This window comes from Myxococcales bacterium (assembly GCA_016712525.1).
GTDB lineage: Bacteria > Myxococcota_A > Polyangia > Polyangiales > Polyangiaceae > JAAFHV01.
Window position 1 is genome coordinate 1547083 of record JADJQX010000008.1, and the last position, 56150, is coordinate 1603232.

Here is a 56150-nt window from a genome sequence, read left to right on the forward strand (position 1 = left end):
AGCTCGGGGGCGTCGACATCCTCGTGAACAACGCGGGGATCCAGCACGTCGCCCCGATCGAGAGCTTCCCGGTCGACAAGTGGAACGACATCCTCGCGGTGAACCTCACGGCGGCCTTCCACACGACCCGCCTCGCCCTCCCGAACATGAAGAAGCGCGGGTGGGGCCGCATCGTGAACGTCGCCTCGGTGCACGGGCTCGTGGCCTCGGCCGAGAAGAGCGCGTACGTCGCGGCGAAGCACGGCATCGTGGGCCTCACCAAGGTGACGGCCCTCGAGAACGCGCGCACCAACGTGACGTGCAACGCGCTCTGCCCGGGCTGGGTGATGACGCCGCTCGTCGAGGCGCAAATCAAGGCCCGCGCCGAGCGGGACGGGCTCGACTACGCCGAGGCGAAGCGCCTCCTCATCTCGGAGAAGCAGCCCTCGGGCGAGCCCGTGACGGCCGCCCAGCTCGCCGAGATCGTGCTCTTCTTCGCGAGCGACGCGGGCGCCCAAGTGCGCGGCGTGGCGTGGACGATGGACGGCGGCTGGACCGCGCAGTAACGCGCGGCAAGATCCATCGTAGTTACGGGAATTTGCGAAGCATGCGCGGCGCGTGCTCCTTTCCCCTTTACGGCGGGGCGCGCCGGCGCGATATCCCTCGCATGACCGAGCGCCTCGTCGAGATGATCTCCGCCGATACCCTCCGCGCACGCACGAAGGAGCTCGGCGCGAAGATAAGTGAAGACTACAAGGACCGGAACCTGGTCCTCGTCTCCATCTTGAAGGGGAGCTTCATCTTCGCGGCCGATCTCATGCGGGAGATCACGGTGCCGTGCCGCATCGACTTCTTGGGCGTGCGGTCGTACGGCGAGGGCACCGAGACGAGCGGCGTCGTGCAGATCACGAACGACCTCTCGCGCCCCATCGACGGCGCCGACGTGCTCATCGTCGAGGACATCGTCGACACCGGGCTCACCATCGCTTACCTCATGGATCTCTTCCGCACGCGGAGCCCGCGGAGCGTGAAGGTGGCGGCGCTCCTCCACAAGCCCGCGCGGGCCCGCGTGGTCGTGCCGGTCGACTATTTGGGGTTCACGATCGAGGACAAGTTCGTGGTCGGCTACGGTCTCGATTTCAACGAAAAGTACCGCAATTTGCCGTACGTCGGCATCGTCGAGCGGACCTGAGGCCCGCGGGGCGGCGTCACGCGCGGGGGAACACCTTGAAGAACGCGCGGGGGGCGCGCTTCTTCCTGCGGCACTCGGTGCGCGCGTCGAGGTAACACACGGTGAGGGCGCGGCGGGGCTTGCCCGTGGTGCTGCGCGAGGTGCGGTGCCACACGTGGTTGTGCACGAGCACGACCTCGCCGGCCTCGGCGGGCACCATGACGCTCCGAGCCTCGGGCTTCTCGCGCTCGACCGCGAAGTCGGGCACGACGCCGCCGAGCTTCGTCACGAGGCCCGCAGCGTGGCTCCCCGGCACGATCTCGAGGCACCCGCCGCCGAGGGGCGCGTCGTCGAGGGCGGTCCACACTTGGAGGCCCGGCTCGCGATCGAGGCCCCAAAAGTCGCCGCCGTCTTGGTGCCAGGGGAGGTCGGAGCCGCCGGTGCGCGCGGCCTTGTTGAAGACGAGCGCGCGGTAGAGGGTCACGTCCCCCCCGTAGACCGTGCGGGCGAGCGGCTCGAACATGGGGTGCGCGATCCACTCGAGAAAAACAGGGTCTTTCTCGAGCTTCTCGACCTTCCTGTACTCGAGGGTCGGCCCCTCGAACCCCTTGCCGTAGGAGAGATCTTCGTACCGGCCGGTGTCCGTGTCCTTCTGGAAGAAGAGCCCCGGGTAGGCGACCTCTCCCATCATGATGGCGTCGATGCGCGCGCGCATCGCCTCGAGGCGCTCGGGGTCGCAGAGCCTGCCGAGGCGGGCGTAGCCGTGCTCGCGGTAGTGCGCGAGGGCGGCGTCGAGATCGTAGGGCAGGTCCATGGGGTGTCTCTCTCGGCTCAGCGCGCGTAGCGGGCGTCGGTGCCCATCCATGCAAGATGCAACTTTTCGATCTCCGCGAGCAGCTCGGCCGGGAGCGGGGTCGCGAGGGCGTCCTTTGCCTCGTCGAGCTGAGGGAGGGTCGCCGGGCCGATGCACACGCCCGCGAGACCTGGGCGCGCGGCGAGGAAGCCGTACGCGAGGTGCACGAGAGACACGCCGTGCTCCCCCGCGAGCCGGGAGAGCGCGTCGCGGCGTGCGAAGAAGGCCTCGGACCAGTAGCGCCGCTCGTAGAGGCCGTTCTTGAAGAAGCGCGAGCCGCGTTTGTCGGCCTCGGGGCTCGCGTGTTTGGGTGTGAGGAGCCCGCCGGCGAGCGGGTTGTAGGCCTCGACGGGGAGGCCGTACCGCGCGGCGAAGGCGAAGTACTCGACGTCGAGCTGGCGCACGAGCACGTTGTAGAGCATCTGCGCGCGGGAGGGCCCGGGGAGCCCCATCGAACGCGCGGCGTGCACGACCTCGAGGGCCTGCCAGGACGCGAAGTTCGAGAGCCCGTACGCGCGGATTTTCCCGGCCTCGAGGAGGCGGGCCACGGCCTCGAGCGTGGCCTCGATCGGGGTCTTCGGGTCGGGCAGGTGGAGGAAGTACAGGTCAATGCATTCTACACCCAACCGCACCAGGCTCTCGTCGCACGCGGCGAGCACACGCTCGCGCGAGAGCCCCTCCGCGCCGCCTTGGCCGCGCGCCGCGCCCACCTTGGTCGAGAGGAAGACCTGCTCGCGCTTGCCGCGGATCGCCTCGCCGACGATGGACTCGCTGCGGCCCGACTCGTAGAGGTTGGCCGTGTCGACGCGCACGACGCCGCGCTCCGTCGCGCGCGCGACGAGGCGGAGGGCCTCGGCCTTCGGGGTTCGGCCGCCGAAGGTCATGGTACCCAAGGTGACCCTCGAGGGTGGCGGCGCGCCCTCGGCGGTCGTCGTGTCGCGTTCTTCGCCGCTCATGGCCCGGCATCGTATACCCTCGAACCCCATGGCGAAATCGCGCTCCGAGCCGCCCGCGACGGCGCTCGGCGCCCAGCTCCTCGGGTTCGCGGCGCTGGTCGCCCTCGTCGTCGTGTCGACGCTGTCGGTCGCGCACGTCGTGTCGCTGAAGCGCGCCCTCGACGGGGAGACCCACTTCGAGGCGGTGGGCGTCGCCACCGACCTCGCGACCCTCCGCGACGGGGCCGAGGCCCTCGACCCGGGGGAGCTCCAGCGGGCCCTCGAGCGCTTCGTTCGGCACTCGAGCGACGTCGCCTACGTGCGTGTCACCGACGCCCGCGCCCCGGACCGTGTCCTCGCCGCGGTGCCGCTCGAGGGCAAGCTCGCCCCGATGATCGACGTAGGGACCGAGCGCGACGCGGGCCTCGAGTACGCGGTCGAGGCCAAGCTCCTCCGCGACGGCGCGTGTGGCGCCAAGGCGGGTGAGTGGATCGTGCACGCGTCGGCGCTCGTCAAAGCGCGAGACGGAGCGCCGCTCGCGATCGTCGGCGTGGGCGTGCGTCCGCAGCGCATGGAGGCCCTCGTCGCCCGGTCGTTTCCCCTCGCGCTCGGCGCGAGCCTGCTCGCGTTCGTGGTCGCGGTGCTCGTCGGCCAGAGGCTCGCGCGCCGCATCACACGCCCCATCGAGGCCCTCACGGCCCGCATGGGCGACGTGGCGAAGGGCGAGCTCGGTCCGCCGGCCGACACGACCGAAGGCCCACGCGAGGTCCGCGCGCTCGCGTCGTCGTACAACGTGATGCTCGAGGGGCTCCGCCAGAAGCTCGCGCTCGAGCGCTACGTCCCCTCCCTCGCGCGAGACGGCCTCCGGAACGACTCGGGCGAGGCCGTGATCGAGGCGCGCGAGTGCTTCGCGGCGGTGCTCTTCGCCGACCTCCGCGGCTTCTCGACGCTCTCGGAGAAGCGGAGCCCCCGCGACGTGCTCGACCTCTTGAACGTGTACGCGGACGCGATGGCGAAGGTCGTCGCGGACCACCAGGGGGACGTGATCGAGCTCATGGGAGACGGCATCTTGGCCGTATTTCCCGAGACCTCGGGCGGCTTCGTGCGGGTCGTGCGGTGCGCCCTCGCGATGCAAGCCGAGCTTTCGACGCTGGCCCTCCCGGAGCTCCGCATGGGGATCGGCATCCACGCCGGCGAGGTCGTGCTCGGCACGGTCGGCACGGGCGAGCGCCTCAAGTACACCGTGGTGGGCGACGCCGTGAACGTGTCGTCGCGCATCCAGGAGCATGCACGGGATCCGTCCCGGTCGTGCGTGATGGCGAGCCGCGCGATCTTCGACCTCACGAAGGACGACGTGCCCTGGGTCCCGCGCGGCTCCGTCCCGATCCGCGGCCGCGACGGGACGATCGAGCTCTTCGAGGTCGAGCGCGCGCGCGACGATCGCCATGAAGAACATCTGCCTCCACACGACGGATCGTGAAGTATCCCTTACGTGTTCACGTAGCGTTCTGCCCATGGTTTCGAGGGGTTTCACGCCGCAAAGTAGGTCTATGAACATCGTCGCTCGCCCCATCGCCGCAGCCCTCCTCGCCACCTTCACCGCCCTCTCCGCCGCCGCCTGCGCCCCGGGAGGGGACGACGGCGCCCACGCCACGTCGGCCCTCGAGGCGCGCGGCGACACCCTCCAGACGGAGCTCGATCGCATCGTCGAGACCACGCAGAAGGAGCTCGGCGTGCCCGGCGTGCGCGCCGACGTGATCGTGGGAGATCGCCTCCGCTACACGGCCCGGGCCGGCCTCGGCGATTTCGTCGCCAAGACGCCCATCGGCGAGCACGACCACGTGCGCATCGGGAGCGTCACGAAGACGTTCACGGTGACCACGCTGCTCCGCATGGCCGACGCGGGCGTCGTGTCCCTCGACGACCACGTCTCGCGCTGGGTGCCGGGCGTGCCCAACGGCGAGGCGATCACGCTCCGCATGCTCGCGAACATGACGAGCGGCCTCGGGAGCTACACCTTCTCGCCGACGTTCCAGAAGCCGTTCTTCGCCGACCCGCAGCGCGCCTGGCAGCCGTGGGATCTCGTCGCGATCGGCGCCGGCGAGACCCGCGCGGGGTGCCCGTCGACGAAGGGCGCGGGGTGCTTCGCGCCGGGCACGGGCTTTTTCTACTCGAACACGAACACGGTCGTGCTCGCCCTCGCGCTCGAGGCCGCCGGAAAGCGCCCGTACGCCGACCTCGTCCGCGACTACGTCTTCGTCCCGTACGGCCTCCACGAGACGTCGATCCCCAAGGGGACGGAGCTCCCGAAGCCCTTCGTCCGCGGCGTCTCGACGCAAGGCCGCGACGACGGGGCGCCGCCGTACGAGGCGACGTTCTCGAGCCCGAGCTGGGCGTTCGGCGTGGGAGACGTGGTCTCGACGCCCGCGGATCTCGCGAGGTGGGCCCGCGCGCTCGGGACCGGAGAGCGGCTCTCGGCGAAGGCGAAGGCCGAGCGCTTCACGAAGCTCACCATGCCGCCGAACACGCCCGAGCGCGCCTACGCGATGGGCATCGGCTACGAGAACGGCTTCTGGGGCCACACGGGCGAGCTCCCCGGCTACAACACGTCGATCCAGTACCGCCCCGACATCGACGCGGTCGTCGTCGTGACCACGAACCGCGACGCCATCGAGGTGCCCGGCAAGGACAAGCCCGTCGACCCCGCGACCGTCGCCGCGCAGAAGATCGTCTCGGCGTTGAACCGCGAGTACCCGCTCCCGAAGTGACACGTCAGGATGCGCACGCGCGCCCGTGCGACGCCTGACGGTCCACCGGGCTCACGCGAAGGCACGAGGAAGAGGCCGCTCCCCACGCTCGGGGGCGGCCTCGTTTGCGCACATGGTCCGAGCTTTGCCTACGTGGAGCTCGTGGCCCGATCGGCCGGGCCTCGTGACAGAATCGGACCCTTCATGAAGCTCTCTCTTCTGCCGCGCTCACGCGGCTCGCTCCCGACCGTCCGCGCGCGGTCCTCCCGCGTCGGCGCGGCGCTCGTGCTCGCGGCGCTCGCGGGCACGGCCAGCCTCTCTCTCACGCACACGGGCGCGGCAAAGGCCCGCGAGCCGAGCGCGTCGCACACGATCCCGTCGAGGGACGCGTGGGACAGGTTCGTCGAGCACGAGCGGCGCGAGGCGATGCGCGCGCGGTTCTCTCCGAGTCGGACCGTGGCTCCCCTGCCCCTTCGCCCCGAGGCGCCACGCCCGCGCTCCGGGCTCGACGTGCAGAAGCGCACGATCGACCTCGACGTGGATCCGGGCACGGGCGCGGTCACGGCCACGATCGACCTCGACGTCACCGCGATCACGAGGGGCTTTTCGTTGTGCGGTCTCTCCCTCGCGCCGGGGCTCACGGTGACGGCGGCCGAGCTCGAGGGGCGCGCGGCGGAGGTGAAGGCCCTCTCGCAGGATGGCTTCGACTACTTCCAGGTCACGCTGCCCGAGGCGGTCGCCCCCGGAAAAACGTCGCGGATCCGCCTTCGGTACTCGGGCACCGCGGCGTGCTCGGATCCCGATGGCGCGTGCTCGCGTCAGCCAGGCTTCGCGCGGTACACGACGGGCTCCGTCTTCCCGTATTTTTTCGATCTCGAGAACCCATCGCCCGGGTTCGACGGCACCACGACCGACCTCACGCTGCGGGTGCCCGCGGGGCTCGACGCGGAGGTGTCGGCGGACAAGACGGGCGAGCGCGCCGAGAACGGAAAGACCGTCACGACGTGGAACGTGCCGAACCGGGTCGACCACCGGTACGGCTTCTATGCCTTCATCGGCCAGCTCGGGCGGAAGAGCATCGCCGGGCGGACCGCGCCGACGACCCTCGTCTCGCCGCCGACGCCGACGGGCGCTGACTCCAAAATCGCGGCGTGGTCGGCCGGGGCGCTCGGGTTCGTCGAAGACGTGATGGGCTCGAAGCTCCCCTTCGCGAAGCAGGCCCTCGTGCGCCTGCCCGACACGCTCCGCGACGTGGGCACGGTGAGCTACGGGATGACGCTCTTGAACGAGTCGTACGGGCGCTCGGGCGACGACGTCTACCACGAGACGTGGGTGCACGAGAACGCGCACCTCGCGTGGGCCATCGTCGTGCCCGAGGCCGAGGCGTCCCGCACGAAGATGTTCACCGAGGGCCTCGCGACGATGACCGAGATCGATTTCTCGAAGTCGCTCTTTCCGGCCGAAGACAGGGATTTTTACCTGGCGCGGCGCTACCAGGCCATTCGGCTCGACTGGCTCGTGAAGGGCACGCTCGACAAGCTCCCGCCCGTCGTCGCAACCGAGGCGGTGGCCGAGAAGATCATGCGCTCGGGCACACGCGACTACTCGGGCTGGGCCTACGAGAAGTCGAGCGCCACGCTCGATCACATCCGAGCGACGGTGGGCGACGACGCGTTCACGAAGGCGCTGCACGAGTACGTACGCACCTACGCGTGGACGGGCGCGACGCTCGACGAGTTTCGCGCGCTGCTCGAGAAGTCCAGCGGGCTCTCGCTCGGGCCGCTCTTCGACCGCTTCGTCCTGAAGACCGGGCGCCCCGAGCTCCGGATCGGCCTCACGAAGGACGCGAGCGGCAAGGTCACGGCGACCATCACGAAGGACGAGGACGGCACGTTCCCCTACGTGCTCCGCGTCACGACCGAGGACGGGCAATCGCGCGACGTGCGCGTCGTGCTCGAGGGCCAAGAGACGAAGGTGCCCCTCGAGGGCGCGGTGCTCTCGGTCGCGCATCAGCCGCGGCTCGGGGTGCTCACGAAGCCCGTGTCGGCGACGACGGGCGACGTGAACTTCGACGGGGACGCCGATGGACGTGATCTCCTCGCGTGCGCGGCGCGTGTCGGCGAGAAGTTCAAAGCCGACGCGACCACGCTCGGGCTCTGGGAGCTCGACTCACGCTTCCCCGTCGAGTGCGATCTCGACGACGACGGCGACGTGGACGACGACGACTTCGCCGCGCTCAAGTCGGCGTTCGGAGGCAACCCGTGAAATCCATCGTACTTTCGACCATTTGCGCCGCATCTTTGGCACTTTTCGGGTGCTCCGAGAGCACGCCGGAGGGCCCAGCCCCGCTGCGCGCCGTAAACGATGCGAGGCCCACGGGACCGTCGGTCACCCTCGAGACACGCGTGGAAGGCGACCGCATCCTCGTCGATGTCGTCGCGCACGACGTGCCCGAGCTCTCCGGCGCGGCCTTCCGCATCGCGCACCCCGCGTGGGCGAAGCTCGAGTCCCGCGAGGTCGGCAAGGGCTGGGCGCCCGAGGCGCTCCACCTCGTGAAGAACGCGAACGAGACCGAGATCGCGCTCGCCGACACGGTCGTCGGGAAGAAGGTCGGGCACCCGGGCGGCGCCTCGCAGAAGCTCGCGACGCTCACCCTCCTCGCCTCCGGCGCGCCGCCTCAAGCGGACCTCGGGGCCATCACCGTCGTCGGCGCACGCTCCGAGCTCCGCGACAAAGAGGGTGGCGTCGTGAAGTTCGGTGTCGCCGGCGCGAAGCTCACGCGATGACACGATGACGCGTGCCCGGATGCGCGCGCGGGGCCCTCACGACCTCGCGTGCGCACGCCCGGAGCGGGGCGCGAAGGGCTCGTTGTTACGGCGCCGGAACAACGACGTGATCGTCATGATATCAAGTACTTCCATGACACTCTGGGGCGAGACACTGCCACTCCGAGGCGGCTCGATGGCGCTCTCCGCGCGACGGTGACGTGCAATCATTGCGCGGGAGAGAACGATTCCTTCCGCAAGAGCTCCCTTCCGCGAAGGAAGCGGGTCCTCTACGGAAGAGGCATGTCTCTCCGTACCCTCGCGCTCGCCGCTCTCGCACCGCTGCTCCCCCTCGCCTTCGTGGCGTGTGACGGGGCCGCAGCTCCCCCCGCCGTGCCGCCCGTGCCCTCCGCTTCGGCGGCGCCCGCGGTGCCTTCCGCCGCGCCCGCGGCCTCGTCGGCTGCCCCCGCGGCCGCGAACGACGCCGTGCCCGCCACGTGGAAAGAGGCGAAGACCCACGAACAGCAGATGGCCTACATGAAGGCCAAGGTCCTGCCGGCCGCGCAGAAGGCGTGGGAGGGCAGCAAGAACCCCGAGGTCACCTGCAAGACCTGCCACGGCCCGAAGTACGTCGAGCCGAAGGCGTTCTTGCCCAAGCTCACCATGAAGGACGGCAAGATCACGGCCTTCGCGGAGAAGCCCGAGATCGCCAAGGCGATGGCCACGAAGGTCGTGCCGACGGTGGCCGAGGCGATGGGCGAGAAGCCCTACGATCCGGCGACGCACCAGGGCTTCGGCTGCGCCGGCTGCCACACGATCGAAATGAAGTGAGCGAAGCGCCCCTCTCCCAGGGGCAGCCATCGATCGAGGCCTCGTGGCGTTCGCGCCGCGGGGCCCTTCTTTTTTCGAATGATCGCGCGGACCTGCTCCGTTGCGCGCTGACGGCGCGCGGGGACCTTGGTAGGTTCGGCGCATGAAGACGCTCATCTTGGGTGCCACGTCGGCCATCGCGGCCGAGGTCGCGCGGCTCCACTCGCTCCGTGGGGACCGCCTCCACCTCGTGGGCCGGAACGCCGAGAAGCTCTTCGCCGTCGCGGCCCGCTGCGACGCGCGCGCCACCGTCACGCGCGAGACGTTCGACTTCACCGAGACTCACGAGGCCGAGGCGCTCGTCACGCGCACGATCGAGGCCATGGGCGGCCTCGACACGGTCCTCATCGCGCACGGAGACCTCGGAGATCAGCTCGAGAGCGAGCGCTCGTTCTCCCACGCCGACCTCATCTTCAAGACGAACTTCACGAGCGTGGTCGCGCTGCTCATCCCGATCGCGAACTACCTCGAGCCCCGGAAAAAGGGCCGAATCGGCGTGATCACGTCGGTCGCCGGCGACCGGGGGAGGCCGAGGAACTACACCTACGGCGCGGCGAAGGGCGCGCTGAACGTCTACCTGCAGGGGCTCCGCACGAGGCTCTACGCGTCGGGCGTCGCGGTCACGACGCTGAAGCTCGGCCCGGTCGATACGCCGATGACCACGTCGCACGAGAAGAACGCGCTCTTCGGCAAGGTGCCGGCCGTCGCGAGCGACATCGTGCGCGCCATGGATGCGAAGGTGGCCGAGGCGTACGTGCCGCGGATTTGGGGGATGATCATGCCCGTGGTGAAGAGCACCCCGGAGCCGATCTTCCAGAAGATCCCGTTCCTCTCGGGCCGCTGAAACGCGGTATCGCGGCCCGGCCGTTTCGCGCTCGTCAGAAGCCGATTTTGCGCATGACGAAGCGCGGGAGCCAGCGGATGACGAGCATCACGAGGGCCCACATGCCCGGCGTGTAGATCATGGGCTTCTTCGCGTCGAGCGCAGCCACCACGTCGCGTGCGACCTGATCGGGCTCGCCGGCGAAAGGCGGAGGCTTGAGGCCCGCGGTCATGCCCGTCTTGACGAAGCCGGGCTTCACGCAGAGCACGTGGAGGCCCTTCTCGAAGTACTTGTGATCGAGCGCCTCGAGGTAGTGCGAGAGGCCCGCCTTGCCCGAGCCGTAAATGGCCACGGGCTTTCGGCCGCGATCGCCCGCGACGGACGAGAAGACGGCGAGGCTCCCGCCCCCGCGCTCGAGAAGACGCTTGCGGACGTGCTCGCAGAAGACGAGCGTGTTCGCGTAGTTCACCGTGACGAGGCGGCGCGTGAGCTCGATGTCGGCCTCGAGCGCCTCTTGGGTGGCGAAGAGCGCGGCGGTGACGATGACCGCGTCGAACTTGCCGAGGGCTTCGTCGGCCTTGTCGAGCGCCTTCGCGAACGTCTCGGGCTTCTCGAGATCACAAATGGCGTACCCCGCGGCCTTGCCGCCGGTGCTCCGGGCCTTGAGATCGGTCGCGCTCTTCTCGAGGTCTTCTTCGCCGATGCCGAGCAAAAATACCGAGTCGCCGCGGGCCGCGAGGCGCTGCGCGATCGCGCGCCCCATGCCCGTCGTGCCGCCGAGAACCACTGCTTTCATGCCTTGTCTCCGAAGAGCCGCACCGACTGGGCGCTCCTCAATTTTCGCGTGGGGTCCCACTTGTCGCGCAGCGCGAAGAAGGCGGGGAGCCTGCGCTCCTCCATCTTCGCGAAGTGCTCGGGGCGCGTGAATTGGTCTTTGGTGAGGTAGATGCGGCCGCCGGTCGCGATGACGAACTCGTTCAACCGATCGATGATGCCCTGGAGGCTCGGCGAGACGGCCATGTCGATCGCGATCGACGTGCCCTCGAGCGGGAACGACAGGTTGGCGCGGCTCTCGGGGCCACAATCTTTGATGACGCAGAGGGGGGAGGCCCCGCCGAGCTTCGTGAGGAGGAACATGAACTCCCTCACGGCCGGCGCGCCCGCCGCGCGCGGGATCACGCACTGGTATTGCGTGAAGCCTCGCGAGCCATAAGCCCGATTCCACTCGAGGATCGCGTCGAGGGGATAAAAGAACTTCTCGGGCGAGACCAACGTCTCGAGGCGCTGCGGGAGGTGCCGCCAATAGTAAAGGGAGTTGAACAAACCGCCGGTGATCGGGTTGAGCGCCCAGTTGGGCAGCTCGACCGGGAAGGTGACCTGCGGGCCCTCGGCGGGCGGGTTCTTCTCGGCCTCTTCGGGCGTGGCCCAGCGGCCGGCCATGAGGATGCCGCGGCCAAGCGAGCTGCCCGTGGTGATGCAGTCGATCCAGCCCACGGTCATGGGCCAGCGCGGAGCGGCGTTGCCGAGGCCGCCGAGGAAGGTGTCGATGTCGGGCATGCGCTCGCTGTCCATCCAGATCCACGGGGACGGGATGCGGTGCATGGTGAACTCGACCTCGAGGATGTGCCCGAGCAGGCCCATGCCGCCGATGGTGCCGTAGAAGAGATCGGCGTTCTCGGCGGGGGAGCACTCGACCACCTCGTCGCTCGCGAGGCGGATCTTCATCGCGTGCACGTGCGCGCCGAAGCACCCGTCGACGTGGTGGTTCTTTCCGTGCACGTCGGACGCGACCATGCCGCCGAGCGTGACGTATTTGGTGCCCGGGGTGACCGGCGAGAAGAAGCCGCGAGGCAGGAAATACCGGTTGATCTCGGCGAGCGAGAGGCCGGCCTCGGCGCGCATGCGGCCGGTCTGCTCGTCGAACGAGAGGATGCGGTTCGCGAGGCGCGTGTTGACGACCTTGTCGCCCTTGGCGGCGGGGAGGGACGAGTCACCGTAGGAGCGCCCGAGGCCGCGCGACAACGTGGCGCCGACCGTGACCTTCTCGAGGTTCTCGGAGAGGATCTCTTTGCCGGGCTTCGGCAGGCGGCCCCAGCCGGTGAGCGTGGGCTCGGGATGGCTCTTTTGCGACATCGGACTTTCGGCGCCGCGAGGGCGCCCCTCCTCAGGAAAGGGCCTTGGCGATCAGCGCGTCGGCCTCGGCCGGGTGCCTCTTGCACTCGAGCAGAGCGTGCAGCACGAGCGGCGCCACGATGGTGGCGTCGGACTCGATGACGAACATGGGAGTGTCCTGGGTGAGCTTGTCCCAGGTGATCTTCTCGTTCGGGGTCGCGCCGGAGTACGAGCCGTACGAGGTGGTCGAGTCCGAGATTTGGCAGAAGTAGGCCCAGGGCTTCGCCTCTTCTTGCATGTCGTACTTGAGCGAGGGCACGACGCAGATCGGGAAATCTCCCGCGATACCGCCGCCGATCTGGAAAAAGCCCACGCCCTTGCCGGCCGACAGCTCTTTGTACTGATCGTAGAAGGCGCCCATGTACTCGATCCCCGACTTGGCCACGCTCGCCGAGACCTCGCCCGTCTTGGCGTAGGAAGCGAAGATGTTGCCGAAGGTCGAGTCTTCGTAGCCGGGGACGACGATCGGGAGGCCCTTCTGCGCCGCGGCGAGGAGCCAGCACTGGTCGGCCGGGCCCTTGTGGAGCTCGGGCCCGATCGTGGTGATGAGCTCGTAGAAGTACTCGTGCCAGTACCTCCGGGTGCCCGTCTCGTGGGCGTGCTTCCACATCGGGACGATGAACTTCTCGACGGCGCGGAAGGCCTCGTCCTCGGGGATCGAGGTGTCGGTCACGCGGCGCATGCGATCCTCGAGGATCTTCGTGTCGTCGGCCTTGGTGAAGTAGCGGTAGTCGGGGAAGTCTTTGTAGTGGTCGTGCGCGACCAGGCGGAAGAGCGACTCTTCGAGGTTGGCGCCGGTGACCGAGAGCCCGTGGATGAGCCCCTCGCGGATGGCCGGCGCGAGCGAGATGCCGAGCTGAGCCGACGACATGGCGCCCGCCATGGCCCAGAACATCTTGCCGCCCGCCTGGATGTGCCGGTGGTAGGCGACGATGGCGTCCCGCGTGGCCCGGGCGTTGAAGTTCTTGAAGTTCGTGAGGACGAGCTCGAGGGTGGGCAGGCTGGCCATGATGCGCCCCTCCATAACACGCCTACGCGCGCGTCACGATTCGGCTCACGACGCACGAAGCTGAACGCGCGTTCAATGTTCGTGCGCCGCCGCCGCCGGGACCTTCCAAGGGGCGCCCGAGGCGATCGTCCTCGCGGTCTGCTACGGTGACGAGTCGGCCGCGGCCGTCTTCTTCTCGTGCGCCCCTTTCGGAGGTTTCTCCCTCGATGTCGACCCTGTCCCGCGCCTCGCTGGGGGCGCTCTCGGCTTCGTTCCTCGTCGCGGTGATCGCCGCCTGCTCCTCGACCTCGTCCGACCCGGGCGCTCCCGACGGAGGCTCCGGGGACGCCGGCGTGGTCGTCACGCCCGACGGAGCCGTGGCCCCCTCGGACGGCGCCGCCCCGACCAAGGACGCAGGCCCCGGGACCGACGCGAGCGAGGTCGACGCCGAGCCCCCTCCCCCACCCGACGTGCTCGACGAGATGACCCTTCAGGTGGGCTCGCGCACACGCACCTACGGCGTGAAGCTCCCGAAGACCTACGATCCGGCCGTCTCGTACCCGGTGGTCATGGTCTTCCACGGGGACGGCGGAGACGGGCCGTCGATGTACGCGTTCTTCAAGATGAACGCGGCGACCGGCGAAGAGGCGATCGTGGTGTACCCGAGCGGCGAGGGGCAGACGTGGGACCTCTACACGCCCACGGCCTCGAACAAAGACGTCGCCTTCATGACCGCGCTCGTCGCGGATCTGTCGGCCAAGTACACCATCGACACGACGAAGATCTTCGCGTTCGGGTGGAGCAACGGGGCGTACTTCGCGAACCAGATGGCGTGCCGCAGGAGCGCGTTTTTCCGCGGGATCGCCTCGCACGCCGGCGGCGCGCCGTACGAGCCCTCGGACCCGAACCGCAAATGGCCGAACGGCTTTCAGCAGTGCCCAGGGCAAGCGGCCGTGCCGTTCATCGGGTTCCACGGGACGAACGATCCGGTCGTGGGGTATTCGGGCGGCGAGTTCTCGGCGACGTACTGGGGCTACGTGAACGGCTGCGCGGGCGCACGCACGGCGAGCACGCCGGCCCCGTGCGAAGAACATGCAAACTGCACATCGGGGAAGCCGGTGCTGTTCTGCCCGATCGGCGGCATCGGGCACGGCATCTGGAGCCAGGCCGCGCAGGCGAGCTGGGACTTCTTCAAGGCGCTCTGACGGCGCACGCGCGGGGCGCGGAGCTGCCCGTTCCACCCCGGCGTGGTAGCCTACGACCATGGCCAACGCGGCCGGCCGACGCGCCACGTACGAGGACGTCCTCGCCGCCCCTCCCCACGTCGTGGCGGAGGTGCTCTTCGGTGTACTTTACACGAGCCCGCGCCCGGCGCCCCGCCAAGCCCGGGCAGCGTCACGCCTCGGTGGAACGCTCGACGGCCCCTTCGATCGTGGGCGCGACGGCCCGGGCGGCTGGGTGCTCCTCGACGAGCCCGAGCTCCACCTCGGAGGCGACATTCTGGTGCCGGACATCGGAGGCTGGAGGCGCGAGCGCATGCCCACGTTCCCCTACGACGCCACGTATTTCACGCTGCCGCCGGATTGGGTGTGCGAGGTGCTCTCGCCGTCGACCGCGGCGATCGATCGTGGCGACAAGCTCGACATCTACGCCCGCGAGGGAGTGAAGAACGCCTGGCTCGTGGACCCCGTCGCGCGCACCCTCGAGGTCTTTCGCCTCGAGGGCGAAAAGTGGCTGCGCGTGTCGCACCACAAGACGGGCACCGAGGTGCGGGCCGAGCCGTTCGACGCGATCGCGTTCGAGCTCGACGTCCTCTGGCCCGAGTGACGAGGGGCCGCGTTCTCGGCCGCGGGCGAGAGGCGAGGTACCCCCTCAGGGCACAGGCGCGGACTTGGGCAGGAACACGGCGTACGAGCTCGGGCCGAGGGTCATGAGCACGGCGCCCTGCGTGTGGCGCTCGGGCTTGTATTTGCCGTACCACGCGAGCCCCTGCCACGCGGGGGTGTCGCGGATGCCCTCCGGCGCGACGAGATCGATTTCCATGTATTTTGCACCGAGCTTCTTCTCCATCTCGGGGCCGAAGCTCCACGCCTCGTGGCCCTTCTTCGGGGTCACGTCGTTGTGGAGGGCGCCGCCGTAGGCGAGGAGGAGCGACTCTTTGCCCTCGGTCTTCTCGAGGAAGGTGCGCATGTCGTTCGCGGTGAGGCGCGCGATCATCTGGAGCATGGCGTCGACGTCGCCCGCGCCAGCGTCGAGGATCTTCGCGTACTCGTCGCACGGGGGGACGAGCACGTGCGGCCTCACCCCGAGGCCCTTGGCGACGTTGCCGAGGGTGACGAACTCGTTCTGGTTCGTCTCGGCCTGGGGCGCCGCGACGGCCTTCTGTTGGGTCGCGACCTTCTGCTCGGTGGCCTTGCCGCAGCTCCCGTTGGCGACCCACAGCTCGATGAGCAAGTCGGTGGCCTTGCCCTTGAAGAGCGGGAGCATGCCCTCCGTGAAGCGCTTCGTCGTCGAGGGGAGCTTGGGGCCGTCCTTCTGGGCGTGGGACTCGCCGAAGGCCATGATGCGCGGCTTCGTGTCGAGGAGCTTCTGGACCGCGGCCTCGGCCGACGGGAAGACCTCGCACGGGGCACCCTCGCAGGGACCGGCCACGGTGGGCGGCGGCGCCGAGGCGGCCACGGACACGGGCGCCGACGGAGTGGACGGAACCGTCTCGGCGGGAGGGCTCGGCGGAGACTTGCAAGATGCAAGCATCGACAGGACGAGGACCGACGAGGAGAACGTGCCCGCGCGGAGCGCCTTTCGCACCATGGGCGGCATGGTACGGGAAGCTGCTCGGAAATGTCAGCGGTACGGCGCGGCGGTGCGCTGCTCGACGAGCGCCTTGAGCTGTCGAAAGCTCCTCGCGTAGACCTTCTGCGGCCCGCGCTCGGGCTCCTCGGCGCCGAGGAGCCCGGGGGAGCGCGCGAGGAGGCGGAGGAGCCCCGCGTCCTCGACGAGCTCACTCGACGCGCCGAGCCGCGTCCCCCCCGAGGACGGAGCGAGCTCCACGCGATCCATGAGGACGAGCTTGTCGCGCACGCGCGTCTCGAGCGCGAGGAGCGCCCCCGGGCGGAGCCGCGTCACGTAGGTGGTGGCCGAGATCTTCTTCTTCCCGTACGTGAAACGACGTCGAAGCTCGAGCCCTCGTCGAACGTAGGGGCGCCTTCGTGCTCGACGCCGACGAGGCCCTCGACCCACGCCAGGTACGCGGCCGCGTCGGAGAGGACCTGGAAGACGAGCTCCGGCTTGCGGGGAATGTCGAGCTCCGCGGAGAGGTAGATCACGCCTCTCCGGTATACCTCCTCTCCGCGCGGAGCGGATCAGCGAGCGGCCGCGAGGGCCTCGTCCACGAACGGGGCGTTCTCCGGGTGCGCGAGGGGCGCGAAGTAGTTCGCGCGCTGGGACGTCTCCGAGCACCACGCCTCGCCCCAGCTCAGAATGCCGGATATCTCGGTCTCGCCGGGGGCGACGAGCGGACCGCCCCCGAACCCGAAGCACACGTTGCCGTCGCGCGCCGTCCCTTGGATGAAGCCGCGCGTGTCGAAGCCCGCCTTCGTGCAGACGAGGGTGCGGCTCTTCAGGTCCGTGACGGCCTCGGCGCGGGTCTTCGGTCCGTATCCGATGGTCTCGTAGTCGCAGCGCTCTTTGTGGGTCACGACCTTCAAGGGAGCGACCTCGGTCACGGGGCGCTCGAGCACCAGGTAGGCGAGGTCCGTCGGGTGGCCGTGCATCGGATCGTACCCCGGGTGCACCACCACCTTCGCCGCACGCACACGGCGAAGATCGGCCACGCGGCCGATCCCGAACGCGACGCCGTACTTGGCGGCGTCCGCTCCGTAGGCGAGCTCGACCTCCTTCGGGGACAGGATGCAGTGCGCGGCGGTCAGCACGATCCTCGGAGACACGAGTGTGCCCGTGCAATGCGCGCCGGTCGCGCGGCCCGGCACGTCGTCGATGACGTAGCCCACCGCGGACGCCGCCTGCGCGACGCCGTCCTCGCTCGTGTCGGAGGCGCCGCTGGACGCCTCGGCCGAGCACCCGACCGTCAGCGCGGCGGAGGCGAGAGCGACGAGGAGCGCGAGGGTGCGACCGAGGCCCATGGTAGAAGCCTACGGGACGCCCCTCGACGGACCAGGTATTTCGTCGAAATCATGGCCGTTTTCGTCGCCCTTCGTGCGCGGCGCGCCCACAGGTGGGAGAGCAGTGCCCGAGGTGAGGCGGTCACGCCGATCCATTTCGTCCAGTTCCTGGACCGCACGGCGGGACGGCCGACGCGAACGCGCCCGTCGACGCCGCGACGCCTCCCCCGCCGCCGCTCGTCGTACGCAACGAGCCGACGAAGCTCGCGGGCGGGCACGTCATCGCGGGCCCGTGTGTCACGCCGGCGATGGACGCTTCGGTGAAGAGCGGGAAAGGCGAGAGTCGCCTCGACCCGGACTTCTTCACGCCCTCGTCGCACGAGCTCGACGTCGACGGCGACGGGACCCCCGATTTCGTGCTCAACGGCGGCGCGTCGCGCACCATCATGAACCTCCGCGTCTACCTGAAGCGCGGCACGTGCGGCTACGATCTCGGCACCCTCGAGGCCGAGGGGGCGCCGGAGCAGCTCGCGACGAAGACGCTCGGCCTCTTCGATATCCGCGTCATCCAAGATCTCTGCGCCGCGAAGACGCGCACCAATCGCTGCGAGGTGGTCTACAAGTTCGACGGCCGACGCTACCGGCCGGTGTCGTACGCGCCGAGCAACCGTGGCGGCCTCTTCTGAGTTTGGCAGGCTCGTCGATGACGACGGACGGAAGTGAATCGAACGGGAAGCGAACCACCAGCGCCTCGCGGGGGTAAGCTTACGCCGCATGGCGGCGACGGGACACGAAGGGATGATTCGCGCCGCAGCCATTTGCCTCGCGCTCACGCTCGCGGCGGCCTGCCGCGAGAAGCGCGATGGCGCCGCCCCCGACGCGGGGGCTACCGCGAACGTCGACGCGTCGATCGCGGCGCCGTCGGCCCAGCCTCCGCCGATCCGAAGCGCCCCACGGGCACCTACGCGCGCCAACGCGACGTGCCCCGCGCCGAAGCCGGGCACCACGAAGGTGTACGCGTCCGCGAACGGCAACGACTGCATCATGCGCGGCGGAAAGCCCACCGCGGTCGACAGCGCCGGACGAATCGCGGCGCACCGCCACCCCGCGTCGGTTTGCGTCGACGACGATTGCACCACCGACGCGACGTGCGGCGCCGACCGCGTGTGCGCGTGCGCCGGCCCGGACGCGAGCACGCCCGAGGGGCACCCTCGCTGCATCTTCGGGAACTGCACGAGCGACGCCGACTGCGATGGCTTCGCGTGCGTCGAGGCGACCGCGCTCGGCATTCCGACGCGACCCTCGGCGGCCCTCGGCGTGCTGGGCCGCTATTGTCGCTCGCGGAGCGACACCTGCCAGAACGACGCGCCGTGCCCCAACGCGCAGCAAGGCGAGCGCTGCCTCTTCGTCGACGGCGCGTTCCGCTGCCACGTCGCGCGCTGACCCGAGCGTCAGGATCGCGCGAGGCCGCGATCGTACCAAGTGAGCATTTCGATCGCGCCGGGCCCGCGGTTGAACGGGTAATCGTGAGGCCCCGGCACCTCCAAGAAATCATGATCGAGCGCTGCGCTCCGCATCGCCTGCGACGTCGCGGTGACCACGCGTCGGAAGTAGTCGCGATCGCTCGTGAGGAGTCGCAGCTTGAGCTTCGGGTTCGACGCGCGGGCGAGCTTCAAGGCCTCTACGAACTGGGGAATTTGCGGGTCGTCGATCGCGGCTTGGAGCGAGCCCACCATCCCGAAACAATCCGGGTTGCCGAGGCCCACCCGGAGCGCCATCGCGCCGCCGAGCGACACGCCGTCGATTCCGGTCGCGTCGCGCGAGGCGAAGACCGGGAGCTCGCGCCGCACCCGCGGGAGCAGCACCTCCTTCACGAAGTCTCCGTAGTCTTTGATCGCGAGTGGGCTCTTCAGGTCGACGTCCGGCAAATACGGACACACCACGACGAGGCCCTGGTAGGCCGCCGCGGCGAGATCTTTGTTGTGCTGCGCGAGGCGCTGGGGCGTCACGAAACCCTCGAAATCCTCGGTCGTCAGCGGCGGGGAGCGTAAGTAAATCAAGGCACTTTTCAGGGGTGTCGGCTGGGCTCGCGGGGATGGCGTTTCGCGACCTTCCGGGGTCGCGGCGGCCGCGCCGAGGCGGTCTCGGTCCTGGCACGGAGGTTGCCGAACCCCACCAAGCGCCATGCCGGCGCAGCGCGGCCTTCGGGCGCCCCTTGCGCACGTTCTACTCGGCTGCCTCGACGCTACCGGCACCTCGACGGAGGACTCGACTTGCCCAGTACGGAGGCCCTCGAGCGGGCGTGCGCTTCGGCACGTCGGTGGGCTCGCCAATGCCCCGCAGGTACCGAGCGACGCTGGTCGGATCGGTGACGAGCGCGAGCAGCTTCATCCTTCCGCTGCAGCACGGGCAGGTCAAAACGTCGAACCCAAAGGTCCGTTTAAGAAGCTCCGCCCACGGACGATAGCCGCCTCGGCGCGGTCTCTCGGGCACGTCCACCGTGGGTATTGGAGCAACCGCCGGCTTCGGCGCCAGACGAGCCCGAACCTTACTCGCCGACGCGAGCACCCCCGCATACCGAACGGTGTGCAAGCGCGGCGCGGGTACCGACGCCGCGAGACGGCTGAGCAGCGAGAGTGGATCCATGTCCACCGCCACCGTGCCGTCCGAAAAAGGCTTCTTCAGCGTGATCCGGACGAGGCCGTCAGGCCCTCGGGTCACGCGTTCCTGCGCGACCGCGGGGCGCAACACGTACTTCAGCAGTGCCTCCCGGCCAGCTTCGTCGTGCCCACCGGCCCGCGTCGCCGCGTGGAGGGTGAAACCATCGAGCGCGACACACAGCGGGCGCTCGAACACCATGGGTCGGCACTCGAAGAGCAGCGCGCCTCGGCGCCACTCCGGACCGGCAGGCGGCGTAGTGCCCGAGACCGCCGACGCCGCGAGCACGGCCCTCCCGTCGCCCTCATCCTCGGAATCGCTGTCCTCGACGAGAAGGCCCCGACGACGAAGCCACTTCACCATCCGGTCGCGCGTGCGCTCCAGCACCGCCCCACGTCCCGCGTCGACAGGTGCCGAGCGGCACGGAAGTCGAGCTCGTCGCCCTTGTCCCGATACGCGCCGTCGAGGAATACCGCGTGCACGTGCGGGTTCAGCTTCAGATCGGAAGACGTGCGCTGAACCGCGACCACCGCTCCGCTCTGTCCGCGTGGAGGTCCACCACCTCGTTCGCGGTAGAAGCCGAGCACGGTCTTCACGAAGATCCGCGTCAGCGCCGACATCAGCCGGCCGTCGTACCCAAGGCGCTTTCGCCACGCAAACGGCACCGTGAGCACCCACTGCCGCAGATCCACGGGTGGCAGCACGTCCTCGATGAGATGCGCCGCGGTGGCGCTCATCTTCCGACCAAGGCACGACGGGCAGAAGCCTCGTCCCTTGCAGCTGAATGCCACGAGCCGCGTCTCGTCGCAGCTCCCGCACGTGAGCCGTGCGAACCCATGGCATAGAAGGCCGCACTCCAGATATCCCTCGAGCTCCTTCTTCACGAACTTGGGCAACGCGATCGCGAGTGCCCCGTCCTCCACCGCGCCATACAGCGTGTTCAAGTTCTCCTGCACCACATGGTAGAGCGTGCTCCTCTCCGGTCTTCGACGCTCGTAGACCCGAGAAGCCACGTCGGCCGCTCAGCAAGCCCAAGGCCCACGCGACGTCGTGCGAACACGTGTTCGGAGCCCGCACCGGCAGACGGCGGAAACGAGAGCGCTTTTCTGGTGGGGGCTACCGGCGAACGACGCGAAGGCGTGGGTTGCGTACCGGGGAGGGCAGCGTCACCCAGTCCCGCCCTTCGCGACCGACCACGAGCACGGACCCACCGGCGAAGCGCTCGTCGTGGACGCGCTCGACGCTCGCCCCGCTGGGCCACGCGCCGAGGAGCGCCTTGCACTGTGGCGATGTCTCGAACTCCTCGCGCGAGACGGTCTCGGCGAGAAGCTCCTCGTTCTCGTAGACGTTGGCATCGGCGACGATGTTACGGCCGACGGTCTCGCGCAGAATGCGGATCGCGCGGAGCATCGGGCTACTCGTCTGGGCCCGGCGGCAGCGCGCTGCCCTCGCGTGCGTAGTACCACCAGATGAGCGACTCGACGATGCGCACGCGCGAAGCGTTCGCGAACGGCTCCCCGGCGACGCTCGCACGTACCGCGTCGAGAGCACCTCGCGCGGACACGATGTCGTCGCGCATGAGCGCGAGCAGCTCGAAAGCATACTCGCCCCAGCTCGCCCGTTGCAGTCGACGAAACCGTGCTTCGTCCGCGATCGATGTGGCGTACCAGTAGTAGTACTCGACCACGCTATCGAGGACTGCGAGGAGCGCCGGGCGGAAGGGGTAGAGGATCTTCGTCGCTCGCGAGATGCTGATGTCCTTCTCAACGACGAGGTCGAAGAGGCCGACCAGGGGACCGCGAATCGCGTCGAGATCCACGTCTTCAAGGGCCGCCTTCGGCAACTTCACGAGGAGCGCATTGATCGCTGGGCCTTTGGCGGTCACGAGGCGCTGCCACACCGCGTAGGAGAGGCGTGCGCCGAGCCGGTTCGCGCGCTCCACGTCGGCCGCCGTCACCGCGTCGGGGTCCGGTGGAAGGTCGCCGTCGTACTTGCTCCACGGCCACTGAGCGAACTTCGCGCGCAGCATTCCCGTGGGGTCGGCGAGGCGGAGTCCGCTGCGGAGGTGAAGCTCGTTGGGTGCCGGGTTGTTCATGTTTCGCCCTCATTCGTCGTCGTCGTCGTCATCGTCGTCCGGGTCGAAGCCGCGCTCACGCATCATCGCGGCGAACTCGCCCTCGATGTCGTCCGTACCGTCGTCGTCATCTTCGTCGGCCTCCTCGTCGTCGTCCCCGCGATCGAAGACCGAGACCTTGCCGACCAGCTCTTCCAGATCGGGCCGATGCTGCTCGAAGTGCTGAAGATGGCCGCCGCGCTGCGGGTCAGCGTCGAACACGGCGACGTCGCGGAACGTCTTCCCGAGCCGCTGAAGCACTCGCTCGCGCTTCCTCCCGAGCTTCAGCAGCCGTTCAACCCGATCGCGCCACGAGACGAGCGCGACGATCGCGCGGGTGTACTGGTCGTGCTCCCGGTCGTAGCGCGCCTCGTCCTCCGCTTCGAGACGACGCGCACGCCCCGACAGGATCGCCAGCACGATGGCCAGGACGACCCCGAGGCCGCCAACGGGTGAATAGGCGATGGCCCCGAAGTAGAGTCGATCGGTCCAGGGACCATCCTGCGAGTAGAGCGCGCCTCCGGCGAAGATCGCGCCGATTCCGATGACCCACTTCACCGTCGTCCCCGCGGCAGTGGAGGATGGCGACCGCGCGCCCGGGCGCGACGGCGGGCGTGCTTGCCCGAGGTAGTTCCATGCCTGTTGCGCAGCTTCGTTCGATGGCTTGCCTCCGGGTAGCTCCGCGACGATGCGCTCGCGGTCGTCGCGGTCCGTCGAACTGAACTGCTCCACGATGTGCTCCGGGATCGGAGGGGGCTTCTGCGCCTCGTAGCCCGCCATCTCGGAGCGGAGCGCTGCGATCTCTTCGTCGACCGCGCTTGCTGACATCGGGGCGTCGTCGGCGTCTACGCCCTTCTCATCGAGCGCTTCGAGCCCTTCGGCGATGTCCGTGAGCCAACGGCCACGCTCGCGGCGAAGGCGCACCCATGAGCGCATGCTCTCGACGTTGCCCGCACCGAGCGCGTTTTCGGCCGCGGCGGCGCCCTCATCGAGCGTGTCCACGAAGTCCGTGAACTCGGACTGCTGGGACGGGTGGAAGCTCGTCGGAGAAAGCAGCCGGGCTTCTGCTACCAAGAGGCGCCATTCGAGCCACGAGCGCGTCGAGTCAGATGCGCCGGTCCGGCGTAGCGCGCTCGCACGGCGCTTCATCTCGTGCAGCTTGGTCGCGGACTCCTCGTACCGCTCTTCGCGCTCGCGCTGTTCCTCATGGCGCTCGCGCTCCATCTCCTCCGCGCGCTCCGCAGCGTGTCTCGCCGCAGCGGCTTCCTTCTCGACGCGACGATGATGCCGCTCATCCTCGGCGCGTCGGGCGCGCTGCTCGCGTTCGCCGCGTTCGGCTGCTTGACGGGCGGCGCGAGCCTCCCCCTCCATTCGCCCTTGATGTTGCTCATCGCGGCGCCGCTGTTGGTCTTCGCGTTGCTTGACCGGACAGTTCCATTGATTGTGATCGTACCTGCCGCAGTACCTACAGGCGTCCATAGGTGCCTCCCCCGAGCGTCCCCTGACGCTCGTCGAGATCGGCCACAGCGATCAAGGCCCGCGCGCCGGGAGCGGATGTCACGAAGATTCCCGCGCCCACGAGCGCTTGTGGGTGGGTCGCGTCCAGCGCGTCGACGAGTTTCGACAGCTCGCCGAGTCGGACGCCCTCGCCCACGTACGCGGCGAAGATGCCGGCACGCCTTTCGAGGCCGTCGAGCGGAACCCGCGCGCAATCCGCGAGCCAGGCGGCGACGTCCGTGGCGACGTACACGCGGGCCTCCGTCCGCGATGCCCAGAACGCGAACTCGTCGGGGTGAAGACAACCGAGGTGGTCCCAGCCGAGCACCCACCGGAGGCCAGTCTCGACGCATTCCTCCGCCGTCGCGACGCGCAACGGAGGCGGCGGCGAGCGGTGCGCCGGCCGGACACGCATGGTGCGGCCGTCGAGGGAGACGACGACGGCCGCATCTCGCTCGACCGCGACGTCGACGTCGATCAGGGGATCGGCGTCGGTTGCGTATTCGCGTGAGCCCGCGAGCTGCCATCCGAGCTTGCACGCCTGCCATCGGGTGCGCTGGTCGAGCAGGTCGTCGACGGTGCGACGCGCGGCAGAATCATGAGCCGCGAGCACGACCCGCCACGCACGGCCGGTGCAGACGCTCACGACCTCCACGGCGCGCTCCCGCCAGGGCTCGCCCTTCCTCGGATCTCCAGCATGCTCACGACCTCCACGAAGACGCACCGCACCCTTACCCGTGGTCGCCGAATGGTGGCTCGGCCCGAAGGCCGCCGTTGCGGTGGGTGCGCCGCGCTCGTGGAAGCGAGCAACTTTACCGACGACGCGATGAGCGTACGCGGCCGATCGACCGCCGGTCAACGGCGGAGGCGCCGGGCGGGTCGAGGTCAGCGGCTCCGAACACGTGTTCGCGTTGCCGTTCACGACCGATAACTACATCAAGTCTGATGTTTTATCAGCACGCCCGATCCGGCGACGCACGTTCAGGTGCGTCCCCGAGAGGAGCGTAAGTAAATCAAGGCACTTTTCAGGGGTGTCGGCTGGGCTCGCGGGGATGGCGTTTCGCGACCTTCCGGGGTCGCGGCGGCCGCGCCGAGGCGGTCTCGGTCCTGGCACGGAGGTTGCCGAACCCCACCAAGCGCCATGCCGGCGCAGCGCGGCCTTCGGGCGCCCCTTGCGCACGTTCTACTCGGCTGCCTCGACGCTACCGGCACCTCGACGGAGGACTCGACTTGCCCAGTACGGAGGCCCTCGAGCGGGCGTGCGCTTCGGCACGTCGGTGGGCTCGCCAATGCCCCGCAGGTACCGAGCGACGCTGGTCGGATCGGTGACGAGCGCGAGCAGCTTCATCCTTCCGCTGCAGCACGGGCAGGTCAAAACGTCGAACCCAAAGGTCCGTTTAAGAAGCTCCGCCCACGGACGATAGCCGCCTCGGCGCGGTCTCTCGGGCACGTCCACCGTGGGTATTGGAGCAACCGCCGGCTTCGGCGCCAGACGAGCCCGAACCTTACTCGCCGACGCGAGCACCCCCGCATACCGAACGGTGTGCAAGCGCGGCGCGGGTACCGACGCCGCGAGACGGCTGAGCAGCGAGAGTGGATCCATGTCCACCGCCACCGTGCCGTCCGAAAAAGGCTTCTTCAGCGTGATCCGGACGAGGCCGTCAGGCCCCTCGGGTCACGCGTTCCTGCGCGACCGCGGGGCGCAACACGTACTTCAGCAGTGCCTCCCGGCCAGCTTCGTCGTGCCCACCGGCCCGCGTCGCCGCGTGGAGGGTGAAACCATCGAGCGCGACACACAGCGGGCGCTCGAACACCATGGGTCGGCACTCGAAGAGCAGCGCGCCTCGGCGCCACTCCGGACCGGCAGGCGGCGTAGTGCCCGAGACCGCCGACGCCGCGAGCACGGCCCTCCCGTCGCCCTCATCCTCGGAATCGCTGTCCTCGACGAGAAGGCCCCGACGACGAAGCCACTTCACCATCCGGTCGCGCGTGCGCTCCAGCACCGCCCCCACGTCCCGCGTCGACAGGTGCCGAGCGGCACGGAAGTCGAGCTCGTCGCCCTTGTCCCGATACGCGCCGTCGAGGAATACCGCGTGCACGTGCGGGTTCAGCTTCAGATCGGAAGACGTGCGCTGAACCGCGACCACCGCTCCGCTCTGTCCGCGTGGAGGTCCACCACCTCGTTCGCGGTAGAAGCCGAGCACGGTCTTCACGAAGATCCGCGTCAGCGCCGACATCAGCCGGCCGTCGTACCCAAGGCGCTTTCGCCACGCAAACGGCACCGTGAGCACCCACTGCCGCAGATCCACGGGTGGCAGCACGTCCTCGATGAGATGCGCCGCGGTGGCGCTCATCTTCCGACCAAGGCACGACGGGCAGAAGCCTCGTCCCTTGCAGCTGAATGCCACGAGCCGCGTCTCGTCGCAGCTCCCGCACGTGAGCCGTGCGAACCCATGGCATAGAAGGCCGCACTCCAGATATCCCTCGAGCTCCTTCTTCACGAACTTGGGCAACGCGATCGCGAGTGCCCCGTCCTCCACCGCGCCATACAGCGTGTTCAAGTTCTCCTGCACCACATGGTAGAGCGTGCTCCTCTCCGGTCTTCGACGCTCGTAGACCCGAGAAGCCACGTCGGCCGCTCAGCAAGCCCAAGGCCCACGCGTCCTCCTTGGAATCTCGCGGGCTTGCGCTCGCCGCGCCCTGTCCCGGACGTCTTCTCGTGTGTCCCGGACACCTAACCATCAGGCGCGGTGGGAGCGTAAGCGAGTCAGGCCGCTCGTCCTGTGCCTCGATTATCCCGGGTTTCGCGTCGAGGCCACCACGATCACCGACGCGTGGCTGGTGGTGCTCGAGTCCGACAATGGCATCGCGCGGGTGCGTTGGCGGAGGGCCATCACCGGTGAAGACCGCTACCTCGCGATCGGTCAGGGCCGCACCACACTCGACGTACTCGGCGACCGCGCGCTTCTCACCCAGGACACAGGCCTCCGTACGGATGGAAGGAGGGTGGCTCGTTCCGGGCATGGGTGCACCGGGCGCGGGCGCACGCATGCTACGGGCCGAGGGTGGCGCTTACGAGCCCGCCTTCAAGCCCCTCAGCCATTGCACGAGGGGCTGCGCCGCCGCGGGGACTGGGCGCGCGCCAGCGGAGAGCGGCACCACGGTGTTCGTACCCGGGGCGGTGCGGGCGAAACACGTGAGCTCTCTTCCAGCTGGCGGCCCGCTTCTCGCGGTCGGGCGCCTTCACGAGATCGTCGTCACCGCAGCATGGCCCACCGGACCGGTCCACGCGTAGAGGCGATCGCGGCCCCCGCCAAGTGCGGCGTGGGCGGGGCATTCGGGGGTCAGTGCTCCGTCGACGAGGGACAGCGCGACGAGCTCGCGGTTGCCTTGGAGGAACACGCGGTCCCCAACCACGATCGGCATCCTTGGGAAGAGATCGACGCGGGTTTCCCACACCGAGGCGCCTGTGCGCAGATCGATGGCTGACAGCGTCGCACGATGCTGGCGTGCGCTCTCCTTCCTTACATCACGATGCACGAGCACGTGGCCCCGGCCGTCGAGCGCGAAGGGGGGCGTGGCGCGCGGGTCGGTCCAAAGGGGGGGGCCCTCGCGCGCGATGTCTACGAGGTGCAGACCTCCGTCACCACCGAGGAGGACCTTACCTCCGCCCGCGTCTGCGATCTGCCATGCATCGGGGCACGGCGTGGTGGACCGTACCTCTCCGGTCGCCGAGTCGAGGAGCACGAGGCGCTCCACATCGTCGGCGACCACGACCAAGAGCCCTTCGGACGCCAAAGCCGCGCAGGCGCGCGCGTCGGGGCCCGCCAGCGTGCTCGCCCACAGTCGCGTCCCGGATCGTGCGTCGAGGGCGACGATGCCAGCGCCTCGCTGCACGAGGAGACGCCCGCCACTCGCGAGGAGCTCGGGGCCCCAAGCGTCTTCTGGGAGCGTCGCGGCCCACGCGCAGGTTCCGTCGGGATCCACGGCCCACACCTCCTGGCCGTCGTCGCCTTCGACCACGGCGTAGAAGCGCCCGTCGCCTACGGCGTGCGCGCGCGTGAAGGTTCGCGCTCCCCCCTCCTCGCAGGGGAAGATCTCTGCGCGCCGTGCGGGGTTCTCGCGGTCGGCGGCGACGAGCGCCGTGTGCGCGAGGATCCACACGACGTTCCCCACCTCCCGCACCGCATATGGGCTTGCCCCCCGGATTGCGCCAATGGGGACCGACCAGTTGCTCGCGCCCGAGCGAGGGCTCACCTCGCGCTTCGCCTTCACCGGCGCGCCTTTCGCCGCCGTTCGCGTCTCGCTCGGAGCTGCTTTCGCGCGGTCCTTCGCTGAGGCAGGTTTCCTCGAGATGCTCTTCGGGGGCGCCTTTACTACCTTCTTCGGCGTGGCGGCCGCCTTGGGCGGTGACGTTGCGCGCTTCTTCGCAGCCATTGGCCAACCTTGGACCAAATTGGCTGGCGAGCCAAGCGATTGCCGTCGCAATGGGGACGCATGCTACGGGCCGAGGGTGGCGCTTACGAGCCCGCCTTCAAGCCCCTCAGCCATTGCACGAGGGGCTGCGCCGCCTCGGGGACTGGGCGCGTGCCAGCGGAGAGCGGCATCACGGTGTTCGTCCCCTTCCTCGGCAGCGCCCCGACGATCGTTGCGTGGGCGCCGCGTAGAATTTCACGTTTCGAGCATCCCTTCGTAACGTCTCGCATTTCTTCTCCTGGAAGCGGGCCCTGGGTCGCGCTCGGGGCCTCGGGTGCTCGCCGAAGCGAACCCGGGTTCGTTTTTGGACCTCTGGAGGGCGGAAAACCGAACCCGGGTTCGATCTCCGCACCTCCCGAGGTCTCCCGACCGAACCCGCGTTCGTTTTCGCGGCCTCGGGAGGCCTCGCGGTCGAACCTGGGTTCGTTTTTGGCCCTTCTGAGGGGCTCGATCGAACCCGGGTTCGCCTTTCCCGCCCCTTTTGTGGCCCAAACGGCCCCCAGGCCGACCGCCGCCCCTTCGCAAAACACGACGAGCGCAACCCCTGGAGCCAAATTCCAACGGGTGCGCTCGTGGTGGCGGCCAGAGAGGCCGCGGCGGGCCAGCGAAGGCGAGGGCTACTCGTCGCTGCCGTCGCCCTCGTCGCTTCCGCCCTGGCCGTCGCCCTCCCCGTCTTCGGGCGGCTCGGCCCCGCCACCCCCGCCGCCGCGTTGGTTGTTGCGGCCACGGATCTCGTAGATGGGGAGGAGCAGCTTCCGCGCGACCTCGCCGTTTGCCTCTTGTTGGTCGCTGCGCGAGCCGTAACCCACGACGGCGGCCACGTAGCGGCGGAGCTGCTCGGACGCGTTGTCGCGCGCCTCTCCGATCTTCGGCGCGGCCACCTTCTCGTCTCGGACGGTGGTGATGCCGAGGACCTCGCCGTAGGCTTTGTGGGCCGTGCGGAGGTCGTCCAGGAAGGCACCGCCGCCGAGCTGCTCGATCTGCTTCGAGTACCCGTTGGCGTCCAGCTGCTCGATGCGGGCCTCCACCTCGCCCCACTCTTCTTCGTGGCGGAGGTTCAGGAAGCTCGTGCCGCTGCCGAACACGGCGCCCAGGATTTTTGCGGCGACCTTGGCGGTCTTGGCGGCCTTGGGCCCGGTGCGCTTGGCGTGGGCCTGAAGGAACGTGACGAGCGCGCCGACGGCGCGGTCTTCTTCGTTGTCGGCCTCGACGGCCTTGGGGTTGTCCGCCTCGACCTTGTGCGTGCGTCCGGCCAGGGCGGTGGTGAGGTTGGCCTTGGTTTCGGTGAGCAGCCCGACCCGCTCTTTGAGGAGCGTAAGTAAATCAAGGCACTTTTCAGGGGTGTCGGCTGGGCTCGCGGGGATGGCGTTTCGCGACCTTCCGGGGTCGCGGCGGGCGCGCCGAGGCGGTCTCGGTCCTGGCACGGAGGTTGCCGAACCCCACCAAGCGCCATGCCGGCGCAGCGCGGCCTTCGGGCGCCCCTTGCGCACGTTCTACTCGGCTGCCTCGACGCTACCGGCACCTCGACGGAGCGGCCGCGTGTGCCCACTCCCCCCGAGTCGCAGCCCCCGAGCGAGCGCACCGACTACGAGGTCAACGACGTCCCCGCCGCGGTGCTCTGCGCGCAATGCGGGCTCTCGGACTGCACGGGCTCGTGCGAGGAGCTGACGGCGTCGGGCGTGTTCGTGCTCGTCCCGTGGGAGCGTGGGGACGGGGCCGTGCTCCGGCGGCTCTTCGCCACGTCGCGCGCCGCCACGTTGGATGCAGAGCCGTTTTTCGAGCGCCTGTCGGACGGTCCGGTCATGCCCGCCCTCGGGTTCGCCGTGGTGGCCGAGCTCTTTGCCGCGCTCTCCCTGGCCGTGCTCGTCACCTTGCCCCTCGCGTTCCTCTTTCCCGAGCTCGCGCACGACTGCCTGTTCGTCCCGGGCCTGCGGCACCAGGTGGTGCTCGCGTTCCTCCTCGGCGTGCCCGGCCTCGCGGCCCTCCTCGTTCTCGCGCACGCCGCCCACGGCCTCTCCGTCGACGTCGGGGCGCGGCGCCAAGGGGCTCGATCGTCGCGCACCCGAGCCCTCCGGTTCGGCCTTTATGCCGCCGGTTGGGACTTGGTGATGGGCCCGCTCGGCGCGCTCGTCATCGCGTTCACCGAAGGGCCGCGCGCCGCGCTCGGCATTTTCACGAAGGGGGTGGGCCTGCCCACGGTGTCCACGCTCGCCTTCTTGAAGAACGGGTACCGCCTCGAGGGCGACGCGGCCCGCCGCGCGCTTCGTTTCTCGTATTGGGGCGCGGGGCTCGCCACCACCGTCACGGCGTTCGTGATCCTGCTGGTGGCCTTCGCGGCCCTGTCTCGCTAGCCGGTTCGGTCCCTCTTCTCCGCAAAGGCACGGCGGGATCGAGCCACCCTTCTCGGGGTGAGCACGCAAGCAAGCATGGCGAGGACCATGCGGCTCGGCGGGAGCCTCGTTTCAGCGGCCTGCGAGGGCTCCCGGGCCGAGCACCTCGGCCACCCACGCGTCGATCAGGCGCCGCGCGATGCTGAGGCGGGGCGGGATCTCGGGGAGCGCATCGGCCGAGAACCACTGGGCGTCGGCGATCTCCTTCGGGTCGATCGCGATCTCCCCGGAAGCCCAGTCGGCGGTGAACCCCACCATGAGCGAGTTCGGGAAGGGCCACGGCTGGCTCCCGAAGTACCGCACGTTCTTCACCTTCACCGAGACCTCTTCTTCCACTTCGCGGACGAGGGTCTCCTCGAGCGACTCGCCGATGTCGGCGAAGCCCGCGAGGGTGCTGTAGAACGCGCCCGGGAACGCCGCGTTCCGCGCGAGGAGCGCCAAGTCGCCTTTGCGTACGAGGGTGATGATCGCGGGGCTAATTCGCGGAAAAACCCGCAGCCGGCAGGAGGGGCACTCCACGCACCGTTCCGTCGCGCTGCGCGTCGTGGGGGTCCCGCAGCGGCCGCAGAAGCGGTTCGTCGAGAGCCAGTCGCACGTGTGCATCGCACGGCCGACGACCCCGAACATTTCCGGGCTCAGCAACGCCGCGAGCGCACGAAGGCCGAGCGCCTCGAACGGCTCGGGGAGGTGCCCTGTGGCAGGCAACGCGAGAGCGTCGGTCTCGTCGAGGGTGCCGAGGCGGTGGGCGTCGTCCATGCGCGCACCGAAGAGCTCGAGCTCGGAGTCGGTGGGGAACGCGAGCTGCCCGGCCTCGCGCCTCGCGACGAGCCCTCGCTCGTGGACCACGAGCCAGGTGCGCTTCTCGTACCGGTTGGTGAAGGTCGCGTCGGGAAGGAAGGCCATGGGCACGTGCTACCACGCGCGAAGGCCGCGGGCCGCATGCTGGTGGGCGGAATGGTGTGCGTAGGTTTTCGAGAACACTGAGAAATCGCGTGCGCGCTAGCCGATGCCAGCGGCGTGGAGCGCGGTTTTCGCCGGGACGATGGGGCCCGGCGCGAGGGTGCCCGGGCGAACGGCGAGCTCCCAGTACCCCACGTCGTGCCACTTCCCGTTCTTGAAGCCGACGCGGTGGAAGGTCCCGCACCGCTCGAACCCGAAGCGCGCGTGCAGCTTCTCGCTCGCGACGTTCGGCAGGGTGATCCCGGCGACGAGCAGCGCGTACCCCTGAGCGCGCAGCGTGGGCACCAGCACCTCGTAGAGCCGCGTGCCCACGCCTCGGCCGTGCGCCTCGGGGGCGACGTAGACCGTGACGTCGGCCGACCAGGCGTACGCGCCGCGCGCTTTGTGCGGCCCCGCTTTGGCGAAGCCGAGGGGCTTCCCCTGCGCGTCGGTGGCCAAAATCCAAGGGTAACGTTCCTCGGTGCTCGCGAACGCCTCGCTCCACTCCGAGAGCGGCTCCGGCGCGGTGGCGAGGTTCGCGACCGTGTGCTCCGCGGCCCAGTTGGCGAACCCGAGCATCGCGGGGACGTCGTCCAAAACCGCCCTTCGAACGGCAATCATCTCGTACCTCCTTTCCCTCTTCGTAGGGCGCGGAGGTTTCCGGGAGGCTTCGCCTGGTGGCGCGGTCACTCCGGCCAGGGCCACTCTTCGGGGGCGAGGCCGTCGAAGACCTCGAGCTCGTACTCGCGCGCGGCGATGCAGCACTCGCTCGCGACCGGGAAGACCGAGCAGGCCGCGGGCCGAACGTCGTAGATCTTGCACTTGTTGTCGCGGCGGAGGTGGTGGCAGCGCCCGTTGTCTTTCAGCGTGAGGATGACCTTGCCGTCCTTCCGCTTCGACCACGGCTTCTTCAGCAGCTCGGCGCGCCCCGCGTCGCGGAAGCGCTTCATGTCGTCCTCGTCGAGCACCACCTCGTTGTCTCGGCAGCACGCGCCGCAAGCGAGGCAGTCGTAGCTCACCTTGAGGGTGGCCTTCGGGTGCACCGAGTCGCGCTCGGCGCGCCGCTTCACGATGTGGAGCGCGTCGTCCGGCACGCGCACCGTCGCGAGGCCGGGGAACTTGCCGTCCTTGCGGACCGTCCAGCGCTCGAGCCCAAGGTCGAAAATCGACCAGATGCCGAGGTCCGTCCAGTCGTCGTTGCGCTCGGGGGCCGGCACCACGAGCCGTGCGCGTGCGGGAGACTCCCAGTACACGGCGTGCCCACCGAGGCGCACGAACGCCGCGGCTTCTTTCCAGTATTTCGCCTTGAAGCTCCGAACGACGCTGCGAACGACGGCGGTCATGGCGGTGCGTCTACTCGAGTTCGAGCGCGTCGGAGCGAAAAACGTGGCCCCGGCGTGCTTCGAGCGGCCCCTCGTGCCCGGACGAAACCCGCGATCGGTGCTATCGGGACGCGAAGCGCATGAAGCCCAAGGTCCCGTTTCCGCGCGTGTTTTGGGTCGCGATCGTGCTCGAGGTGATCGAGCGGATGGCCTTTTACGGCGTCTACATCAACCTCAGCGTGTACCTCGGGACCACCGTGGGCCTGTCCGACAAGGAGATCGGGAGCCTGCTCGGTGTGTTCGCGCTGACCCGCTCCTGGGTGCCGGTGCTGACCGGCGCGCTCTCGGACAAGCTCGGGTTCCGTCGCTCGCTCGTGCTCTCGTTCGGGCTCTATGCGCTCGCGTACCTTTCGCTCTACGGCGTGGCGGGGCTTGCCGGGCATTCGCTCGCGCGGGCTTGTGCGTGGACCACGGTGCTCGCGATCGCGGTCGCCGGCGCCTTCTTGAAGCCCGTCATTCCCGGCACGGTGCGCCGTTATTCCCCGGCCGACCGTCGCACCCAAGGCTTCTCGATCTTCTACGCATCGGTGAACGCGGGGAGCGTCGTCGGCAAAGTGCTCGCCAAGATCGTGCGCGTGCTGCTCACCCTGCGCGCGAGCATCGTGAACTCGGTGGCCGCGTCGCTTCTGGGGCTCGGGGTCGCGCTGGCGGCCTACTTCGAGCCGTCGTCCGTCGCCTCGGAGCCGTCGCCGGATGCGGCCGCCGACACGGAGGAAGCTCCAGCGGAGAACGTGGGCTTCTTTCGGAGCCTGCTCGCTGTGGTGACCGAGCCGCGGCTCGTGGGATTCCTCGTGATCGTGAGCGGGTATTACCTGCTCATCGAGCAGTTTTACCAAACGTTCCCCGTGTACATCACGCGCATGTTCGGGGAGAAGGCCCCCCGCGAGGAGATCTCGCTCATCAACCCCTTCGCGATCGCGCTGTTTCAGGTGCTCGTGGCGAAGCTCACGAAGAAGCTCCCTCCGGTCCCGGCGATGGCGTTCGGCATCTTCGTAGGCGCGATCTCCATGGCGCTGATGGGCAGCATTCCGACGCTGCTCGGCGCGTGCGGAAGCTTCTTCGTGTTCGCGTGCGCGGAGATGATCTACTCGCCGCGCTACTACGAGTACGTGTCGTCGTTCGCTCCGAAGGGGCGCGAGGGGCTCTACATGGGCGTCGCCCTCGTGCCGTTCGGGGTCGGTGGGCTCGTGGGCGGAGTGCTGTCGGGGAGGCTCATCGCGGCCTACTTGCCGAAGAGCGGAGGGGTGCTGCGTCCCGGCGTGGTTTGGGGCACCTATGCCGTCATCGGCGTGGTGTGCGCCCTGCTGCTCGCGGGGTTCGCGGCGCTCTTCAAGGCGCCGAAAGCGAGAGAAGAAGAGCCGGGCGCCTAGGGCGCTTACCAAATGGTAAGGCGTGCCCCGTTTGCCGCTGCCTTCGCGTGGGCCGCGTTCTCCCGTATCGTCCGGGAATGCGCGCCTCCTGGGTTCTCTTCGTCGCCGCCGGGTTGCCTCTGGTCGTCACGGTGGCGTGCGGGGGATCGGGCGCTCCTGCCGTCCCGCTGCCGGCGCAAGAGGTCGTGCTGGCCTCTCCGGCCGCGCCCTCGGCGTCGAGCGCTTCTCCCTCGTCTGCTTCGGCGCCGGCCTCGGCCAGCGCCGCACCGAGCGCGGTCGCGTCGAACGAGGACAGGGTGGACCTGCTCCACGCGGCCGACGTGCAAGGGGGGCCTTTGGGCATCACGGGCACCGGCGGTTCGGGCGGGACGGGCGAGGGCATCGAGGCGGGGATCGGCCTCGGCACGATCGGGCACGGTGCAGGTGTGGGCTCTGGCCCGCCGTCCCAGGCGACCCTTCGCCAAGGGAGCGTGACCGTGCGGGGGAAGCTCCCTCCCGAGGTCGTCATGCGCATCGTGAGGCAGCATTTCGGGCGTTTTCGCCTCTGCTACGAGGCCGGCCTCCGCACGAAGCCACGCCTGGGCGGGGTGGTCGCCGTGACGTTCGCCATTGCGCGCGACGGCTCCGTGCGCACGAGCGCGATCGACGGATCGTCGACCCTGTCGGACCCGGCCGTCGTGGCGTGCGTCCTCGGGGTGTTTCCTGGGCTGTCGTTCCCGCAGCCGGAACAAGGCGAGGTGGCCGTGTGGTACGCGATCGCGTTCACGCCGCCCCCGCCCTCGCCCCCGCCCGCGTCGCCGGCGAAACCCGCCTCGTCGGTGAAGCCCGCGCCCTCGGTGAAGCCCGCGTCGTCGCGGCTCGGGGAGTCTCGGAACTGAGCCTCGCCAAGGTCACGACGCGCGCGGCAAAGGCGCGCGGTCCCACCGACGCGGCCGCCGGGGCCGCTCCGGTCGCGTGCAGCGCCAGTTACGTCCTCGGCCGCGAGGCGACGCGGATGCCGCGTGCCGCGCCGCCGTACGACTGGCCGAAGTAGAGGCGGCATCCGTCGGCCGAGGCCCACACGACTGGGCTTTTTTCGGTCGAGACGGTGCGGAGCGTGTCGAAGGCTTGCGCCCGGCTCGGGCGTGTCATTTGCGAGATTCCGGTCGTCGCCGTCGCGAAGAGGGTGAGCCCGTCGGAGGTCACGGCGAGGCTTTCGGTCTCGACCTGGAGGTTCACGCGGGTCGCCGCTGCGAAGGGGGTGGCGGTGCTCGCGCGCTTCGCGACCATGAGCCCGCCGTTCGTTCCGGTGCGTGTGTAGAAGACCTCGAGCTCGTCTGCGGTGGGAGCCGCGCCGAGCTCGTAGGTGCCCAGGTCGGCGACCGTGGCCTGCGATGTCGGTCCGAACGCTTGGCTCGTGGCCGCGCGGCTCGCTTGGTACACGATGTCGCGCTGTTGGTAGCCGTGGCCGAGCACCCGAAGGCCGTCGGTGGAGACGGCGCCGGAGACCGCGGAGAAGGGCGCGCCCACGAGATCGATCGACTCGACCACGAACGGCGCTGCCGTGCTCGCGCGCACGGCGCGGCGCAGGCTCCACTCGTTCAGCCCGCGCGACACCGACACGTAGGCGGTGAGCTCGTCGGCCGAGAACGTCGCGTGAATCGCCGTCTCGAGGCCCGCGACGGCCGTCGGGGCCCCGAAGCTCGTGGTGGGATCGCAGCGGGTGGCGCGTGCATCGCCTGCGTCGGCCACGTCGCTTGTCGCGTCCGCTGGCCCGGGCGCGTCGGCCGCCGCGTCTCCGGTGGGGGCCGAGGTGTCCACGGTCGCGTCGCTCGGGGGAGGGGTGGTCGCGTCGCGCTCGGCGGCCGCATCGGGGCCGGGGGTGCCGGTCGTGGGCTCCGAGCTGCACGCCGCGAAGCCGAGGCTCACGAGTGGCGTGGCGACGAAGAGGGCGAGGGCGATGCGGCGGGCAGACATCCGCCGAGCGTACCACCCGAGCATGCCCAAGGCCCCGGAGCGTAAGTAAATCAAGGCACTTTTCAGGGGTGTCGGCTGGGCTCGCGGGGATGGCGTTTCGCGACCTTCCTGGGTCGCGGCGGGCGCGCCGAGGCGGTCTCGGTCCTGGGCAGAGGTCCCGTGTAGGCTTCGCCCGGCTCGGAGGGGCACGCGACCCCTCGCGCTCGCTCGACCGAACGACCGAGAATCTTGGCCGTTTTTTGCTTACGGAGACGGTGCGAAGTCACCGTGGAAACGATGAAGGGACGAATGAAGACCAAAGCCTTCTGGGTTCTCTCGATCCTCTCGGCCCAGGCGGCCTTCGTCGGGACGGCGGCGGCCCAGCCGGCGGGCATCTCGCTCGGCGGTGGCGCGTCGGCCGGTCCGTCGGGGGTCTCGGGGAGCGTAAGTAAATCAAGGCACTTTTCAGGGGTGTCGGCTGGGCTCGCGGGGATGGCGTTTCGCGACCTTCCTGGGTCGCGGCGGGCGCGCCGAGGCGGTCTCGGTCCTGGCACGGAGGTTGCCGAACCCCACCAAGCGCCATGCCGGCGCAGCGCGGCCTTCGGGCGCCCCTTGCGCACGTTCTACTCGGCTGCCTCGACGCTACCGGCACCTCGACGGAGGACTCGACTTGCCCAGTACGGAGGCCCTCGAGCGGGCGTGCGCTTCGGCACGTCGGTGGGCTCGCCAATGCCCCGCAGGTACCGAGCGACGCTGGTCGGATCGGTGACGAGCGCGAGCAGCGGCGTTCCCGCTGCTCCCGCGCGAAGGTTGGCTCGACTACCTCGGAGTCCGCGACGAAGCCTCGAGCCGCGCGCTCCGAGCCGTAAGCGACGAGGCGGCCACGGCCATCCTCGCCGCGGCAGCCGAAGACGACGCCGACGAGGAGGACGACGTCACGCATGCGCTCGCGGCGGTGAAGAGGCACCTCCCTGGCGTGACGAACACGATCCTCCAGCGCGCGACGGCGATCGTGGCGAAGGTGGCGGCTGCGCACGTGACCGATCTCGCGACCCTCCAAGATCGAGGCGCGGGCGAAGGCGCGACCGACGACGCGGTGGCCGCGGCGCTCCCCCACTTCCCGACCGAAGGTTACGAAGACGGCTTCTGCATCACGGACCTGAAGGCCGTCGGCGCGGCGTTTCGCGAGAAAAAGCGCGGGAAGCTCACCGCATCGCGCATCTCGTGGGAGCTTCGAATCGAGGCGATGGCGAAGATCGTGTGTTTTGCCGCGACGCGACACTCCACGAGCGACGAGGCCCGCGCGACCCTCCGCGAGCTCGCGACCGGCCTCGCCGAGAGCGGCCTGTTGGGCACGACGGTGACCCGAATGGAGCTCTCGGTGAAGACGGGATCTCCCTTCTTCCATGGCAAACGCAAGGGGAAAGACGCTTGGCTGGCCGAGCACGAGGGCGCGCTCGTGTTCGCGCGGATGGTGAACGAGTACGAAGACGAGCCGCGGCAGAAGGTGATCGTGCTCGCGGCGGGGAGCACCTTCGTGGTCCCCGCCGACGCCACCGAGACCACCCGCGAGACGGTGAGCATTCCCGACGATCGGGCCTTCATCGACGAGACCTTCCGCGAGCTCGACGCGCGCGGGCCGGTTCCATACGCCCCGACCGCCGCTGCGGTCGTGATGGCAGAGGTGCCGATCACCGCCGCGGAGGCCGTGCTCCTCCTCGCCGGGCTCCCGCAGTGGGGCGAATACCGCAGCGACTTCCTCGGCAAAGAGCTCCGGACCGCCCTGGACCTGAAACAGAGCGACGCCGCGAAGGCCAAAGACAAGCTCAACGAGCTCCCGGACGGGCAGCGCTTCGCCCTCCTCGCCGGCGCGGCGAACGTGCCCACCGCCAAGGGCCTCTGGGCCGCGCCGGAGGACCCGGAGAGCTCCGCGCGTGCGCTCGCGAACGCGGCGAAGGTGGTGCTCGGGAAGACCGTCGCCGTGCGCGAGGAGCTCGTCGCGGCGATGGAGAAGGAGATCTCCCTCGAGCTCCCCGTGCGAAAGGCGCTCGCGCTGGCGCTCACCGCGGGAGACGATGACAATCCTCTCCTTACGCCACGCAGGCCCCCGCCCAAATGGTTTCAGCTCGGCGACGGTGGGGAGCACTTCAGCGCGGAGAGCGTAAGTAAATCAAGGCACTTTTCAGGGGTGTCGGCTGGGCTCGCGGGGATGGCGTTTCGCGACCTTCCGGGGTCGCGGCGGCCGCGCCGAGGCGGTCTCGGTCCTGGCACGGAGGTTGCCGAACCCCACCAAGCGCCATGCCGGCGCAGCGCGGCCTTCGGGCGCCCCTTGCGCACGTTCTACTCGGCTGCCTCGACGCTACCGGCACCTCGACGGAGGACTCGACTTGCCCAGTACGGAGGCCCTCGAGCGGGCGTGCGCTTCGGCACGTCGGTGGGCTCGCCAATGCCCCGCAGGTACCGAGCGACGCTGGTCGGATCGGTGACGAGCGCGAGCAGCTTCATCCTTCCGCTGCAGCACGGGCAGGTCAAAACGTCGAACCCAAAGGTCCGTTTAAGAAGCTCCGCCCACGGACGATAGCCGCCTCGGCGCGGTCTCTCGGGCACGTCCACCGTGGGTATTGGAGCAACCGCCGGCTTCGGCGCCAGACGAGGCGCGGGCTTGTCGAGCGCGAGGAACGCCGAGCGTCGGCAGCCTTCGAGCTTCTGGAAGGGACGTGCGTTGAGCTTCTCCACCAGCTCGGCGATCGCGACGTTGAGCTCCGCGAGGCTGAAGAAGACGCGGTTTCGGAGCGCGGCGACGATCCACCGCTGGACGACGAGCACCCCGCCCTCGACCTTCGCCTTGTCCTTCGGGCGGCGCGGCCGCGCGGGGATCACCGTCACCCCGTAGTGCTGCGCCATCTCGAGGAACGTCGGATTGATGTCCGGCTCGTAACGATCGGGCCCCGAGACGGCGCTGCGGAGCTGATCGGGCACGATGATCTCCGGTGCGCCGCCGAAGAAACTCGAGCATGCGCACGTTCGAGCCGACGAAGTCGGCGAGCTTCTGCGAGCGTGTCGCCTCCGCGAACGTGTAGTTGCTCGCGCCGAGCACCCCGACGAACAGCTCCACTGCGGTGATCTCGCCCGTCGTCGGATCGGCGACGTGGAGCTTCTTGCCCGAGTAGTCGACGAAGACCTTCTCGCCCGCGCGATGAACCTGGCGCATCGACACCGAGAGGTGCTTGCGCCACTGCGCGTAGAGCGCGCAGAAGCGGCTGTACTCGTACGGCTTCGCGGGCGCGGCCTGCGCAGCGCCGTCTCGGTACTCGAGCCAGAGTGTCTGGAGGGTGACGCCTGCCCGGGAGAGCTCGCGGTGAACCCACCCAAAGTCGACCGCGACACGTGCCGGCGGCTCGGACCGATTCAAGCCGGTGAAGAGCAGCGCGGCCACCTCGGCGTCCGTCAGCTCACGCGCCATCTCCCACGTGAACGACGCGGCTCGCGCCCGCCGCAAGTAGTCGTACACCGTGGTCTCTCCGATCGCCGCCGACGCGGCGATCTCCGTGTAGCTGCGCCCACACTCGAAGCGCAGCCGTAGAACCTCTCGAATCTTGCGCATGGAAAGTCGCTCCGTCATCGCGCTCGTGTAAGCGCGACAGCTGGGCGACCACGTGCCATAGACTCCGCCCCGGCGAGCTCATCCTCGCGAGGAGCGAACCGCTCCTCAGAGCACCTCGGGTCCCGTTGGAACGGCACCTCGGGTGGCTCGGAACGCCACCTCGGGTCCCATTGGAACGGCACCTCGGGTGGCTCGGAACGCCACCTCGGGTCCCGTTGGAACGGCACCTCGGGTGGCTCGGAACGCCACCTCGGGTCCCGTTGGAACGGCACCTCGGGTCACGTTGGAACGCCACCTCGTGTGCGCGCGGAATACGCACCAACGACGAACCGTGACCGACCGAGGCGAGATTTCGCTATCGGCTGGACGAAGGGAGCACGCCCAGGTTTCGCGGGAGGGTGCCCTCGGGGTGCTTGTACCAACCCGGGTCCGCGTAGCTCGTGATGCCAGCGCGGACCTTCAAAATGGTGAACATGCCGCCCATCTCGACCGGGCCGAACGGACCATCGCCGGTCATCATCGGCAACGTGTTTCGCGGGCGGCCCATCTCCATCATGTTCCCCATCCCGTTCTCGCCCATGGCCATGTACCCCGGCAGCAACGAACGCACCTTCTGCTCGAGCGACGTGGGCTGCGGCACCCCAATCATGTTCGGGATCTCGTGGCTCATCGCGTTCATCGTGTGGTGCGATTTGTGGCAGTGAAACGCCCAATCACCCTCTTCGTTCGCGACCATCTCCACGGTGCGCGTGGCGCCGACGGGAACGTTCACGGTGGTCTCGGGTCTGCGCGCCGAACGCGGTACGGGCCCTCCGTCCGTCCCCACCTCCTCGAACGCGTACCCGTGCACGTGGATGGGATGGCTGTCCATCGAGAGGTTGCCGAACGAGAACTGCACCCGCTCGCCCTTCTTGACGACCCACGGGTCCGTGCCGGGCCAGACGCGGCTATTGAACGTGAAGAGGTTGAAGTCCGTCATCACGTTCGGGTTCGGAGTCGCCGTGCCCGGCTCGACGTACCACTCGTGCAGCATCACCAGAAAGTGGCGGTCGACCTTCGGCGTCGGCGCCACCTTCGGGTGAATCACGAAAAAGCCCATCATGCCGAGCGCCATCTGCACCATTTCGTCCGAGTGCGGGTGGTACATGAACACCCCGTTTTGGCGGAGCGTAAACTCGTAGACGTAGGTCTCGTTCTTCTCGATGTGCGGCTGGTTCAGGCCCGCGACGCCATCCATCCCGTTCGGGAGGAAGATGCCGTGCCAGTGCACGGAGGTGCGCTCGGGCAGCTTGTTCGTCACGAAGATGCGAACGCGATCGCCCTCGACCGCCTCGATGGTGGGGCCGGGAGTGGACCCGTTGTAGCCCCACGCGTTGACGACCATGCCCTTCGCAAATTCGCGCTTCACGGGCTCGGCGGTGAGCCGAAACTCCTTTACGCCGCGGTTCATCACGAAGGGCAACGTGCTGCCGTTCGGCGTAACCACGGGAACGTAGGGCAGCGGAGCGGTTTGCGCCGCGGCAGAGCGCGCGAGCACCATCAACAACAAGTACGCAATGACGACGCGGGCGAGGGAAGCCATGGGACACCTTTCAGGATGCGGCAGAGCGCGAGCCTCTCGGCTTAGTGATTCGAGTGGCTCGGGGAAGATGTTGGCGGAGCAGCCGAAGGGCCGGCCGCGGGATTCGTCGACGGTCCGCTCGGCGCGGTGGACGCGCGTGGCGCGCCGTCCGTCCCGAGCCGCCCGCCAACGGCGCGTTCGAGATCGCTCCGCGCGATCCAGTAGTCGCGCACGGCTTCGATGTACTCGCGGTACGCGTCGTACTCGGCCTGCTTCGACTGGATGAGCTGGTAGACCCCGAGAAGCATGGCGTCGTACATCTCTTGGGAGTAGCGAACGTTGTTCTCGCGAAGTGGGATCACGCCCTTGGCGTAGTCCTCGACGATCGTTCGGCTCGCGAGCATGCGCGCGCGGGCCGCCCGCACGTCAGCCCGGACATCGACCGCGAGCGCTTCGAGGTTTTGCTCCGCGCGCCGATGATACGCCTCGAGCTTGGCGATCTGCGCCTGACGCTGGTCGAAGAGCGGAATTTCGAGCGAAACGCTCGGCCCGAAGGAGATTCGCTCCGAGCCGCGGAGGCGCCCGGCTTCGACGGCGACGCTCACCATGCCGGTCCATCGCGTCGTCTTCGCGAGCGAGAGCGTGTAGCCCATTGCCTGCACGTTTCGCCGCGCCGCTGCCACGTCGAGGCGATCGGCGATCGCACGGCTCTCGAGTCGCTCCAAGCTCGGCTCCGAAGGCGGGACGTCCGGGAGCTTCGCCGCGAGCTTCCACCCCGCGCGCTTTCCCCACGTGCCCATATGCTTGTTCAAGGTCTCGCGTGCGACCGCGGAGGCGACCGCGGCGCGCTTGCGCTCGAGGCCGGTCTGAGCCGCGAGCCCGAGCTCGTTGGTGAGGCTCAGGTCGTTCATGTTGCCGGCGCCGTGCTGGCTACGCGCGATATCGGCCGCTGTGTGCGCGGCGTCGTCGACGAGCGCTCGCATCGCCGCGACCGCTTCGGCAGCCTGCGCTTCGTAGAACGCGGTGCGTGTCTCGGCGGCGAGGGCGAGGACCTCGTCGGCGACCGAGAGCTTCGTCGCCTCGAGCTCGGTCGCGGCCACCCGCTTGCGCAGCGGGATGGTCACGGCATCCAGAAAATCCTGCTCGACCGTCATGAAGAGGTTCGGATCGATGTGCTCGGCATCCCACGCCGTCTTGCCGATCCCCAAGACGGGGTTCTTCAGGAGACCCGCTTGCACGTAGTCCGCGCGCGCAATCGAGAGCTCTTCGAGCTTCGCGCGCAGGTGCGGGCTGAGAAGGAGCGCGACCTGCACGGCGGCGTCGGCCGTGAGCGGACGGGCGAGCAGGCCATCGATGGCGCGCTCGGCCTCTTTGTCGTCCGCCCCGTCGGCGCCCTTTCGAAGCGAGTGCCCCGACCGCGACTTTACCGTGGAGGCGACCTCGTCGAGGGCGGGCTTTGCCGAGGTCGACGCGCACCCGCCTATCGACAACGAGAGCGCGACGGTGAGCGCGAGCTGACGGATCATTTCTTGGGGACCAGCTTCATGTTGCACTTCGGGCAGACGCCAGGGCTGCTGGAGGTGACCTCGGGGTGCATGGGGCACACGTAAGTCACGGCTTGCGCGGGGGCAGACGGCGAAGGCGACGCGGAGGGCGCGGCCGAGGTCGTCTGTGTAGCCGCCCCGTGGTCGTGGTGCGCGTGGCCGGCGTGCTCATCGCTCGGTGCGGGAGCCGTCGCCACCGGGAGCGTCGCGGACGCTGCCGCCGTCGCGACCGGCCCCTCCGCCGCCGAAGGATTGGAAGGATCGCTCGGAGATTGCGAGACGGGCGCCGCGGCGGGCGAGCATGCCGCGGCGAACACGACCACGAGCGTGGCAGTGAGGGAATGGAAGACGTTCATGAAAGCTCCTTCTTGTCAGGCCGTTCCTGCTAGCGCTCCGGCGGCCGAACGTGACCGATTTTCTGAGATAAGTGCAGGGCGCGGACTGCGTCGGCGATCCGCGCCCTACAGCCCGAGGCTAGCGAGCGGGATACCCTGCGCGTTCGAGCGCCGTCACGAGGTCGGCACGGACCGGCGCCTCTGCGCCGTAAGTAACGCGTACCTTCGCCGTGCCCAAGTCGACGGCCACGGTTTCGACGCCGTCGAACGCCTTGAGCGCCGTCGTCACGTGCCGCACGCAAGCGCCGCACGTCATGTTGTCTACGGTCAATTCAGTCTCTTTCGGGTTCATGGGCTTCTCTCTTTCCGCGCCGAGAAGCTCGTTCTCGGCGTCTGACTCGAAGACGCAGCGCTCGTCGTCGGATGACACCTACGAGCAAAAAGAATCGAAGATTGTTTGCGGCTCGAACGTTGCGAATGCTCCGCGGGCCGCGCTCGTCGCGCGCGGCCCGAGCTTCTTGCCCTGCAGGAGCGCGTCAAGCGTCGTTTCTCGCGAACGAGCGCAGCAGGAGCGAGCTCGCGAGGACCGACACGCTCGAGAGGGACATCGCCGCGCTCGCGATGACCGGGGAGAGCTGCCAGCCCATGAGCGGGTAGAGCGCGCCAGCGGCGATGGGAATGCCGACGAGGTTGTAGACGAACGCCCAAAATAGATTGCGTCGGATCGTACGCATGGTCGCCTTACCGAGCCGGAGCGCGATCGGCAGGCTCGCGATCCCCTCCCGGAGCAACGCCACGTCCGCCGCAGCGACGGCGACGTCGACCCCGCCTCCGATCGCGACCCCCACGTGCGCGCCAGCGAGCGCCGGAGCGTCGTTGATGCCGTCCCCGACCATCATCACCACCTCGCCTTTGGCGCGCTCGTCTGCGACCGCACCGGCCTTGTCCTCTGGGCCTACCTCCGCCACGACCGCGTCAATCCCGAGCGTGGCGGCGATCGCCTTCGCAGTGCGCTCGCGGTCACCGGTGAGCATCGTGACCCTTACGCCGAGACCGCGAAGCGCGGCGATGGCCTCGCGCGCGCCGCGGGCGGGCGTGTCGGCGACGGCGACGAGACCGGCGAGCTTGCCGTCGATGGACACGAAGAACGGGGTCTTGCCGGCTTCCGCGAGCTTTTCCGCGTCGGTCTCGAGGGCTGTCGTGTCGGCACCTGCCTCGCGGAGCCACGAAGCCGTGCCCACCCTCACCTCTCGACCCGCGACGAGCGCGCTCACACCCTTGCCCGGGCGGCTGAGGAAGCTCTCTCCGGCGCGCGGCTCGGCGCCGCGGTCGCGCGCCCCGGCGACCACGGCCTTTGCGAGGGGATGCTCGCTCTCGATCTCGACGCTGGCGGCTGCGGCGAGCAGCTCGGCCGGATCCGTTCCCCCGGCGGCCACCACGTCGGTGAGCTTGGGCTTGCCCTCGGTGACCGTGCCGGTCTTATCGAGGAGCACGCTCGTGATCCGACTGAGCCCTTCCAGCGCAGCCCCTCCTTTGACCAGGATCCCGAGCTCCGCGCCGCGACCGGTTCCCACCGCGACGGCCGCGGGAGTGGCGAGGCCGAGCGCGCAGGGGCAGGCGATCACCAGCACCGCAACGAGCCGCTCGACCGCTACCGCGATGCCGGTCGACGTTGGATCGATCGCCGTCCACACGATGAAGGTCGCGACGGCGATGGCGAGCACGATAGGAACGAAGATGCCGCTCACCGTGTCCGCGAGGCGCGCGATCGGAGCTTTGCTGCCCTGCGCTTGCTCGACGGCTTCCACGATGCGGGCGAGGGCAGTCCCCTTTCCCGCGCGATCGACACGGAAGGTGATCGCGCCGCTTTGGTTGAGCGTGCCTCCGTGTACGGCGTCGCCAGCGACCTTATCGATCGGCAAGCTCTCTCCGGTGAGCATGGCCTCGTCCACCGCCGACGTGCCGTTTACGATCTTGCCGTCGGCAGGGATGCGCTCGCCCGGGCGCACACGCACCAAGTCCCCCGGTCGCAGCATGTCGATCGGGATCTCGTCCTCGCGGTCGCCTCGGACCCGGCGCGCTACCTTCGGCTGGAGCGCCAGGAGCCCGCGGACGGCGTCCGACAAGCGCTTTCGGGCACGGGCCTCGAGCATCTTCCCGAGGAGCACGAACGTGAGGACGGCGGCCGCGGCCTCGAAGTAGAGATGCGGCATCGCACCGTGCGCGGCGTGAGGGAAGAGGCCGGGGGCCAAGAGCGCGATGGTCGAGTAGAGCCAGGCCGCTCCCGCGCCGAGCGCGACGAGCGTGTTCATGTCCGCGGCTCGATGCCTCGCGGCGACCCACGCGAGGCGAAAGAAGCGGCGCCCAGGGCCGAGCACGACCGGCGTCGCGAGGGCGAGCTGGAGCCATCGGCCGAAGGTCGTCTCGGTCCACGCCATCGCGCCGTGCGACATGGCGACCACGAGCAGCGGGACCGTCAGCGCTGCAGCGACGATGAAGCCGCGCCGCATCGACACCGTCTCCCGCTCCTCTGCGTCCTCGATCGCCTTCGCCCGCGCCGCGCTCGAGTCCTGGCCCGCTCGGGCGCTAGTGGTTTCGCGAACCACCTCGTATCCGGCACCTTCGATCGAGGCCGAGATGGCTTCGACAGACGTGGTCGCCGGGGAGAACGCGACGGTAGCGACGTGGCGAACGAGATCGACCTCGGCTTTGGCGACGCCGGGCACGGCGCCGACGGCGGTCTCGATGCGGCGCACGCAGGCGGCGCACGTCATGCCGAGGACACCGAGCTCGATCCGCTCCTCGCTCGGGACCTCCGGCTTGGGGACATCGTAGCCCGCGTCGATAATGGCGTCTGCGATCTGGGTGCGGGTCGCCTTCGAAGGATCGTAGGTAACCTTCGCTCGCCCGAGCGCATAGTTGACGTCGGCGGAGGTGACGCCAGCGGTGCGAGAGAGCGCGGTCTCGACGCGTCGCACGCAGCTCGCGCAGGTCATTCCGCCTACGGGCAGGTCTAGCTCGACTGGCGTGGTGCTCATCGGCGTCGCGGACGTTGCGTTCTCCTTTGGCGGAGCAACATGGGGCCCTGCATTCGATGGCGTCGTCATTTTTGGCCTCCGTCACGGGGAACGAGGTGCATCCCGCACTCGGGGCAGTCGCCCGGGGCGTTACGAACGACCTTGGGGTGCATCGGGCAGACGTAGTGGTGCGCTTGCGGGGTGCTCTTGGACGGGCTCGAAGCCGGCCCTGTCCTCGCAACCGAAGGCAATGGCGCGGTGCGGGCGTCCTCAGGAACAACGGTCGAGGTGGGAGGAGCCGTGCTCGAGGTCGCTGGCGCGAGCGCCGCATCGCCCATGGATTCGCCTGGGTTCGCGCTGCGACAAGCCCAGATCAAAGTGCAAACCAACGCCACGAAAGTTTTTCTCATGAGAGCTCCTCGCCCAGGAGACGCGGGTCCCCCCGCCCGATTACAGCTCCCATCGAAAAGAAATCGCTTTGCGCTGGCGAGCACGCGGAAGGTCCACGCGGGAGCTGCCTGCAGCGGTTGACTACCCAGGTGCCGAGCGGGGCGGCCGACCTCGGTGCGCGCTCAGACACGTTGCTCGGAGCGGGTTTCGTGCAGCACACGACGTGACTAGCAACCGGACCGCGAAACGTGACCTCTTTCGGTCGCGTCACCGACGCTTCTGGCGATTTGCGCAGAACGGCGAGCGCACCAGGTGGTGGCAGCAGGGCCTATCGACTTGCAGTCACGACGAGGAAACGATGAACCAGCGCCACGGCCACCAAGGCGAGCACCGCCGCGAGGCCGATCCAGATCCCGACGACGCCGAGCCCGAGCGGGACCGCCGCGAACCACGCGGCGAGCGGCGCCACCAACCCGTAACACGTGACTCCGATCAGCGAGGGGACTCGCGTGTCTCGTAGCCCGCGTAAGGCTCCCGCCGCGACCACCTGAGCACCGTCGAAGACCTGAAAGCATGCCGCAACACCGAGGACGGCCCGCCCGTGCTCGAGCACGCTCGCAGCCTGGTCTTCCGTCGGCCCGACCTCGACGAAAAGGCGTACGAGCGGGCCGGGCGCGAGCAAGAGCACGAGCGCCGTCGCGCTGGCGACGAACACCGCGAGCCCGATCGCGACGGCGCCGGTTCGCCGGCTCGCGCGGCCGCCGGCTCGGGCATGCACTTCTGCCACACGAATCGCCGCCGCTTGCGAGATGTCGAGCGGAGCCACGAACGCGAGCCACGCGATCGTGAGCCCGAGCTGATGTGCGGCGAGCCAGCTCACCCCGTACCTTGCGGCCGCAACGCCCGCGAGCTGAAACGACGCGACCTCGGCCCCGATCATCGCGGCAGCGGGACCTCCGAGGCTGACGAGATCGCGAAAGAGCCTTCGCTCGAGAGCGTAAGTAGATCAAGGCACTTTTCAGGGGTGTCGGCTGGGCTCGCGGGGATGGCGTTTCGCGACCTTCCGGGGTCGCGGCGGCCGCGCCGAGGCGGTCTCGGTCCTGGCACGGAGGTTGCCGGCAGCTCGCCGCGCTCGAGGTGCGCGCGAAGATCGACGGGGTCGTCCAGGACGTGCCGCTCGAGAGCGGGCAGTGGGTCGCGATGGGCGCGCTCATCGCGAAGATCGCAGGGCCCGAGAAGCTCCGCGCCGAGGTGAAGGTCGCCGAGGCGAGCGCGAAGGACGTGCAGAAGGGCGCGCCCGTGCGCTTCGAGTCCCCGCCGGGCATGCTCGGCGTGGTCGAACGTGTCGATCCTTCGGTGGTCGCAGGCACGGTGAAGCTGCTCGTCGCGATCTCGAACGTACCGCCCGCGGCGCGCGCGGATCAGGCCGTGACGGGCAGCGTCGAGATCGCGACGGTCCCGAACGCGCTCGTGGTCGGCCGGCCGGTCTCCGCGAGGGAGAACGGTCCGTCCCCGATGTTCGTCCTGTCCGCGGACGGGACCTCCGCCAGGCGCGCGGTGCCTCGCCTCGGGAGGGGCTCTCCCCGGGAAATCCTGGTCGAGTCCGGCCTCCGCGAAGGCGACCGTGTCGTCGTCTCGGACACCTCGCCTTACGAGGCCGCGCCCCTCCTCCGTATCCGATGATCGTGCTCCTGCCCAAACCGACGAAACGAAGGCCACCCCAATGAACGAAGATCAGAACGAACCGCTCCTCCGCCTGCGCGGGGTCAAGAAGGTGTTTACGACCGCCGAGCTCGAGACCCACGCGCTCCGCGAGATCCACCTCGACGTGAAGCGCGGGGAGTACGTCGCGATCGAGGGGCCGTCGGGGAGCGGCAAGACGACCCTCCTCTCGATCCTCGGCCTCCTCGACGTCCCCACCGCAGGCACCTACCGCCTCGCCGGGACCGAGGTGTCCGGAATGGATGCCCGCTCCCGCGCGAAGGTTCGGAACAAGGAGATCGGCTTCGTCTTTCAGAGCTTCAACCTGATCGGCGATCTCAGCGTGCGCGAGAACGTGGAGCTCCCGCTGCTCTACCGCGGGATGCCGAGCGCGGAGCGCCGCGCGAGGGTGGACGCCGCGCTCGAGCGGGTGAAGATGAGCCACCGCGGAGGTCACGCGCCGAGCCAGCTCTCGGGCGGCCAGCAGCAGCGTGTCGCCGTGGCGCGGGCGGTCGCCGGCGATCCCGCGATCGTGTTCGCGGACGAGCCGACCGGCAGCCTCGACTCCAAAAACGGCGACGCGCTCATGGATCTGCTCGACGAGCTCCACCGCGGGGGAGCCACGATCTGCATCGTGACCCACGCGCGCGAGTACGCACGCCGCGCGTCGCGCGCGATCCACCTCTTCGACGGGACCGTCGTGGAGGACCACCCCGCGAACCCCAACGGCGCCGCCGACGCGGCCTGAGAGAGCCCGATGAACGTCCTCCTCGACGCGCGCCACGCATTGCGCCAAATGTCCAAGTCTCCTGGTTTTTTTGCCACGATCCTCCTCGTCCTCGCGCTCGGGATCGGGGCGACGACGGCGACGTTCAGCCTCGTCGAGTGCCTCCTCCTCCGGCCCTTGCCCTACCCGCGCGCCTCCGAGCTCAGAGCGTAAGTAAATCAAGGCACTTTTCAGGGGTGTCGGCTGGGCTCGCGGGGATGGCGTTTCGCGACCTTCCGGGGTCGCGGCGGGCGCGCCGAGGCGGTCTCGGTCCTGGCACGGAGGTTGCCGAACCCCACCAAGCGCCATGCCGGCGCAGCGCGGCCTTCGGGCGCCCCTTGCGCACGTTCTACTCGGCTGCCTCGACGCTACCGGCACCTCGACGGAGGACTCGACTTGCCCAGTACGGAGGCCCTCGAGCGGGCGTGCGCTTCGGCACGTCGGTGGGCTCGCCAATGCCCCGCAGGTACCGAGCGACGCTGGTCGGATCGGTGACGAGCGCGAGCAGCTTCATCCTTCCGCTGCAGCACGGGCAGGTCAAAACGTCGAACCCAAAGGTCCGTTTAAGAAGCTCCGCCCACGGACGATAGCCGCCTCGGCGCGGTCTCTCGGGCACGTCCACCGTGGGTATTGGAGCAACCGCCGGCTTCGGCGCCAGACGAGCCCGAACCTTACTCGCCGACGCGAGCACCCCCGCATACCGAACGGTGTGCAAGCGCGGCGCGGGTACCGACGCCGCGGACGGCTGAGCAGCGAGAGTGGATCCATGTCCACCGCCACCGTGCCGTCCGAAAAAGGCTTCTTCAGCGTGATCCGGACGAGGCCGTCAGGCCCTCGGGTCACGCGTTCCTGCGCGACCGCGGGGCGCAACACGTACTTCAGCAGTGCCTCCCGGCCAGCTTCGTCGTGCCCACCGGCCCGCGTCGCCGCGTGGAGGGTGAAACCATCGAGCGCGACACACAGCGGGCGCTCGAACACCATGGGTCGGCACTCGAAGAGCAGCGCGCCTCGGCGCCACTCCGGACCGGCAGGCGGCGTAGTGCCCGAGACCGCCGACGCCGCGAGCACGGCCCTCCCGTCGCCCTCATCCTCGGAATCGCTGTCCTCGACGAGAAGGCCCCGACGACGAAGCCACTTCACCATCCGGTCGCGCGTGCGCTCCAGCACCGCCCCACGTCCCGCGTCGACAGGTGCCGAGCGGCACGGAAGTCGAGCTCGTCGCCCTTGTCCCGATACGCGCCGTCGAGGAATACCGCGTGCACGTGCGGGTTCAGCTTCAGATCGGAAGACGTGCGCTGAACCGCGACCACCGCTCCGCTCTGTCCGCGTGGAGGTCCACCACCTCGTTCGCGGTAGAAGCCGAGCACGGTCTTCACGAAGATCCGCGTCAGCGCCGACATCAGCCGGCCGTCGTAGCTCGGTAACCCGGCGAAATTCTCGAACGCGCTTTCCGTTCGTGCCCGCCGTTCTCGAGCTCACGCTCCGGCGGGGCGGGGCCCTCGGACACCGTCGACGGACGACGCGGGTCCGCGCTCATGGCGCGAGGAGCACAGGAAGCCAAGAGGTCGCGGTGAAGGTCGCGACGACGGCGAGCATGATCATGGCGACCGCGCCGACGCGGTACCACGCCGGTGTCTCGGGTCCCTTCTGGGAGCTCCCGAAAAGCGCCATCCACCCGCCGAAGGTGATGCAGACGAACGGCACGAGAGCCACGTAGCCAATGCCCGTCGCGCGGAAGACGAGGCTCAAGAACCCGAAGCACGCCCCGCCGACGCCGACGAGGTAGAGGCCGGCGAGTCTCGGTCGCGTGCGGACGAGCTCTCGCGCCCAGGTGTCGTACCGTACTCCGAACATCGCCGCGCAATCTGTCACGGTGAAGGCCCGCGGTCCATGCCGCTCCTCTCGTCGACCGACGCCGGTGCTGGCTTAGTCGGCCACTCGCCCACGTCGCGGGTCGGGGGATCGTAGGTGGCGATCCGCGCCTGCACGATGGGAGAGGCGGGGTTCACCGCGGCTCGCCTATGCCCGCAGGTCACCCCCGCGGGGGTCGCGAGCGTTCCCCGCGGCGCCCTAGCGGACGCCCGGCAAGATTCGGTCGAGGTGTGCCGACTCCACGATCTTTCGCAGCTTGGCCGTCCCGTTCGTCTCGATGCCTTCGCGGTCCAGCTGCCTCGGCGACAGCGTGCCCAATCGACGCGGCGGTGTTCGCTCCACCCAGCAGACGCCGTTCGGCACCCAGGCTTCCTTCCTGATCAGCGGATCGCGAACGGCTCGCCGTCGCGGAGACGATGCACGTTCTCGAAGCCGTCGAGGTGCTCGTCCCACGCGAAGCTGTGGATCGGCACGAGGCGGCGTGGGGCGATGCTGCGCGCGAATTCCTCGAGATCGTCGCGCGAAGCGTGGCCGCTCGTGTGAATCTGCGCGAAGGTCGCGCCTGCCGCTTCGAAGGTCGCACGCACCTGCTGGTACTCGGGCGTCTTCAGGTAGCCGGACCACATCGAGAACACCCAAGCGTCGTTGGAGGTGGGCTCGACGCCCTTCTTGCCGAAGTCGCGGAGGAGCGATGAGCGCAGCATCACGACGGCGTTTTGCATCTCTGCCAGATTCGCGGCCCCTATGGCGTGACCCGACGTCGCGACGCGCTCGACGAACGCGGGCGCGTTCATGCGGTTGGGGCTCTCGTACATCCACTTCATGCTCGACGTGATGACGGCGCGCACCTCTAGCCATCCGAGCCTGGGGAGCGTGTCGCGCAGCGCCGAGAGGCGCTCCATGACGTCGATGGTGTACAGGTCGAGGACCAAGGTCCGCCCCGCCCTCTTGCAGGCCCGGTAGATGGTGACAGTGCGGTCGATGTTCTGGGCGGACCACGTGATGAACACGCGCCCGGGCGTGCGCTGGAACAGCGAGACGAAATCGTCCTCGAGCGCGGCCTCCGTCGGGAACGCCTCCGCGCGACCGAGCGTGGTCCCCTCAAGGAGGAGCACATCCACGCCGGGCGGCGGGCTCTTCATCAGCCGATCCACGAGGGCTGCCTTGCGCCCGACGCGGCGGAAGTCGCCCGAGTACAGGACGCGCCTTCCGCCCACGTCCACGAGCAGCATGTGCGCGTCGAAAGCCGAGTGGTCCGTGAGGAACGGCGTGATCGTGAACGGGCCGACGCTGAACGGCTCGTGCGGTCGGTACGTCTGGAACCTCTGGGCGATGCCGCCGCCCGAGAGCGACGCCGTCATCCGAATCAGCGTCTCGGACGCAGCGCCGCTCCACACCGACCAAGACGCTGGCAGCAAGCGGAGGAGGCCCCAGTGGTCCTGGTGCGGGTGGGAGATGATCAAGCCCGCGATGTCCTTCGACGTGTCGAGGGTGCGCGGGATCGCGCCTTGCTGCGCGGTGGTCCCATCGCCCACCAGCGGGCTGCCCGCGTCGAGGAGCAGCCGGTGCCCATCGTGTTCGAGCTCGATGCAGTTGCCGCCGATCTCATCCGCCGCCCGGTGGATCGTGAGGACGGGGCCTGAGGCCATCAGATGCAGTCCTCGAAGCGCGCGAGTGCCTCGTCGACCGTGAGGATCGCCGGATCGTAGAGCCCGTAGCCGAGCAGGCTGCCCGTGGCGATGCGCAGCTCCGCGTGTGGGCTCGGAGGCAGCGAGCGGAGCAGCTCGCGGAGCCGGGACTTGTCCGGGTCGTGGTTGACGAGGACGAGGAGAAGCACGGGCGGCTCGTCGCTGAAGCCCGTGAGGTCCTTCTCACAGTCGATCAGCCCGAGCGCGCGCTTCTGGTTGAAGACTCGGAGCATCTCCTCCTTGAGCGCCGCGAGGCCGCCCGCAGCGAGGTAGCCGTTCACGTCATCGACATGAGCGTGAAGACCGGCAGTCCCTTCGAGTACGCCGTCGCCGACCTTCACTTCGCCGAGCACGAGGCGATGGCCGCCCTGCTTCTTCCGCGCGGTGGGCGTTGATGGCCACCGGACCGCGACGACGTCGAAGCGGCCGTGGTGGTTCGCGTACTCGATGTCGCAGACGTAGTAGTCGGTCGAGCGTGCGATGCCTCCGACGTTGTTGTCGCGAAGGATGAGTTGCTGGACCTCTCGTTCCTCGCCGGGCTGCGCGAGGTCCATCGCCTGTTTCAGCGTGGGGAGCGCATCCAACCAGGCCGCGACGTCAGAGGCCTCGCGTAGGCGAGCCCCGGGCATCGAGGGCACCGCACCATGGAAGTACTTCGTGTCGAAGAATGCCGAATAACCCCCGTTGGACCGGGACACCCGCATCACGCTCCCGCCCCGGTAGTAGACGTTGATGTAGTCCTCGCGCAGCTCGAGGCAGAGGCTCTGGTCCCTCGCTACGCGCTCGCGGATAGGCGCCAGCAAACCTGCTTGGAGGTCGCCGAGGAACTCGGGGCTCAGCCCCCTGCGCGCCATGGCGGTCATCCCGACCACGATACGCCGCGCCCGCCCATCGCCGCGAGGATTGTTGTCCCCGGCGTGCCCTCCGTAAGCCCGTTCCACAGCGACCCAGCGAGACCCAGCGAGAGGCAGGTCGACACGAGCAGCCGGCATCCGGTATCATCACCAGTCGCCAACAGGGACCAGCGTCCGCCATGTCTGCCTCACACCCACACCTTCACGGCTCCTCCGACCGGCCCGACGTGCGCGCGGCACCTGGGACACGCGCGCCTTGTTCGAGTGTCGCGCCGTGGGGGCGCCGATGAAGCTCTCTGCAGGGGCGCGCCAGTTGGCCCTTCAGCACGTCTCCATCCGCGTGCCGTGGCACGACAACGGCTGGACGGGTTCTGCCTGCCGTAAGCCGGTCGAGAACACGGCGTGCCTCGTCCTCAAGAATATCGGCGAGAAGCGCGACGACACGAAGGAGTCTGCGTGCGCGGGGAAGCGCCTCGACCAGCTCACGCAGGCCGAGTGGCCGCCGTGTGTGGAGGAGCGCGCGACGTTCATGGCTCCGTTCGCCCTCACTCGCGAGATTCGCCACCCGTACACGTCCGCGAGCAAGGGGACGCATGGGCACCTGCTTCCGACCCCGTATCCGATGCCCGCTTACTCGGCGGCGGCGATTCCCTTCAAGTGGCTGCGTCGCGACGAAGTCGAGGGGCCCGATGGTGCGCCAGGTATCGCCGAAAAGCTGCAGATTGGGTTCGAGCGTGAGCGAGAGCCCATCCTCGATTTCAACAAGGGCAAGGGCGAGGACGGTGGGGACAAGGACGGCGGCTGGCTCAACGACAAGCACAACCAGCTTGCCGTCACCGACACGTTCTTCAGCGCTGTCGAGCCCGAGCAGTCCCTGTGTTTCTTCTACGCGAAGCGCACGCCACTCGCCCCGGAGGACGGGCGACGCGTGATCGTCGGCGTCGGCCTCGTCACGGCCCTCGGCGATCCCGTCGAGTACAAGAGCACGGACAAGACCAAGCTGCGCTCAGTGACGTTCGAGCGAAACATCCTCCACTCCATTCGCCCCGACTTCCAGAACGGCTTCGTTCTGCCGTACCGGGAGATCCTCGACCTCGCGCAGAACGACCCGAGCATCGACCCCAGCGAGCACGTCGCCTTCGTGGCCGACCAGGACCGCGAGGACTTCTCCTACGTCACGGAGCACGTGACGCACGACGCGGCCATCGCCGCACTGCTCTCGTGCTCGGCGGTGCTGCACCGTCTGGGCGACGTTGTCGCGGGTCCGTGGGACCAGTGCATCTCTTGGGTCGATCGCCAACTGAACCGGCTCTGGAAAATGCGCGGCCCGTGCCCCGGCATGGGCTCCGCGCTCTCCGCGCTCGGCGTTCAGAACGGCACGCTGATCGCGCAGGACATCGCCGCCACCCAGGCACGCGCCGACAGGTGGAACGAAGACCCGTGGCTGGAGTTCGAGGCGGCGCTGAAGGACCCGCGCAAGCTCAGCCCCGGTCTCGCGCCCTTCATCGGCGCGGACATCAAGAAGCTGTACACGAAGCTGCCCGCCGAGCGGAAAGCGCTGCTCAAGCTGCTGAGCCGCTTCGCCATCTCCGCCGAGCAGGCGACGCGCTTCTACCAAGAGACGGAGCGCGAGAACGTCGGCGTCGCAACCACTGACGCGGAGCTGCTCGCGAACCCGTATTTGCTGTACGAGCTTGACCGCACGGCGAGAGAACCGATCTCCCTCACCGAGATCGATCGCGGCATGTTTCCCGATCCCGTTGTTGCGGAGAAGCATCCGCTGCCCGAGCCGAGCGCGCTGAAAGGCGCGCTCGATGACCGTCGCGTGCGCGGCTTCGTCGTCGACGCCCTGGAGCAGGCGGCGTTGGAAGGGCATACGCTTGCCTTCCGCCACCAGGTCATCAAGAACGTTCGCGCGCGTGGCGTGAAGCCCGAACTCCCCCTGAGTGCCGACGTGCTCGCGGCGAACGAGCTCGACTTCGAGCCCTTCGTCACGACGCTCGTCGTGAACAAGGAGCCAGCGTTCCAGCTCGATCGCTTCGTGAGTGGCCGAGACCTCATCCGCAAGGAGGTCGAGAAGCGGCGGAAGGCGAAGCGTCACGTCAGCAAGGCCGATTGGGCGAAGCTGATCGACGCGCAGTTCAAGGACTTCCAAGGTGCCGTCGACAAGGACGAGAAGCGAGCGCGAGCGGAGAAGACCGCCGCGCTGGAGGAGCTTTTCTCGGCGCGCCTCAGCGTACTGCTCGGTCCTGCCGGTACGGGAAAGACGACGCTGCTTCGTGCGCTCTGCGAGATGCCCGAGGTCAGCGCCGGCGGGCTCCTGCTCCTCGCGCCTACCGGCAAGGCCCGCGTTCGCCTCGAAGCCCAGACTCGCGTGGCGGGCGCGAAGACCGTGGCGCAGTTCCTGATGAAGCTCCGTCGCTACGATGGCGCGACAGGCCGCTACTTCATGAACCCGGAGGCGGCGCGCCACAACCAGCACAAGACGGTGATCGTCGACGAGTGTTCGATGCTCACCGAGGAGCAGCTCGCGGCTGTCGTGGATGCACTCGCGGGCGTCGAACGCCTCATCCTCGTGGGAGACCCTCGGCAGCTCCCGCCCATCGGGAGTGGGCGCCCCTTCGTGGACCTGGT

At 69.0% G+C, this 56150-nt stretch carries 57 protein-coding genes (2 of these 57 only partly in view); 20 read left to right on the top strand and 37 right to left on the bottom strand.

What is annotated here, in order from left to right:
- Together IPK71_36125 and hpt are read left to right on the top strand one after the other, a co-directional pair.
- On the top strand, positions 1-545 hold the 3' portion of the coding sequence (locus tag IPK71_36125) for a 3-hydroxybutyrate dehydrogenase (GenBank protein ID MBK8219185.1). The gene continues 238 nt to the left of window position 1, outside the view; the window shows 545 of its 783 coding nt (coding positions 239-783); the start codon falls outside the window, past its left edge; it ends in the stop codon at positions 543-545.
- Between the two features lie 101 nt (positions 546-646).
- Positions 647-1171, top strand: coding sequence for a hypoxanthine phosphoribosyltransferase (gene hpt, locus IPK71_36130; GenBank protein MBK8219186.1), 525 nt, complete (start codon positions 647-649; stop codon positions 1169-1171).
- Positions 1172-1187: 16 nt separating this feature from the next.
- Here the strand turns inward: hpt and IPK71_36135 are convergent, their stop codons facing one another.
- Complete coding sequence (locus IPK71_36135; GenBank protein MBK8219187.1) at positions 1188-1964, bottom strand: phytanoyl-CoA dioxygenase family protein; 777 nt, start codon at positions 1962-1964, stop codon at positions 1188-1190.
- A gap of 17 nt (positions 1965-1981) precedes the next feature.
- On the bottom strand, positions 1982-2959 hold the full coding sequence (locus IPK71_36140) for an aldo/keto reductase (GenBank protein ID MBK8219188.1): 978 nt from the start codon (positions 2957-2959) through the stop codon (positions 1982-1984).
- A gap of 28 nt (positions 2960-2987) precedes the next feature.
- On the opposite strand from IPK71_36140, the gene IPK71_36145 reads away from it, so the two are divergent.
- The 6 genes from IPK71_36145 (at position 2988) to IPK71_36170 (ending at position 10164) form a co-directional block, all read left to right on the top strand.
- Positions 2988-4418, top strand: coding sequence for a HAMP domain-containing protein (locus IPK71_36145; GenBank protein ID MBK8219189.1), 1431 nt, complete (start codon positions 2988-2990; stop codon positions 4416-4418).
- A 70-nt stretch (positions 4419-4488) separates the two neighbouring features.
- A complete protein-coding gene (locus tag IPK71_36150) occupies positions 4489-5706 on the top strand; it encodes a beta-lactamase family protein (protein MBK8219190.1) in 1218 nt (405 codons plus the stop codon).
- A gap of 183 nt (positions 5707-5889) precedes the next feature.
- On the top strand, positions 5890-7950 hold the full coding sequence (locus tag IPK71_36155) for a hypothetical protein (GenBank protein MBK8219191.1): 2061 nt from the start codon (positions 5890-5892) through the stop codon (positions 7948-7950).
- A 140-nt stretch (positions 7951-8090) separates the two neighbouring features.
- Complete coding sequence (locus IPK71_36160) at positions 8091-8471, top strand: hypothetical protein (GenBank protein MBK8219192.1); 381 nt, start codon at positions 8091-8093, stop codon at positions 8469-8471.
- 282 nt (positions 8472-8753) lie between these two features.
- Positions 8754-9281, top strand: a complete 528-nt coding sequence (locus IPK71_36165) for a hypothetical protein (GenBank protein MBK8219193.1) — start codon at positions 8754-8756, stop codon at positions 9279-9281.
- A 142-nt stretch (positions 9282-9423) separates the two neighbouring features.
- The gene (locus tag IPK71_36170; protein ID MBK8219194.1) at positions 9424-10164 is read left to right on the top strand and encodes an SDR family NAD(P)-dependent oxidoreductase; all 741 of its coding nucleotides are present in this window, start codon (positions 9424-9426) and stop codon (positions 10162-10164) included.
- A gap of 34 nt (positions 10165-10198) precedes the next feature.
- Here IPK71_36170 and IPK71_36175 read toward each other — a convergent pair whose 3' ends face one another.
- The 3 genes from IPK71_36175 to IPK71_36185 are packed head-to-tail and all read right to left on the bottom strand — an operon-like array spanning position 10199 to position 13324.
- The gene (locus IPK71_36175) at positions 10199-10939 is read right to left on the bottom strand and encodes an SDR family NAD(P)-dependent oxidoreductase (protein ID MBK8219195.1); all 741 of its coding nucleotides are present in this window, start codon (positions 10937-10939) and stop codon (positions 10199-10201) included.
- The gene (locus IPK71_36180; GenBank protein ID MBK8219196.1) at positions 10936-12276 is read right to left on the bottom strand and encodes an FAD-binding oxidoreductase; all 1341 of its coding nucleotides are present in this window, start codon (positions 12274-12276) and stop codon (positions 10936-10938) included. Before IPK71_36180 ends, IPK71_36175 begins: the two co-directional genes overlap by 4 nt.
- A gap of 31 nt (positions 12277-12307) precedes the next feature.
- Complete coding sequence (locus tag IPK71_36185; GenBank protein ID MBK8219197.1) at positions 12308-13324, bottom strand: deoxyhypusine synthase family protein; 1017 nt, start codon at positions 13322-13324, stop codon at positions 12308-12310.
- Positions 13325-13530: 206 nt separating this feature from the next.
- Here IPK71_36185 and IPK71_36190 point away from each other — a divergent pair, with 206 nt between their 5' ends.
- A complete protein-coding gene (locus IPK71_36190; protein ID MBK8219198.1) occupies positions 13531-14508 on the top strand; it encodes a prolyl oligopeptidase family serine peptidase in 978 nt (325 codons plus the stop codon).
- A gap of 58 nt (positions 14509-14566) precedes the next feature.
- The gene (locus IPK71_36195) at positions 14567-15130 is read left to right on the top strand and encodes a Uma2 family endonuclease (protein ID MBK8219199.1); all 564 of its coding nucleotides are present in this window, start codon (positions 14567-14569) and stop codon (positions 15128-15130) included.
- A 45-nt stretch (positions 15131-15175) separates the two neighbouring features.
- Here IPK71_36195 and IPK71_36200 read toward each other — a convergent pair whose 3' ends face one another.
- The 4 genes from IPK71_36200 to IPK71_36215 are packed head-to-tail and all read right to left on the bottom strand — an operon-like array spanning position 15176 to position 17445.
- Positions 15176-16114, bottom strand: coding sequence for a hypothetical protein (locus tag IPK71_36200; protein ID MBK8219200.1), 939 nt, complete (start codon positions 16112-16114; stop codon positions 15176-15178).
- Between the two features lie 33 nt (positions 16115-16147).
- Entirely contained in the window at positions 16148-16429 is a 282-nt protein-coding gene (locus tag IPK71_36205) for a hypothetical protein (GenBank protein ID MBK8219201.1), read from the bottom strand.
- Positions 16426-16629, bottom strand: a complete 204-nt coding sequence (locus IPK71_36210) for an SRPBCC family protein (GenBank protein MBK8219202.1) — start codon at positions 16627-16629, stop codon at positions 16426-16428. The genes IPK71_36205 and IPK71_36210 overlap by 4 nt, the downstream gene beginning before the upstream one ends.
- Positions 16630-16665: 36 nt before the next feature.
- The gene (locus IPK71_36215; GenBank protein MBK8219203.1) at positions 16666-17445 is read right to left on the bottom strand and encodes a trypsin-like serine protease; all 780 of its coding nucleotides are present in this window, start codon (positions 17443-17445) and stop codon (positions 16666-16668) included.
- A gap of 299 nt (positions 17446-17744) precedes the next feature.
- Between IPK71_36215 and IPK71_36220 the strand changes: the two genes are divergently transcribed.
- On the top strand, positions 17745-18110 hold the full coding sequence (locus IPK71_36220) for a hypothetical protein (protein MBK8219204.1): 366 nt from the start codon (positions 17745-17747) through the stop codon (positions 18108-18110).
- 88 nt (positions 18111-18198) lie between these two features.
- A complete protein-coding gene (locus tag IPK71_36225; protein MBK8219205.1) occupies positions 18199-18867 on the top strand; it encodes a hypothetical protein in 669 nt (222 codons plus the stop codon).
- 8 nt (positions 18868-18875) lie between these two features.
- Here the strand turns inward: IPK71_36225 and IPK71_36230 are convergent, their stop codons facing one another.
- The 11 genes from IPK71_36230 to IPK71_36280 all read right to left on the bottom strand — a co-directional run bounded on the left by IPK71_36230 (position 18876) and on the right by IPK71_36280 (position 29592).
- A complete protein-coding gene (locus IPK71_36230; GenBank protein MBK8219206.1) occupies positions 18876-19433 on the bottom strand; it encodes a hypothetical protein in 558 nt (185 codons plus the stop codon).
- A 217-nt stretch (positions 19434-19650) separates the two neighbouring features.
- Positions 19651-20469: a transposase gene (locus IPK71_36235; protein MBK8219207.1), complete on the bottom strand. Its 819-nt coding sequence runs from the start codon at positions 20467-20469 to the stop codon at positions 19651-19653.
- Positions 20439-21095: a transposase zinc-binding domain-containing protein gene (locus IPK71_36240; GenBank protein ID MBK8219208.1), complete on the bottom strand. Its 657-nt coding sequence runs from the start codon at positions 21093-21095 to the stop codon at positions 20439-20441. The genes IPK71_36235 and IPK71_36240 overlap by 31 nt, the downstream gene beginning before the upstream one ends.
- Positions 21096-21198: 103 nt before the next feature.
- Positions 21199-21492 (bottom strand): hypothetical protein, encoded by a 294-nt coding sequence (locus tag IPK71_36245; protein MBK8219209.1) that lies wholly within the window; start codon positions 21490-21492, stop codon positions 21199-21201.
- 4 nt (positions 21493-21496) lie between these two features.
- Positions 21497-22177 carry a hypothetical protein gene (locus tag IPK71_36250; protein ID MBK8219210.1) on the bottom strand — a complete coding sequence of 227 codons (681 nt, stop codon included), beginning with the start codon at positions 22175-22177 and terminating at the stop codon, positions 21497-21499.
- 9 nt (positions 22178-22186) lie between these two features.
- Entirely contained in the window at positions 22187-23674 is a 1488-nt protein-coding gene (locus IPK71_36255; protein ID MBK8219211.1) for a hypothetical protein, read from the bottom strand.
- Entirely contained in the window at positions 23661-24338 is a 678-nt protein-coding gene (locus IPK71_36260; GenBank protein ID MBK8219212.1) for a hypothetical protein, read from the bottom strand. Before IPK71_36260 ends, IPK71_36255 begins: the two co-directional genes overlap by 14 nt.
- 537 nt (positions 24339-24875) lie before the next feature.
- Positions 24876-25340 carry a transposase gene (locus IPK71_36265; GenBank protein ID MBK8219213.1) on the bottom strand — a complete coding sequence of 155 codons (465 nt, stop codon included), beginning with the start codon at positions 25338-25340 and terminating at the stop codon, positions 24876-24878.
- 13 nt (positions 25341-25353) lie between these two features.
- A complete protein-coding gene (locus IPK71_36270; GenBank protein ID MBK8219214.1) occupies positions 25354-26322 on the bottom strand; it encodes a transposase zinc-binding domain-containing protein in 969 nt (322 codons plus the stop codon).
- Positions 26323-26935: 613 nt separating this feature from the next.
- On the bottom strand, positions 26936-27856 hold the full coding sequence (locus IPK71_36275; protein ID MBK8219215.1) for a PQQ-like beta-propeller repeat protein: 921 nt from the start codon (positions 27854-27856) through the stop codon (positions 26936-26938).
- A gap of 929 nt (positions 27857-28785) precedes the next feature.
- Positions 28786-29592: a hypothetical protein gene (locus tag IPK71_36280; GenBank protein ID MBK8219216.1), complete on the bottom strand. Its 807-nt coding sequence runs from the start codon at positions 29590-29592 to the stop codon at positions 28786-28788.
- Positions 29593-29709: 117 nt separating this feature from the next.
- Here IPK71_36280 and IPK71_36285 point away from each other — a divergent pair, with 117 nt between their 5' ends.
- Complete coding sequence (locus IPK71_36285) at positions 29710-30519, top strand: hypothetical protein (protein MBK8219217.1); 810 nt, start codon at positions 29710-29712, stop codon at positions 30517-30519.
- 111 nt (positions 30520-30630) lie between these two features.
- Here the strand turns inward: IPK71_36285 and nudC are convergent, their stop codons facing one another.
- From nudC to IPK71_36300, 3 genes are all read right to left on the bottom strand, one after another.
- Positions 30631-31461: an NAD(+) diphosphatase gene (gene nudC / locus IPK71_36290; protein MBK8219218.1), complete on the bottom strand. Its 831-nt coding sequence runs from the start codon at positions 31459-31461 to the stop codon at positions 30631-30633.
- A 96-nt stretch (positions 31462-31557) separates the two neighbouring features.
- A complete protein-coding gene (locus IPK71_36295) occupies positions 31558-32118 on the bottom strand; it encodes an N-acetyltransferase (protein ID MBK8219219.1) in 561 nt (186 codons plus the stop codon).
- Between the two features lie 65 nt (positions 32119-32183).
- Positions 32184-32840 (bottom strand): YkgJ family cysteine cluster protein, encoded by a 657-nt coding sequence (locus tag IPK71_36300; protein ID MBK8219220.1) that lies wholly within the window; start codon positions 32838-32840, stop codon positions 32184-32186.
- A 119-nt stretch (positions 32841-32959) separates the two neighbouring features.
- Between IPK71_36300 and IPK71_36305 the strand changes: the two genes are divergently transcribed.
- Together IPK71_36305 and IPK71_36310 are read left to right on the top strand one after the other, a co-directional pair.
- A complete protein-coding gene (locus tag IPK71_36305; protein ID MBK8219221.1) occupies positions 32960-34249 on the top strand; it encodes an MFS transporter in 1290 nt (429 codons plus the stop codon).
- A 77-nt stretch (positions 34250-34326) separates the two neighbouring features.
- Positions 34327-35127, top strand: coding sequence for an AgmX/PglI C-terminal domain-containing protein (locus tag IPK71_36310; GenBank protein MBK8219222.1), 801 nt, complete (start codon positions 34327-34329; stop codon positions 35125-35127).
- 88 nt (positions 35128-35215) lie between these two features.
- Here the strand turns inward: IPK71_36310 and IPK71_36315 are convergent, their stop codons facing one another.
- On the bottom strand, positions 35216-36205 hold the full coding sequence (locus tag IPK71_36315) for a hypothetical protein (protein MBK8219223.1): 990 nt from the start codon (positions 36203-36205) through the stop codon (positions 35216-35218).
- Between the two features lie 955 nt (positions 36206-37160).
- On the opposite strand from IPK71_36315, the gene IPK71_36320 reads away from it, so the two are divergent.
- Positions 37161-38765 carry a hypothetical protein gene (locus IPK71_36320; protein ID MBK8219224.1) on the top strand — a complete coding sequence of 535 codons (1605 nt, stop codon included), beginning with the start codon at positions 37161-37163 and terminating at the stop codon, positions 38763-38765.
- Here IPK71_36320 and IPK71_36325 read toward each other — a convergent pair.
- The 7 genes from IPK71_36325 to IPK71_36355 all read right to left on the bottom strand — a co-directional run bounded on the left by IPK71_36325 (position 38739) and on the right by IPK71_36355 (position 47575).
- Positions 38739-39788 carry a hypothetical protein gene (locus tag IPK71_36325; protein MBK8219225.1) on the bottom strand — a complete coding sequence of 350 codons (1050 nt, stop codon included), beginning with the start codon at positions 39786-39788 and terminating at the stop codon, positions 38739-38741. The genes IPK71_36320 and IPK71_36325 overlap by 27 nt on opposite strands.
- 355 nt (positions 39789-40143) lie before the next feature.
- Complete coding sequence (locus IPK71_36330) at positions 40144-41370, bottom strand: copper oxidase (GenBank protein ID MBK8219226.1); 1227 nt, start codon at positions 41368-41370, stop codon at positions 40144-40146.
- Between the two features lie 41 nt (positions 41371-41411).
- The gene (locus tag IPK71_36335; protein MBK8219227.1) at positions 41412-42875 is read right to left on the bottom strand and encodes a TolC family protein; all 1464 of its coding nucleotides are present in this window, start codon (positions 42873-42875) and stop codon (positions 41412-41414) included.
- Positions 42872-43249 carry a hypothetical protein gene (locus IPK71_36340; GenBank protein MBK8219228.1) on the bottom strand — a complete coding sequence of 126 codons (378 nt, stop codon included), beginning with the start codon at positions 43247-43249 and terminating at the stop codon, positions 42872-42874. Before IPK71_36340 ends, IPK71_36335 begins: the two co-directional genes overlap by 4 nt.
- Positions 43250-43367: 118 nt before the next feature.
- Positions 43368-43580: a heavy-metal-associated domain-containing protein gene (locus IPK71_36345; GenBank protein MBK8219229.1), complete on the bottom strand. Its 213-nt coding sequence runs from the start codon at positions 43578-43580 to the stop codon at positions 43368-43370.
- A gap of 184 nt (positions 43581-43764) precedes the next feature.
- A complete protein-coding gene (locus tag IPK71_36350; protein ID MBK8219230.1) occupies positions 43765-46266 on the bottom strand; it encodes a copper-translocating P-type ATPase in 2502 nt (833 codons plus the stop codon).
- A 697-nt stretch (positions 46267-46963) separates the two neighbouring features.
- Positions 46964-47575 carry a hypothetical protein gene (locus tag IPK71_36355; protein ID MBK8219231.1) on the bottom strand — a complete coding sequence of 204 codons (612 nt, stop codon included), beginning with the start codon at positions 47573-47575 and terminating at the stop codon, positions 46964-46966.
- A gap of 197 nt (positions 47576-47772) precedes the next feature.
- Between IPK71_36355 and IPK71_36360 the strand changes: the two genes are divergently transcribed.
- Genes IPK71_36360 through IPK71_36370 form a run of 3 tightly spaced genes read left to right on the top strand, consistent with a single transcriptional unit; the run spans position 47773 to position 49276 of the window.
- Positions 47773-48318, top strand: a complete 546-nt coding sequence (locus IPK71_36360; protein MBK8219232.1) for an HlyD family efflux transporter periplasmic adaptor subunit — start codon at positions 47773-47775, stop codon at positions 48316-48318.
- Between the two features lie 40 nt (positions 48319-48358).
- On the top strand, positions 48359-49084 hold the full coding sequence (locus tag IPK71_36365) for an ABC transporter ATP-binding protein (protein ID MBK8219233.1): 726 nt from the start codon (positions 48359-48361) through the stop codon (positions 49082-49084).
- Between the two features lie 9 nt (positions 49085-49093).
- Positions 49094-49276: a hypothetical protein gene (locus tag IPK71_36370; GenBank protein ID MBK8219234.1), complete on the top strand. Its 183-nt coding sequence runs from the start codon at positions 49094-49096 to the stop codon at positions 49274-49276.
- A gap of 363 nt (positions 49277-49639) precedes the next feature.
- Here IPK71_36370 and IPK71_36375 read toward each other — a convergent pair whose 3' ends face one another.
- The 6 genes from IPK71_36375 to IPK71_36400 all read right to left on the bottom strand — a co-directional run bounded on the left by IPK71_36375 (position 49640) and on the right by IPK71_36400 (position 53525).
- Entirely contained in the window at positions 49640-50269 is a 630-nt protein-coding gene (locus IPK71_36375; protein MBK8219235.1) for a transposase, read from the bottom strand.
- Complete coding sequence (locus IPK71_36380; GenBank protein ID MBK8219236.1) at positions 50239-50502, bottom strand: transposase; 264 nt, start codon at positions 50500-50502, stop codon at positions 50239-50241. Before IPK71_36380 ends, IPK71_36375 begins: the two co-directional genes overlap by 31 nt.
- Positions 50503-50635: 133 nt before the next feature.
- Entirely contained in the window at positions 50636-50956 is a 321-nt protein-coding gene (locus IPK71_36385) for a hypothetical protein (protein MBK8219237.1), read from the bottom strand.
- Positions 50957-50970: 14 nt separating this feature from the next.
- Positions 50971-51111 carry a hypothetical protein gene (locus IPK71_36390; protein MBK8219238.1) on the bottom strand — a complete coding sequence of 47 codons (141 nt, stop codon included), beginning with the start codon at positions 51109-51111 and terminating at the stop codon, positions 50971-50973.
- A 243-nt stretch (positions 51112-51354) separates the two neighbouring features.
- Entirely contained in the window at positions 51355-52623 is a 1269-nt protein-coding gene (locus IPK71_36395) for an MBL fold metallo-hydrolase (GenBank protein MBK8219239.1), read from the bottom strand.
- On the bottom strand, positions 52623-53525 hold the full coding sequence (locus IPK71_36400; GenBank protein ID MBK8219240.1) for a hypothetical protein: 903 nt from the start codon (positions 53523-53525) through the stop codon (positions 52623-52625). The genes IPK71_36395 and IPK71_36400 overlap by 1 nt, the downstream gene beginning before the upstream one ends.
- Before the next feature lie 277 nt (positions 53526-53802).
- Here IPK71_36400 and IPK71_36405 point away from each other — a divergent pair, with 277 nt between their 5' ends.
- Positions 53803-56150: the 5' portion of an AAA family ATPase gene (locus tag IPK71_36405; protein ID MBK8219241.1), read on the top strand. It continues 1447 nt past the right edge of the window; 2348 of the gene's 3795 nt are visible here — the first part of the coding sequence; its start codon is at positions 53803-53805; its stop codon lies beyond the right edge, outside the window.

What these genes read in the sequence shown, in the direction of transcription:
- IPK71_36170 (MBK8219194.1), top strand. Translation starts at nt 9,424, where the DNA reads ATGAAGACGCTCATCTTGGGTGCCACGTCGGCCATCGCGGCCGAGGTC.
- IPK71_36380 (MBK8219236.1), bottom strand. Translation starts at nt 50,502, where the DNA reads ATGTCGGCGCTGACGCGGATCTTCGTGAAGACCGTGCTCGGCTTCTAC.
- IPK71_36140 (MBK8219188.1), bottom strand. Translation starts at nt 2,959, where the DNA reads ATGAGCGGCGAAGAACGCGACACGACGACCGCCGAGGGCGCGCCGCCA.
- IPK71_36325 (MBK8219225.1), bottom strand. Translation starts at nt 39,788, where the DNA reads ATGCGCAAGATTCGAGAGGTTCTACGGCTGCGCTTCGAGTGTGGGCGC.
- IPK71_36345 (MBK8219229.1), bottom strand. Translation starts at nt 43,580, where the DNA reads ATGAACCCGAAAGAGACTGAATTGACCGTAGACAACATGACGTGCGGC.
- IPK71_36330 (MBK8219226.1), bottom strand. Translation starts at nt 41,370, where the DNA reads ATGGCTTCCCTCGCCCGCGTCGTCATTGCGTACTTGTTGTTGATGGTG.
- IPK71_36175 (MBK8219195.1), bottom strand. Translation starts at nt 10,939, where the DNA reads ATGAAAGCAGTGGTTCTCGGCGGCACGACGGGCATGGGGCGCGCGATC.
- IPK71_36150 (MBK8219190.1), top strand. Translation starts at nt 4,489, where the DNA reads ATGAACATCGTCGCTCGCCCCATCGCCGCAGCCCTCCTCGCCACCTTC.
- IPK71_36370 (MBK8219234.1), top strand. Translation starts at nt 49,094, where the DNA reads ATGAACGTCCTCCTCGACGCGCGCCACGCATTGCGCCAAATGTCCAAG.
- IPK71_36180 (MBK8219196.1), bottom strand. Translation starts at nt 12,276, where the DNA reads ATGTCGCAAAAGAGCCATCCCGAGCCCACGCTCACCGGCTGGGGCCGC.
- IPK71_36315 (MBK8219223.1), bottom strand. Translation starts at nt 36,205, where the DNA reads ATGTCTGCCCGCCGCATCGCCCTCGCCCTCTTCGTCGCCACGCCACTC.
- IPK71_36225 (MBK8219205.1), top strand. Translation starts at nt 18,199, where the DNA reads ATGGCGGCGACGGGACACGAAGGGATGATTCGCGCCGCAGCCATTTGC.
- IPK71_36300 (MBK8219220.1), bottom strand. Translation starts at nt 32,840, where the DNA reads ATGACCGCCGTCGTTCGCAGCGTCGTTCGGAGCTTCAAGGCGAAATAC.
- IPK71_36350 (MBK8219230.1), bottom strand. Translation starts at nt 46,266, where the DNA reads ATGAGCACCACGCCAGTCGAGCTAGACCTGCCCGTAGGCGGAATGACC.
- IPK71_36245 (MBK8219209.1), bottom strand. Translation starts at nt 21,492, where the DNA reads ATGCTCCGCGCGATCCGCATTCTGCGCGAGACCGTCGGCCGTAACATC.
- IPK71_36155 (MBK8219191.1), top strand. Translation starts at nt 5,890, where the DNA reads ATGAAGCTCTCTCTTCTGCCGCGCTCACGCGGCTCGCTCCCGACCGTC.
- IPK71_36385 (MBK8219237.1), bottom strand. Translation starts at nt 50,956, where the DNA reads ATGTTCGGAGTACGGTACGACACCTGGGCGCGAGAGCTCGTCCGCACG.
- IPK71_36190 (MBK8219198.1), top strand. Translation starts at nt 13,531, where the DNA reads ATGTCGACCCTGTCCCGCGCCTCGCTGGGGGCGCTCTCGGCTTCGTTC.
- IPK71_36255 (MBK8219211.1), bottom strand. Translation starts at nt 23,674, where the DNA reads ATGGACGCCTGTAGGTACTGCGGCAGGTACGATCACAATCAATGGAAC.
- IPK71_36365 (MBK8219233.1), top strand. Translation starts at nt 48,359, where the DNA reads ATGAACGAAGATCAGAACGAACCGCTCCTCCGCCTGCGCGGGGTCAAG.
- IPK71_36355 (MBK8219231.1), bottom strand. Translation starts at nt 47,575, where the DNA reads ATGATCGGGGCCGAGGTCGCGTCGTTTCAGCTCGCGGGCGTTGCGGCC.
- IPK71_36195 (MBK8219199.1), top strand. Translation starts at nt 14,567, where the DNA reads ATGGCCAACGCGGCCGGCCGACGCGCCACGTACGAGGACGTCCTCGCC.
- nudC (MBK8219218.1), bottom strand. Translation starts at nt 31,461, where the DNA reads ATGGCCTTCCTTCCCGACGCGACCTTCACCAACCGGTACGAGAAGCGC.
- IPK71_36400 (MBK8219240.1), bottom strand. Translation starts at nt 53,525, where the DNA reads ATGACCGCCATGGCGCGCAGGGGGCTGAGCCCCGAGTTCCTCGGCGAC.
- IPK71_36200 (MBK8219200.1), bottom strand. Translation starts at nt 16,114, where the DNA reads ATGGTGCGAAAGGCGCTCCGCGCGGGCACGTTCTCCTCGTCGGTCCTC.
- IPK71_36395 (MBK8219239.1), bottom strand. Translation starts at nt 52,623, where the DNA reads ATGGCCTCAGGCCCCGTCCTCACGATCCACCGGGCGGCGGATGAGATC.
- IPK71_36310 (MBK8219222.1), top strand. Translation starts at nt 34,327, where the DNA reads ATGCGCGCCTCCTGGGTTCTCTTCGTCGCCGCCGGGTTGCCTCTGGTC.
- hpt (MBK8219186.1), top strand. Translation starts at nt 647, where the DNA reads ATGACCGAGCGCCTCGTCGAGATGATCTCCGCCGATACCCTCCGCGCA.
- IPK71_36295 (MBK8219219.1), bottom strand. Translation starts at nt 32,118, where the DNA reads ATGATTGCCGTTCGAAGGGCGGTTTTGGACGACGTCCCCGCGATGCTC.
- IPK71_36145 (MBK8219189.1), top strand. Translation starts at nt 2,988, where the DNA reads ATGGCGAAATCGCGCTCCGAGCCGCCCGCGACGGCGCTCGGCGCCCAG.
- IPK71_36215 (MBK8219203.1), bottom strand. Translation starts at nt 17,445, where the DNA reads ATGGGCCTCGGTCGCACCCTCGCGCTCCTCGTCGCTCTCGCCTCCGCC.
- IPK71_36250 (MBK8219210.1), bottom strand. Translation starts at nt 22,177, where the DNA reads ATGAACAACCCGGCACCCAACGAGCTTCACCTCCGCAGCGGACTCCGC.
- IPK71_36335 (MBK8219227.1), bottom strand. Translation starts at nt 42,875, where the DNA reads ATGATCCGTCAGCTCGCGCTCACCGTCGCGCTCTCGTTGTCGATAGGC.
- IPK71_36305 (MBK8219221.1), top strand. Translation starts at nt 32,960, where the DNA reads ATGAAGCCCAAGGTCCCGTTTCCGCGCGTGTTTTGGGTCGCGATCGTG.
- IPK71_36185 (MBK8219197.1), bottom strand. Translation starts at nt 13,324, where the DNA reads ATGGCCAGCCTGCCCACCCTCGAGCTCGTCCTCACGAACTTCAAGAAC.
- IPK71_36340 (MBK8219228.1), bottom strand. Translation starts at nt 43,249, where the DNA reads ATGAACGTCTTCCATTCCCTCACTGCCACGCTCGTGGTCGTGTTCGCC.
- IPK71_36135 (MBK8219187.1), bottom strand. Translation starts at nt 1,964, where the DNA reads ATGGACCTGCCCTACGATCTCGACGCCGCCCTCGCGCACTACCGCGAG.
- IPK71_36165 (MBK8219193.1), top strand. Translation starts at nt 8,754, where the DNA reads ATGTCTCTCCGTACCCTCGCGCTCGCCGCTCTCGCACCGCTGCTCCCC.